Origin of the sequence: Paenibacillus dendritiformis (assembly GCF_945605565.1) — a bacterium.
Taxonomy (GTDB): Bacteria; Bacillota; Bacilli; order Paenibacillales; family Paenibacillaceae; genus Paenibacillus_B; species Paenibacillus_B dendritiformis_A.
Genome location: NZ_OX216966.1, coordinates 3,615,709 through 3,672,923 on the forward strand (window position 1 = coordinate 3,615,709; position 57,215 = coordinate 3,672,923).

58 protein-coding genes and 1 other annotated feature (1 of these 59 running past the window's edge) are annotated in these 57,215 nt (G+C 51.5%); of the genes, 35 read left to right on the forward strand and 23 right to left on the reverse strand.

The features are described from left to right. The first annotated feature begins 86 nt into the window (after positions 1-86). Both NNL35_RS15955 and NNL35_RS15960 read left to right on the forward strand, forming a co-directional pair. Positions 87-962 (forward strand): YwqG family protein, encoded by an 876-nt coding sequence (locus tag NNL35_RS15955; protein ID WP_006674593.1) that lies wholly within the window; start codon positions 87-89, stop codon positions 960-962. A gap of 127 nt (positions 963-1,089) precedes the next feature. Further along, entirely contained in the window at positions 1,090-2,076 is a 987-nt protein-coding gene (locus tag NNL35_RS15960; RefSeq protein ID WP_040729437.1) for a serine hydrolase domain-containing protein, read from the forward strand. Between the two features lie 104 nt (positions 2,077-2,180). On the opposite strand, the gene NNL35_RS15965 is transcribed toward NNL35_RS15960, so the two are convergent. The 4 genes from NNL35_RS15965 to NNL35_RS15980 form a co-directional block, all read right to left on the reverse strand. After that, complete coding sequence (locus tag NNL35_RS15965; RefSeq protein ID WP_006674591.1) at positions 2,181-2,495, reverse strand: DMT family transporter; 315 nt, start codon at positions 2,493-2,495, stop codon at positions 2,181-2,183. Beyond that, positions 2,495-2,833 (reverse strand): DMT family transporter, encoded by a 339-nt coding sequence (locus NNL35_RS15970; protein WP_006674590.1) that lies wholly within the window; start codon positions 2,831-2,833, stop codon positions 2,495-2,497. The genes NNL35_RS15965 and NNL35_RS15970 overlap by 1 nt, the downstream gene beginning before the upstream one ends. A 57-nt stretch (positions 2,834-2,890) precedes the next feature. Beyond that, complete coding sequence (locus NNL35_RS15975) at positions 2,891-3,460, reverse strand: TetR/AcrR family transcriptional regulator (protein WP_006674589.1); 570 nt, start codon at positions 3,458-3,460, stop codon at positions 2,891-2,893. Positions 3,461-3,600: 140 nt separating this feature from the next. Next, positions 3,601-4,761, reverse strand: a complete 1,161-nt coding sequence (locus NNL35_RS15980) for a hypothetical protein (RefSeq protein WP_006674588.1) — start codon at positions 4,759-4,761, stop codon at positions 3,601-3,603. Between the two features lie 160 nt (positions 4,762-4,921). On the opposite strand from NNL35_RS15980, the gene NNL35_RS15985 reads away from it, so the two are divergent. From NNL35_RS15985 to NNL35_RS15995, 3 genes are all read left to right on the forward strand, one after another. Continuing rightward, positions 4,922-5,827, forward strand: a complete 906-nt coding sequence (locus NNL35_RS15985; protein WP_006674587.1) for a VanW family protein — start codon at positions 4,922-4,924, stop codon at positions 5,825-5,827. Positions 5,828-5,970: 143 nt separating this feature from the next. Beyond that, a complete protein-coding gene (locus NNL35_RS15990; protein WP_006674586.1) occupies positions 5,971-6,468 on the forward strand; it encodes a GNAT family N-acetyltransferase in 498 nt (165 codons plus the stop codon). A gap of 61 nt (positions 6,469-6,529) precedes the next feature. Further along, complete coding sequence (locus NNL35_RS15995; protein WP_006674585.1) at positions 6,530-7,060, forward strand: hypothetical protein; 531 nt, start codon at positions 6,530-6,532, stop codon at positions 7,058-7,060. A gap of 68 nt (positions 7,061-7,128) precedes the next feature. On the opposite strand, the gene NNL35_RS16000 is transcribed toward NNL35_RS15995, so the two are convergent. Then, positions 7,129-8,064: a LysR family transcriptional regulator gene (locus NNL35_RS16000; protein WP_006674584.1), complete on the reverse strand. Its 936-nt coding sequence runs from the start codon at positions 8,062-8,064 to the stop codon at positions 7,129-7,131. A 141-nt stretch (positions 8,065-8,205) separates the two neighbouring features. On the opposite strand from NNL35_RS16000, the gene NNL35_RS16005 reads away from it, so the two are divergent. From NNL35_RS16005 to NNL35_RS16020, 4 genes are all read left to right on the forward strand, one after another. Beyond that, the gene (locus NNL35_RS16005; protein ID WP_040729433.1) at positions 8,206-9,120 is read left to right on the forward strand and encodes an NADP-dependent oxidoreductase; all 915 of its coding nucleotides are present in this window, start codon (positions 8,206-8,208) and stop codon (positions 9,118-9,120) included. 118 nt (positions 9,121-9,238) lie between these two features. Further along, positions 9,239-9,613, forward strand: coding sequence for a hypothetical protein (locus tag NNL35_RS16010; RefSeq protein ID WP_050979343.1), 375 nt, complete (start codon positions 9,239-9,241; stop codon positions 9,611-9,613). Positions 9,614-9,617: 4 nt separating this feature from the next. After that, complete coding sequence (locus NNL35_RS16015) at positions 9,618-10,793, forward strand: hypothetical protein (protein WP_254553594.1); 1,176 nt, start codon at positions 9,618-9,620, stop codon at positions 10,791-10,793. A gap of 437 nt (positions 10,794-11,230) precedes the next feature. Next, a complete protein-coding gene (locus NNL35_RS16020) occupies positions 11,231-12,124 on the forward strand; it encodes a TetR/AcrR family transcriptional regulator (protein WP_006674580.1) in 894 nt (297 codons plus the stop codon). A 70-nt stretch (positions 12,125-12,194) separates the two neighbouring features. Here the strand turns inward: NNL35_RS16020 and NNL35_RS16025 are convergent, their stop codons facing one another. The 4 genes from NNL35_RS16025 to NNL35_RS16040 are packed head-to-tail and all read right to left on the reverse strand — an operon-like array spanning position 12,195 to position 15,274. Beyond that, positions 12,195-12,371 carry a hypothetical protein gene (locus tag NNL35_RS16025; RefSeq protein WP_006674579.1) on the reverse strand — a complete coding sequence of 59 codons (177 nt, stop codon included), beginning with the start codon at positions 12,369-12,371 and terminating at the stop codon, positions 12,195-12,197. A gap of 45 nt (positions 12,372-12,416) precedes the next feature. Then, positions 12,417-13,487 carry an ABC transporter permease gene (locus tag NNL35_RS16030; RefSeq protein ID WP_254553595.1) on the reverse strand — a complete coding sequence of 357 codons (1,071 nt, stop codon included), beginning with the start codon at positions 13,485-13,487 and terminating at the stop codon, positions 12,417-12,419. 17 nt (positions 13,488-13,504) lie between these two features. Next, positions 13,505-14,326: an ABC transporter permease gene (locus tag NNL35_RS16035; protein ID WP_006674577.1), complete on the reverse strand. Its 822-nt coding sequence runs from the start codon at positions 14,324-14,326 to the stop codon at positions 13,505-13,507. A 15-nt stretch (positions 14,327-14,341) separates the two neighbouring features. Further along, positions 14,342-15,274, reverse strand: coding sequence for an ABC transporter ATP-binding protein (locus NNL35_RS16040; protein WP_006674576.1), 933 nt, complete (start codon positions 15,272-15,274; stop codon positions 14,342-14,344). 198 nt (positions 15,275-15,472) lie between these two features. Between NNL35_RS16040 and NNL35_RS16045 the strand changes: the two genes are divergently transcribed. Beyond that, positions 15,473-16,666 (forward strand): sensor histidine kinase, encoded by a 1,194-nt coding sequence (locus NNL35_RS16045; protein ID WP_006674575.1) that lies wholly within the window; start codon positions 15,473-15,475, stop codon positions 16,664-16,666. 18 nt (positions 16,667-16,684) lie between these two features. Beyond that, entirely contained in the window at positions 16,685-17,353 is a 669-nt protein-coding gene (locus tag NNL35_RS16050) for a response regulator (protein WP_202947071.1), read from the forward strand. Between the two features lie 234 nt (positions 17,354-17,587). On the opposite strand, the gene NNL35_RS16055 is transcribed toward NNL35_RS16050, so the two are convergent. Then, positions 17,588-19,045, reverse strand: coding sequence for a DHA2 family efflux MFS transporter permease subunit (locus NNL35_RS16055; RefSeq protein ID WP_006674573.1), 1,458 nt, complete (start codon positions 19,043-19,045; stop codon positions 17,588-17,590). 359 nt (positions 19,046-19,404) lie between these two features. Between NNL35_RS16055 and NNL35_RS16060 the strand changes: the two genes are divergently transcribed. From NNL35_RS16060 to NNL35_RS16085, 6 genes are all read left to right on the forward strand, one after another. Next, complete coding sequence (locus NNL35_RS16060) at positions 19,405-20,604, forward strand: NAD(P)/FAD-dependent oxidoreductase (RefSeq protein ID WP_006674572.1); 1,200 nt, start codon at positions 19,405-19,407, stop codon at positions 20,602-20,604. 75 nt (positions 20,605-20,679) lie between these two features. Then, complete coding sequence (locus tag NNL35_RS16065; protein WP_006674571.1) at positions 20,680-22,122, forward strand: MBL fold metallo-hydrolase; 1,443 nt, start codon at positions 20,680-20,682, stop codon at positions 22,120-22,122. Positions 22,123-22,322: 200 nt separating this feature from the next. Continuing rightward, the gene (locus tag NNL35_RS16070; RefSeq protein ID WP_006674570.1) at positions 22,323-22,712 is read left to right on the forward strand and encodes a hypothetical protein; all 390 of its coding nucleotides are present in this window, start codon (positions 22,323-22,325) and stop codon (positions 22,710-22,712) included. 580 nt (positions 22,713-23,292) lie between these two features. Continuing rightward, positions 23,293-23,946: an MBL fold metallo-hydrolase gene (locus NNL35_RS16075; RefSeq protein WP_006674569.1), complete on the forward strand. Its 654-nt coding sequence runs from the start codon at positions 23,293-23,295 to the stop codon at positions 23,944-23,946. 476 nt (positions 23,947-24,422) lie between these two features. Continuing rightward, positions 24,423-25,781 carry a TraB/GumN family protein gene (locus NNL35_RS16080; protein ID WP_006674568.1) on the forward strand — a complete coding sequence of 453 codons (1,359 nt, stop codon included), beginning with the start codon at positions 24,423-24,425 and terminating at the stop codon, positions 25,779-25,781. Positions 25,782-25,873: 92 nt separating this feature from the next. Continuing rightward, positions 25,874-26,182 (forward strand): hypothetical protein, encoded by a 309-nt coding sequence (locus tag NNL35_RS16085; protein ID WP_006674567.1) that lies wholly within the window; start codon positions 25,874-25,876, stop codon positions 26,180-26,182. Between the two features lie 80 nt (positions 26,183-26,262). Here the strand turns inward: NNL35_RS16085 and NNL35_RS16090 are convergent, their stop codons facing one another. From NNL35_RS16090 to NNL35_RS16110, 5 genes are read right to left on the reverse strand one after another with little or no spacing between them, the layout of a single operon-like run. Next, on the reverse strand, positions 26,263-27,477 hold the full coding sequence (locus NNL35_RS16090; RefSeq protein ID WP_040729491.1) for a M24 family metallopeptidase: 1,215 nt from the start codon (positions 27,475-27,477) through the stop codon (positions 26,263-26,265). A 23-nt stretch (positions 27,478-27,500) separates the two neighbouring features. Then, positions 27,501-28,256 carry an amino acid ABC transporter ATP-binding protein gene (locus tag NNL35_RS16095; RefSeq protein WP_006674565.1) on the reverse strand — a complete coding sequence of 252 codons (756 nt, stop codon included), beginning with the start codon at positions 28,254-28,256 and terminating at the stop codon, positions 27,501-27,503. Positions 28,257-28,271: 15 nt separating this feature from the next. Beyond that, positions 28,272-28,916 (reverse strand): amino acid ABC transporter permease, encoded by a 645-nt coding sequence (locus NNL35_RS16100; protein ID WP_006674564.1) that lies wholly within the window; start codon positions 28,914-28,916, stop codon positions 28,272-28,274. A gap of 27 nt (positions 28,917-28,943) precedes the next feature. Beyond that, entirely contained in the window at positions 28,944-29,759 is an 816-nt protein-coding gene (locus NNL35_RS16105) for a transporter substrate-binding domain-containing protein (RefSeq protein ID WP_040729489.1), read from the reverse strand. Between the two features lie 58 nt (positions 29,760-29,817). Beyond that, positions 29,818-30,399, reverse strand: a complete 582-nt coding sequence (locus tag NNL35_RS16110) for a TetR/AcrR family transcriptional regulator (protein ID WP_006674562.1) — start codon at positions 30,397-30,399, stop codon at positions 29,818-29,820. A 266-nt stretch (positions 30,400-30,665) separates the two neighbouring features. On the opposite strand from NNL35_RS16110, the gene NNL35_RS16115 reads away from it, so the two are divergent. After that, entirely contained in the window at positions 30,666-31,064 is a 399-nt protein-coding gene (locus tag NNL35_RS16115) for a YvaD family protein (RefSeq protein ID WP_006674561.1), read from the forward strand. Next, positions 31,061-31,633 (forward strand): TetR/AcrR family transcriptional regulator, encoded by a 573-nt coding sequence (locus tag NNL35_RS16120; RefSeq protein WP_006674560.1) that lies wholly within the window; start codon positions 31,061-31,063, stop codon positions 31,631-31,633. Before NNL35_RS16115 ends, NNL35_RS16120 begins: the two co-directional genes overlap by 4 nt. Before the next feature lie 168 nt (positions 31,634-31,801). Here NNL35_RS16120 and NNL35_RS16125 read toward each other — a convergent pair whose 3' ends face one another. The 6 genes from NNL35_RS16125 to NNL35_RS16150 form a co-directional block, all read right to left on the reverse strand. Continuing rightward, positions 31,802-32,188, reverse strand: coding sequence for a DUF3899 domain-containing protein (locus tag NNL35_RS16125; RefSeq protein ID WP_006674559.1), 387 nt, complete (start codon positions 32,186-32,188; stop codon positions 31,802-31,804). A gap of 2 nt (positions 32,189-32,190) precedes the next feature. Further along, positions 32,191-33,831: a peptide ABC transporter substrate-binding protein gene (locus NNL35_RS16130; RefSeq protein WP_006674558.1), complete on the reverse strand. Its 1,641-nt coding sequence runs from the start codon at positions 33,829-33,831 to the stop codon at positions 32,191-32,193. A 78-nt stretch (positions 33,832-33,909) separates the two neighbouring features. Next, positions 33,910-34,866: an ABC transporter ATP-binding protein gene (locus tag NNL35_RS16135; RefSeq protein ID WP_006674557.1), complete on the reverse strand. Its 957-nt coding sequence runs from the start codon at positions 34,864-34,866 to the stop codon at positions 33,910-33,912. After that, entirely contained in the window at positions 34,847-35,881 is a 1,035-nt protein-coding gene (locus NNL35_RS16140; protein ID WP_006674556.1) for an ABC transporter ATP-binding protein, read from the reverse strand. The genes NNL35_RS16135 and NNL35_RS16140 overlap by 20 nt, the downstream gene beginning before the upstream one ends. Positions 35,882-35,893: 12 nt before the next feature. Continuing rightward, positions 35,894-36,838 carry an ABC transporter permease gene (locus NNL35_RS16145; protein ID WP_006674555.1) on the reverse strand — a complete coding sequence of 315 codons (945 nt, stop codon included), beginning with the start codon at positions 36,836-36,838 and terminating at the stop codon, positions 35,894-35,896. A 1-nt stretch (position 36,839) separates the two neighbouring features. Next, positions 36,840-37,766, reverse strand: a complete 927-nt coding sequence (locus tag NNL35_RS16150; RefSeq protein ID WP_006674554.1) for an ABC transporter permease — start codon at positions 37,764-37,766, stop codon at positions 36,840-36,842. Positions 37,767-38,230: 464 nt separating this feature from the next. Here NNL35_RS16150 and NNL35_RS16155 point away from each other — a divergent pair, with 464 nt between their 5' ends. From NNL35_RS16155 to nrdF, 13 genes are all read left to right on the forward strand, one after another. Further along, on the forward strand, positions 38,231-38,776 hold the full coding sequence (locus tag NNL35_RS16155; protein ID WP_006674553.1) for a histidine phosphatase family protein: 546 nt from the start codon (positions 38,231-38,233) through the stop codon (positions 38,774-38,776). 59 nt (positions 38,777-38,835) lie between these two features. Beyond that, positions 38,836-39,249, forward strand: coding sequence for an Imm7 family immunity protein (locus NNL35_RS16160; protein ID WP_006674552.1), 414 nt, complete (start codon positions 38,836-38,838; stop codon positions 39,247-39,249). A gap of 17 nt (positions 39,250-39,266) precedes the next feature. Further along, the gene (locus tag NNL35_RS16165) at positions 39,267-39,767 is read left to right on the forward strand and encodes a DinB family protein (protein ID WP_006674551.1); all 501 of its coding nucleotides are present in this window, start codon (positions 39,267-39,269) and stop codon (positions 39,765-39,767) included. After that, positions 39,754-39,915 carry a hypothetical protein gene (locus NNL35_RS16170; RefSeq protein ID WP_006674550.1) on the forward strand — a complete coding sequence of 54 codons (162 nt, stop codon included), beginning with the start codon at positions 39,754-39,756 and terminating at the stop codon, positions 39,913-39,915. Before NNL35_RS16165 ends, NNL35_RS16170 begins: the two co-directional genes overlap by 14 nt. Positions 39,916-40,164: 249 nt before the next feature. Then, a complete protein-coding gene (locus tag NNL35_RS16175; RefSeq protein WP_006674549.1) occupies positions 40,165-41,208 on the forward strand; it encodes a helix-turn-helix transcriptional regulator in 1,044 nt (347 codons plus the stop codon). Between the two features lie 120 nt (positions 41,209-41,328). Next, complete coding sequence (locus NNL35_RS16180; protein ID WP_006674548.1) at positions 41,329-42,270, forward strand: ABC transporter permease; 942 nt, start codon at positions 41,329-41,331, stop codon at positions 42,268-42,270. Beyond that, the gene (locus NNL35_RS16185) at positions 42,267-43,043 is read left to right on the forward strand and encodes an ABC transporter permease (RefSeq protein WP_006674547.1); all 777 of its coding nucleotides are present in this window, start codon (positions 42,267-42,269) and stop codon (positions 43,041-43,043) included. Before NNL35_RS16180 ends, NNL35_RS16185 begins: the two co-directional genes overlap by 4 nt. 61 nt (positions 43,044-43,104) lie before the next feature. After that, positions 43,105-43,851, forward strand: a complete 747-nt coding sequence (locus NNL35_RS16190; protein WP_006674546.1) for an ATP-binding cassette domain-containing protein — start codon at positions 43,105-43,107, stop codon at positions 43,849-43,851. Beyond that, on the forward strand, positions 43,833-44,561 hold the full coding sequence (locus tag NNL35_RS16195) for an ATP-binding cassette domain-containing protein (protein WP_006674545.1): 729 nt from the start codon (positions 43,833-43,835) through the stop codon (positions 44,559-44,561). Before NNL35_RS16190 ends, NNL35_RS16195 begins: the two co-directional genes overlap by 19 nt. A gap of 27 nt (positions 44,562-44,588) precedes the next feature. After that, a complete protein-coding gene (locus tag NNL35_RS16200) occupies positions 44,589-46,175 on the forward strand; it encodes an ABC transporter substrate-binding protein (RefSeq protein ID WP_006674544.1) in 1,587 nt (528 codons plus the stop codon). Positions 46,176-46,989: 814 nt separating this feature from the next. Beyond that, complete coding sequence (gene nrdI / locus NNL35_RS16205) at positions 46,990-47,361, forward strand: class Ib ribonucleoside-diphosphate reductase assembly flavoprotein NrdI (protein ID WP_006674543.1); 372 nt, start codon at positions 46,990-46,992, stop codon at positions 47,359-47,361. Between the two features lie 10 nt (positions 47,362-47,371). Further along, positions 47,372-49,426 carry a class 1b ribonucleoside-diphosphate reductase subunit alpha gene (gene nrdE / locus NNL35_RS16210; RefSeq protein WP_238535244.1) on the forward strand — a complete coding sequence of 685 codons (2,055 nt, stop codon included), beginning with the start codon at positions 47,372-47,374 and terminating at the stop codon, positions 49,424-49,426. Between the two features lie 70 nt (positions 49,427-49,496). Next, complete coding sequence (gene nrdF, locus NNL35_RS16215) at positions 49,497-50,492, forward strand: class 1b ribonucleoside-diphosphate reductase subunit beta (protein ID WP_006674541.1); 996 nt, start codon at positions 49,497-49,499, stop codon at positions 50,490-50,492. Positions 50,493-50,722: 230 nt separating this feature from the next. Here the strand turns inward: nrdF and NNL35_RS16220 are convergent, their stop codons facing one another. Next, complete coding sequence (locus NNL35_RS16220; RefSeq protein ID WP_254553597.1) at positions 50,723-50,956, reverse strand: hypothetical protein; 234 nt, start codon at positions 50,954-50,956, stop codon at positions 50,723-50,725. A 41-nt stretch (positions 50,957-50,997) separates the two neighbouring features. Beyond that, positions 50,998-52,362 (reverse strand): branched-chain amino acid transport system II carrier protein, encoded by a 1,365-nt coding sequence (brnQ, locus tag NNL35_RS16225; protein WP_050979341.1) that lies wholly within the window; start codon positions 52,360-52,362, stop codon positions 50,998-51,000. A 59-nt stretch (positions 52,363-52,421) separates the two neighbouring features. Then, positions 52,422-52,683, reverse strand: a binding site (T-box leader). Between the two features lie 291 nt (positions 52,684-52,974). Between brnQ and NNL35_RS16230 the strand changes: the two genes are divergently transcribed. The 3 genes from NNL35_RS16230 to NNL35_RS16240 form a co-directional block, all read left to right on the forward strand. After that, entirely contained in the window at positions 52,975-54,411 is a 1,437-nt protein-coding gene (locus tag NNL35_RS16230) for a pyridoxal phosphate-dependent decarboxylase family protein (protein ID WP_006674538.1), read from the forward strand. Positions 54,412-54,634: 223 nt separating this feature from the next. Beyond that, positions 54,635-55,846: an MFS transporter gene (locus tag NNL35_RS16235; RefSeq protein ID WP_040729422.1), complete on the forward strand. Its 1,212-nt coding sequence runs from the start codon at positions 54,635-54,637 to the stop codon at positions 55,844-55,846. 60 nt (positions 55,847-55,906) lie between these two features. Next, a protein-coding gene (locus NNL35_RS16240; protein ID WP_006674536.1) for an ABC transporter ATP-binding protein crosses the window boundary here: on the forward strand, positions 55,907-57,215 show its 5' portion. It continues 539 nt past the right edge of the window; 1,309 of the gene's 1,848 nt are visible here — the first part of the coding sequence; its start codon is at positions 55,907-55,909; its stop codon lies beyond the right edge, outside the window.

A 57,215-nucleotide genomic window follows, 5' to 3' on the forward strand; every position in this document is an offset into this window, starting at 1 on the left:
AAGACTGCTTCGCGCCTTTTATTATCGTTTCCAATATTATGATCCGAAGTTATACTTAGGGGAGCGGGTGAGGAGGAGGTTATCACATGAATAGAGAAGCAATTGTTCGCTTGCTCGAGGAATCGGGATTGGAAGCGTATCGAGAGTCGTTAGCATCCTTGATTTTCCCGACTTGCCAACTTCGGCTGCAGCCCGATGAAGACCCAAATCTGCCGCTCGGATGCAGCAAGGTCGGCGGACATCCCGATTTGCCGGATGATGTGGAGTGGCCACGGTGGAAGCATTACAATCAGTCCTTTATCGCCCAGATGAACATGGCCGATCTGCCGCCTGAGCTGGAGCTCCCGCCGGAAGGTCTGCTTACCTTTTTTTATGCGGTCGAGGCGATGTATGCGGACGAAGAATTCTATAACAATCCTGGAACGTGCAGCGTAATTTATTCTACTCCAGAGCGGTTGGGCGGATTGCGGCGTACACCTTCACCCGGCGAGCTTGACGAGGGCGCTGTGCTGAGACCGAATCGGATCGAGTTCGTTCCGGGGTTATGCGTTCCGGCTGCAGAATCGGCTTATTTGGAGATGCTGGGACTTGGCTGGACGGAAAACAGGGAAGATTTTGAGAAGTATTGGAGCGTATTTCTTGAAAAGTTACACGCGCAAGGGCCGCCTGACGATTATATCCATCGGCTGCTCGGCCATCCTGATCAGATTCAAGGAGATATGCAGATCTATTCCGAGATGATCGCAACAGGACTTTCTTATGACAGCTTGCGCGAACCAGCCTCCCGCAGCCGCATGCTGCCATCGGCGCTGCGCTGGCGGCTTCTCTTGCAGATTGATTCCGAAGAGGAGAAGACCGGCGTCATGTGGGGAGATGTCGGACGGATTTATTATTGGATCAGAGAAGAGGATTTGGCGGCGCTGCGGTTTGACCGGGTTGTGTGTCAGATGCAATGTGGCTGATCATCGGACCTCCGACAGCATAAGGGGGCCGTATGATAGCGGGAAGAATACATAGGGCTGTATCGTGCGGCGCCAAAGGCAGCCATGCCGGCCGCCGCCGATCGGCGGAAGGGAAGAGAACATGCCTGTGGGGAATACGCTCGAAAAGCATTTTGACGATTATGCGGCTGAACAACAATACAGCGGCACGGTTCTTGTCGAACAGGAAGGCAGGCTTTTATTCGCCCAGGCTTACGGGCAAGCGAATGATGAGCACCAAGTAGCGAATCGCATCGATACGAAATTTTGCATTGCCTCAATTACGAAGCCGATGACGGCACTGGCCGTTCTCATGCTGATGGAGAGAGGAGCGCTAGAACTTCATCAGCGCGCGGCCAACTACTTGCCGGCAAGTCTGGCGATCGACTCAAATATTACGGTTCATCATCTTCTCACCCATACATCGGGTCTCCCTGATTTCGAAGCTCTTCCCAATTTTGGAGAATTGGGCAGGCAGGCCTTTTCGGATGAGGAAGTATTCGAGCTGGTTGCGCATTTGCCGCTGGAATTCACGCCTGGAAGCGGGTGGAAATATTCAAATACCGGATATAACCTGCTTGGAGCGATGATAGAGCATATCACGGGGAATTCCTATCGCGAATATATGAAGGAGCATATCTGGACACCGCTTGAGATGAACGATACGGACTGTTGCTGCAGCCGCTCCATCGTTCCGGGCTTGGCCCAGGGCTATACGCGGAGTAGGGAGGATGGGCCGGATCTAGCCAAAGCGCCTTTCTTCGAAATCTCCAATTTCAAAGCGTCAGGCAATGTGTACTCAACCGCGGCCGATTTGCTCCAATGGGATCGGTGCTTGCAGATGCGAACCGTTCCTCTCGTGGCGTCAGCCACGTTGGAGCTGATGTTCTCGCCCCATGCCGCAGTTGCCGCTGGCCGCTCTTACGGATACGGGTTGTCCCTGGATACATCCAGCCGCGGCCATGGCGGACATCTCCCGGGATACTGGAGCCAATACCGCTATTATCCGGAGAAGCAGGCAACCATCATCATGCTGAGCAATCATGATTTTATCGTGGAAGGCGATATCATAACCCGAACGGCGGAGCTGCTGTGACTAGGGAAGGGCGGGTAATTCAATTATACGTAGACAGCGCAGACGAACAAGGCTGCCGAGATCATCTCGACAGCCTTTAGCTTCCCGTCGCGGGAATAGCCTTTTTATGAAACGAGCTTTAATCCGGTAACGCCAATAATAATCAGACCTAAGCTGACAAGACGGGCCGCGCTTTTGGACTCTCCGAAAAAGATCATATTGATCAGCACGGCGCCTGCCGTTCCGATTCCAATCCAGACTGCATATGCGATGCTCAATTGCAAATAGCCGAAGGCCTGATACAGCAGCCCGAAGGAGAGGGCAAACCCGCCCGCGAATAATGCGCCATTGCGGATATTTTTTTCCTGGCTGAACAGCTTCAACCCCACAACCCCAACGATTTCACTTATAGCAGCTAAGGTAACAAACAACCAACCCATTATTGATGACTCCTTTCTTCCACTTTATTATCAGCCAGCTTCAAACCAATAACTCCGGCTACAAGCAGCCCGATAAAGAGCAATTTCAGTGCGCTCATATTTCCGTCAAACAAGAAGTAATCCATCAATACCGTCCCGATGGAACCGACTCCGGCAAAGATGGCATAGACGGTCCCGGTAGGCAGCCCTTCACAGGCTTTGGACAAGAAATAAAAATCAACGATAATAACACCTACGAGCAGAATCCACTGCCATGCCGCATCTGCTGTACTAAATCCAAAAACCCAGACCATCTCTAATAAACACGTGAGGATTACATAGATCCAATATTTATTCATCTCACACACTCCTTTATGAATGACATTCAGTCATTTTTGTAGAAAAGACGACATACTTTACGGACGCAAAGCATGCTCTAAAAATGTCAGTAACTCAGCTCTTTGATTGGCTTCATTTTGTGAGTCGTACGCATCATATAAAAAGACTTGCTCCGCAGCCGATTCAATCAGCCCAAGCACTAATTTGGCTGTACGAGCGGGATCCAGGTTTTCACGAACGAGGCGGCGCTGTTTGTTCGTCTCGAACAGAGAAGCGACCAAATCGTAAAGCGGAGTATAGATGTTTTCCCATTTGCTCATATTTTCTGTTGTGGACAGGCCTGCATAGACAAGAACGGATACGTCGCGAAATTGACCTGTTACCTGAAAGATGGCATCCACCAATTGATTTAGTTGTTCGGTTAACGGATCGTCAAGTGAAACCGTGGCTTCAATTTTCTTCATAAATTGCAACACAATTTGCTCCGCGATCACAGGCATAACAGACAATTTAGAGGGAAAATACAGATAAAACGTTCCCTGAGCAATCTCGGCCTTTTGGACAATGTCTGATATTTTAGCTTTTTCAATCCCTTTCTCTTTAAAAACTTCGATGGACGCTTGAACGATCTTCTCTCTTTTGTCCATATGCAGTACCTCCCGGCTGAAATGACTGAACGTCATTCATTGTAACAGAAGAATTTAAATCCGTCAATCATCCTTGGGAATTCAGGATTTCATCGCAATATCCTTACAATTGAAAATTAAAGCACATGATGGAGATTTTATCAATTCCTCTCCATTATATTGCTCCTGACATTGGTTATTTTCCAGGGAGAATGAAAAGAGTCCCGCGCAAATTCAAATTGGAAGGCCGCACCCTTTTCGGGTTGATTTTTGCGCCGCCACGACACGGAGTGAGTCACTTCCGCCGTCAGGCTATGGTCAATGTCTCGTTCGGTGTTCCGCGTGTTATGGTTCCGTTTCTTTTTGGTCGTTAGACGAAAAGTTGTTCCACTCTCCATCTCTTTCAAAAAGTAGTTTAAAACGTCCGAATCCAGCCCATTCGATACAATTTTGAGGAGATTATGATCCTGAACGGACAATGCTCCAATGAACATTTCCGAAAGCACAGCGGGCGACGCCGTATGGAGAAAAGTCTCGCGCTGTCCGGAAGCCGTATACACCATCAACTGATGAAATAAATCCGGCTCGGCGGAGCGATGGGTGCTGCTGCCTAAGAAATGAACGCAGAAGTGGCCTGAGAATCCATTGCCGGGAATCCCATCTCCGCCATGAGGCATTCCATTCATGGAAGCTGCAATTTTATAGTTATCAGACACCACTAAAATCGCTTTTCGTTTCCAGCTCCATTGGTTATCATAAATTTGCTTCATAATCTTGGTGTCCTCTTTGGTCAGCGGCTGCACGTCGGCATGTCTGCTTCCCGCTCGCCGTTGGACGCGGAAGGAAAGCCCTTTTTCCAAATCGATGATGGAAAAGGTGCTTTTTCGCGGGAGTAATTGCTTCGCTTCACTCCAAGGGATAATCGCTCCATAATGGCGCTTCTTTAATTCTGCACAATATTTTTGCAATTGTTGCGCTGCTTTTGGTGACAGGACAAGCCGTTTTGACTCCGTTGCGCTCCAAAAGACTCCAGGCTTCTCCATGCGGAATGATCTCGTCTGACCTTTCCGCGAGATCATTAAATAAATATCGGTGAGCGCAGCCGGTTGTGAAGCCGCTTCCTGCTTGCTTGCCTTCAAGAGTTGAACAGCTTCTTTAGGATTCAGAACGATCTTCTGTTCGAACGTGGACGAAGGAGTGGATCGTACACTGATGACAACCGCGGCTTGCGGCTTGCGAGCAGCATATATGACTGTATTGTGAACGGGCAAGAAAGAAATGATCAGTAAGAATAGGACGATGCGAGTCATCAATGGATTCATGGTCGGGCCTCCATGTCAATTAAGTCTGCCAAAGCGATCGATATGGATAGTGTTGTCATTTCTTTGCAAATTATGTGCCTATAATCAGCCGCCGTTCAGGGAAATGTATGTAGGTACATTTCATGAATTGGGGTGTCCCGATTTGAGTTGGAATACATATATGCAAATGTTACTTCTGCTGCACCAGGCCCTCATTCCCGGCAGTGTGCAGATCGGCCTGCAAGGGCGGAGCGTGGCGACCGTGAATCGTGCCGATTATATAGCACCGGTGTTCCCGCTATTGGATGACGAAAAAATAGACCGGCTCCTCAATGATCTCGATAAGAAAATGTATCAAGCGCCCAAGAATGCCCGGATTGGGGAACACGAGGAGATTATCCCGGAACAGAGCGGTTACAAACTGGATCGCAATCGTTTTCGAGAGCAATTTTATTCTTATCTCTATGGCACCGGTTCCTTTTCTATTGAAGCGCCGCGCTTGAAGGTCCATGCCAAGGTCGATAGCGAGCTGTTGGCCCATATCCGTGACAAGAGAATCGGATACTACGTCACCTTTTACAACTCCAGAAACAAAAATCGCTCGCATAATGTGGCCCTGGCCGCACAAGCCATCAATAACACCGTCGTGTTTCCGGGCGAGCAGTTCTCGTTCAACCGGGTTGTCGGTATGAGAACCACGGCGAAAGGATATAGGCAAGCGCCGATTATCGTTCGCGGGGAGTTCTCGGAAGGGATAGGCGGAGGGATTTGCCAAGTATCCTCGACACTGTTTAATGCTGTGGATCGGGCCGGGCTTACCATCAAGCGGCGATACTCCCACAGCCGGCATGTGCCCTATGTACCGCCCGGCCGCGATGCGACGGTGAGCTGGGGCGGGCCGGATTTCGCATTTCAAAATCGGTACAATCAACCGGTTCTCATCCGCGCTCATTCCGGCGCGGGCCAAATGACCGTTGCGGTGTATTCTTCCGAATTGATTAATCATAGTCCGCGCGAGGTCCCGGGAATGACCCGGCGCCTGCCAGAGGAGATCTCCCTTGATGTAGAAGCGAAAGCACAGGAATAAATAAAGAAAAGCATGCCCGTCTGAAGGCATGCTTTTCCGGCTTTTCTCGAAAATGGTTGTTTTCTAGCAAACGGTTTTCTATACTTTTAATTAATCGTTGGTATGGCAGTGGTTAGACATATAACGAGAGGAGTCGGTTAACCATGTCATCTCTGCATTATTTCCCAATGACAGAGGACTATGCTTCCATTATTGCGAAGTGGACTTATGATGAGCCTTATTCGCTCTATAGTATGGACGGGGATGAGGACACCATTGCAGAGTTCATGAACGGGGACTATTTTTATGCCTTGGATAACGATAATGTCTTAATCGGGTATATTTGCACAGGGAACTCCGCGCGTGTGCCGGGAGGATATGACATCGGCATCTATCACCATGATACATACATCGATTTTGGCTTAGGCTTGCATCCGGAGTTTACTGGGAAGGGCATGGGGAGCGGGTTTGTAACGAGCAGCCTTGAATTTATTCGAGAACGTTATCAAGTCACCGACATTCAATTGGTTGTGGCCACATTTAATGAACGGGCGATAAAAGTGTACGAGCGTGCCGGGTTTGTGAAAGGACCATTATTCCAAAGTAAAGTCGGAGATCAAGACATTGATTTTATAGTGATGAGGTACTCGATGCAAGCATAACGATGAAAGCGCCCCGATCAAATCAACATGTTCGCGCTGCGGCATGTCTTAGGAGCCTGTGATGAATCAGATATCGATGCCGAAACGACTTGAAAAAGCGATAGAACCATTAAGAATGACGAATACGGGAACTTCCGTATTTATGGATGTCATTGTATTAAGCGGGTCTGAACTAGCGGCCACGAATAGAGAAAAGGAATTTGTGATCTGGCTGGCGCAAAGGGACCAAAATATCGTTGGCCGTGGAACGGTTGGATTTCATATAGAAGAGATGCCGTGGAAAAAAGACGATTTTGATGAGATGAAACATTTCTTATTGCGTACGATACAAGGAGCGATGAACAAGACGAATTGGCATGTATTAGATTATGAACCGAGTGAGGAGTGGTGCAGGCAGACATTGAAGCACTTCTTCAACATGGTCCAATTGTTTGATGAACTACTTGTAGATGCTCAGTATTATACAGATTGGATCACGCTGGATGAAGATGATGACGTGCCAACGATACCTGAAGGATATCCAATGTGTAAAGATCATCCCGTCTATTTATCCTGTCTTGGATGTATCATATGCAATTCACAAGAACGGTGATAGGAACTTTGCAATCTGACATGGGCTCTCCCTCGGTTTTAGACCTTTGGGACAGCCCATTTTTCCATTCATGAACCTATTCCTTCATTCAGTGACAGCTTCATCAGCCTGGAAGAGTTGCTGTCGGACATCCCGATTCCGGCAAAATATTGTATAAGAAACTCCTTAAACGCTAACGCAGCTTTGGATAAATAGCGATGTTCCAGCCAGGCGATATGGAAGCTGCGCTGACATGCCGGCTGATTGATCCGAAGCTTCACGAGCGACAATTCCTGGCTGCTCCTGCATTCCCCCACAAATGCGATGCCAAATCCTGCTCGCACCAGTTCCGCGATGCTGGCGGGATCCTCGACTTCACACACGACTTTCGGTTGAAAGCCGGCCTGTCGACAGAATTCATCATTCATTCGCCGGTAAGGATAGCCCTCCTTATAACCGACAAAAGGCTCTTCAGCCGCTTCGATCAAGTCGATGCTCTGCCGATTGGCCAAAGGATGACCAGGAGGTACCGCCAAATAGACCTCCTCATTCAGTAAAGGCAACTGCCGGATACCCGGATGTTGGATAGGCAGTGCGGTAAGAAAGAAATCAACCTCATTGCTTTCAAGCAACTGCTCCATATCCGCCATCGCAGACTGGACAATTTGGAAATGAACCTCAGGATAGCGGGTCAAGAACATTTTTAAAGGATCCCTCAACTGCTCCATGTTCGATAAGCACAGATGGATACGGCCCTGCTCCATTCCGGACAGATCGGCGATTTCTCTGCGAGCCTCTTCAAGCATTTGCAGTGCTGCCTGCGCTTTATTCTGCAATATCTTACCGAACGGATTGAGCCGAATTTGCCGTCCTTGCCGATCGAACAAAGGCACTCCAACATCTTCTTCCAATCGAGAAATCGTCTTGCTCAAGGCAGGTTGTGCAATATGAAGTTCTTGAGCCGCCTTGGTCATATGTTCCAGCCTTGCGACGGTTAAAAAATATTTCAATTGAAGCATTTCCATATCGGGTTTCCTCCATTGATATACTCTAGTATATGAATACATAATGATAATTGTATTTTTGATTATCTCTGTTTGATTATAAGCTGTATGTAGTGAGTGAACAAATCGCTTAAGAATAGGGAAGGGAGTTCAGAGCAAATCATGAAAGCAGCAGCAATTTCATCTTATGGCCCTCCTGATGTTTTGCAAGTGATGGAATTCGAGGACCCACAGGCGGGGAAAGGCCAGGTCCGAGTCCGAATAAAATCTGCAGGCGTGCAGCCTTTTGATTGTGCCGTTCGAAGCAGTGGCTGGGCTCCTCCGGGCATGACCATTCAACTGCCGCAAATTCTTGGCAATGAATTTGCCGGAGTCGTCGATCAAGTGGGGAATGATGTATCCGATTTCTCCGTTGGCAGTGAAGTGTTAGGCTGGGCGCTTATGGCCTCTTATGCGGAATATGTAGTCGTAAGCCCCGAACAGCTTATACACAAACCTCATGACATGCCTTGGAAAGAGGCAGGTGCGATCACGGCATCCGGTCAAACCGCTCACACAGCGTTGCGTGAATTGGGGGTTTCCCAGGGAGATACGGTGTTGATTCACGCCGCTGCCGGCGGTGTGGGCACTTTCGCAGTGCAGTTGGCGAAGGCATGGGGTGCCACGGTGATTGGCACAGCCAGTGAACGGAATCATGATTATTTGCGATCCATCGGCGCGATTCCGGTAACTTACGGTGATGCCCTGGCGGAGCGGGTGCGGGCACTGGCGCCGAATGGAGTGGATGCAGCCCTGGATGCGGCCGGAGGCGATGCACTGCGCGTCTCCGTCGATCTTGTCGCGCGCAAAGAGCGCATCGGCACGATCGTTGATTTTGAACTGGCCGCTCAACTTGGTGTTCGGGCGATCCGCAGCCAGCGTTCCGCTCACAGGCTGGCCGAGCTGGTCGATCTGTACATGCAGCGCAAGCTGCACATTCACATCTCGCGTTCGTTCTCGCTGCAACAGGCAGCCGATGCTCACCGCGAAGTGGAGTCGGGGCATGTTCGCGGGAAAGTTGTCCTCCTTATGGACTGATTCGCGCACCAATGAACCGTATTCCGGCAGGCTCCTTCGGGAGCCTGTCGTCGCTTGGAGCCGTGGATAGATTTTACAGCATGACGCTTACGATTCCATGTGGAAGAAATTCAAAGAAATGACGCAGGTATCCGAATTACAGGCTGAACAATTTAAAGATGTGTACAAAGGACTCATTGAAGGCCGTAACAAAGACACTGGTCTTTTATTCAGAATGGTTCAGGAGCAAAACCCTGCGTTAAGTCATGAGATTTACAACAATCTCCAACGAGAAATTGCTTCAAGCCGTAACGTTTTCGATAACAACCAGAAAAAAGTCGTGGACATCATCCGGGAATATAATACGCGCATTAATACCGGAACAGGTTTCATTTTGAATGCCTTCTTTGACTTTCAGCCTATTGATGCCAATAAATATATTGTAACTTCAGATAAAACTTCCAATGCGTTTGAGACGAATAAAGACGATGTTATTGATTTGAAAGGAAAGTGACATCATGTTTATCATTCCATTCGTCATTGCAGTTATCGTTGCATTCGCATTTGAGTACTTTAAAGGAACGAATTTCTGGAGAGGTACCATCGTTTCGGCGATGGTACTTGTCTTTACCTTTTCTGTGGTTGTCATTGACTATTTAGTTCAAACTTATGATACAGAAGTATGGTCTGGGACGGTAATCAACTGGTACCATAAAGATGCTTATGACGAGTGGCACCCTGAGAGTTGTACGACAACGACAGACAGGCATGGTAATTCAACTACATCTTGTACTCCCGGTTATTGGGAGCATCACAATGCAGTAAATAAAATTAAAACAACGGATAATGGATGGATGAAAGTCACCTATTCTCCTGATGGATATCTATTTAATGATGATTGGCCTGCCAGTGCTTCTGAGTTAAAACAAATGTGGCCTCCTGGAACACCAAGTGCATCCGTTCATCGCTATGAAAATAAAGTTCAAGCTTCCTATTCTCTCTACAAGATTGATGGGATTGATGAAAAAGACTTCCCCGATCTGCCAAAGTATCCAAACGCAGTTACCTCCTTTATCACGATAAATCGTATTGTTGGAGATGTTCCAAATAAGGAGAAGGCGAATCAAGTTCTCAATCAAAAAAATAGTGAACTAAATAAATTCATTCCTGATCCAGAAAGGCCCGGCAAGAAAAGATCGTGGAAACAGGTAAATATTATTTTTGTTAACGTCGGCGAAAATAAAGACGAAAATTACGGCTATGCTCTTCAAAACGCATGGAAGAATGGCAATAAGAATGATTTTATTGTCAGCTTCAGTATGAATCGGAATGGGAAGCTGAACTGGGTGCATGTTTTCTCTTGGAGTGAAGTGGAAATTCTTAAAATGGAGGTCAGAGATTACTTAATGAATAAGGGAAAAGTCACTGACTTCGTCCCTATAGTTAAAAAAGTATCAAAAATGGTCGCTGAAAAATTTGAAAGGAAGCAGTTTGCAGATTTTTCTTATCTTAAGGTTGAGGTATCGGAAATCGCGCAAATCATCATATGGATACTGGCTGGGGTAACCTTAGTGGTACAGTATATTAAATATTATCAGAATGAACGGGCAGAAATACAACGTCTACGTAAACAGTTAGCGCCACGGACAATTCAAGTAGGAGATAAGATTATTAAAATCAGGGTTTATAAGTAATGATTCGGATCTTTATGACATGCATCGTAAATATATTGTAAAAGACGAGGAAACATTTTGATTATGTAGAAAAAAGAATGTAAAAGTTACTTACAGTAAACATATTGTTGAAAAAGGACGGATTTGATCATGGAGATCATTTTTATTCGAATGGAATACATTGCCCTGTGATGAATCAATCGGGCCTTTATCATAACCCACGATGGAACGATAAATAGTTATCGAACGCTAATGGGAGAAGAAGGATTAACAAGAGCTGACTTTTTGGGAGAGGCAGGATACTGCAAGATCAGTTTGTAAGAGATTCATATTGTAGAATCGGCTATCAATAAAACACGTTCATTTTGTCAAGAAGCAAAATAGTCGTATACTCATATTGGGACAAGTAAGATCAAGAAACGTTCGATCGCTTGTTCGTTGTCAAAGGGGGGATCATGATGAGCATGTTAAAGGAAAAAATATTACAATCCGCGATCAGGCTTTTCGCAGAAAAAGGGTACCAAGCGACGTCCATTCAAGATATCGCCGATGATTGCAGCATTGCCAAAGGCTCCTTATATAAGCATTTTGCCTCAAAGGAAGATTTATATATCCATATCCTTGAGCTGCGGCAGCAAAACATGATGGATGCTGTAGAAAAAATTAAACAAAAAGGGTTGTCAAAAAGAGAAACATTCCTTGAGGAGATTGCTTGTCAGCTCGACTTTTTCATAGAGCATGGATATTATATATCACGCGATCATAACGAGCTTCCTCCGGCAAATAACGATAAAATAGGAGCCGTAATTAAGCAGCTCCGGATCAATATGTTTCGTTATTACCAGGATATCTTGGTCCGTCAATACGGGACGATGGTGGAGGGCTGGAAATGGGACATCACGGCTCTGTTTAACGGGATGATAAGGGAATATACCTTTCATTTGCTGTTCGGGTACAAGCCGCTGGCCCAGAAAGATTTGGCCTTGTTTATTGCCGGCCGCATGGATGATCTCATCATTGGCTTTAAGCAGCATTCGCCAGCCCCCCTTCTTACGGATGAACTCATGAAGGAATATGCGGATGCACAATTTGAACCGGAGAACGGCATTCAGGAGATTCGAAGATCTGCCTTGTTCAATACGATATTATCGATCATACCCGATATGTCTGTTCCGAACGCAAGAAAAAAAGATTTATCCGAGGTTGCGGCAATGCTTCGGGATGAGTTGGAAAAAGATCAGCCGAGGGGATTTTTAATACAGGCGCTGCTTCGAGATCTTGCGTCCGAAAGAGAGCTTGGTTATTATATTAGCCAGCTCCAACCGTTGATGCCGGATACAAGCGGGCAGTGAAGGTTTCGGATCCGTTCTCGTCCGATTCCCGTGTCGGACCGGTGGTCCGACATCCGGGAGTGGACGTTCTTTAATGGGTAAGCTTCGAAATGCCATTGATGATCAGATATATCCCGATCACCCGAAGGGGAATTCGGGGTCCAGTGCCATCCTTCCGAAAGATGGCTTTGGCCAAAAAGCCGATATAAATATTGATGAAAAGTCCGGCGAGCAGCTCCACGATACCGATGATAAAAATTGAATTCATAATGCACACTCCTTTTCGTCGTTGTCAATTTCATTCGTACGTTCTTCAGCTCGTTCTTCGTCTTTGTAGTCGATAGTTGATCAGAACAAAAGAGAGCGATAGGCCGAACAAACCGAGGCCGCTCAATAATCCGATCGGAGTCAGCGCAGACATTGCGCCATTCAACCCTTCCGATGCCCAGGTTACGGGAACGGATCTGGAGATGAAACGGAACCAATCGGGAAGAGCCGGATTCTGAACAGGGAAAAACGATCCTCCGAGAATGCCTGTGAACACCATGATGACTGAACCGCAGACCGTAAAGCTTTGGTGGTTGGTCACCCACGGCAGAAGCAGCGTTACGACTCCGGTTATTGCCAGTAAGTAAGAAGCCCAGATCAGCATGTTGACCCCTAGTCCATCGGTTATGTCAATGTTAAGCATCCATTTTCCTGCACACTGAACGAGGCCAACGGTAAGAAGTCCGAACAGATAGGCCGCAATCACCTTGGATAGCAAGTATTTCGACAAACGAACCGGCGTACTGAGCAACCTGTTGAGCATCCCGTTCTCTCGTTCGTCAATGAATGTCCGGAATCCCTGAATCACCGCGAACCACAGAAACATAAGCATAAATCCGGTAAGCCTCTGGCTGACGGCTTCGGCATGGAATGCTTCGATGCCAGCCGCCGCTGCGCTATTTTTGGTTTCCGGGTTAGGGTGAGAAGCCTCTTGGCCGGACAAGAGCTGTGCCAGCTCTTGTGCGACTGCAGCCTCCAGTCCGCTATCCCCGGTATCCTGTTCCTGGATCAGCTTGATATGATGAGGACGATGCTCCGTCCGCATGCCGTCTCCGAAGCCGGACTCAATGACGAGGCCGGCAGCTATGTCATGCCGCATGACTTTGTCTCGTATCTCAGTTACCTTAGCCAATGTAATGCCCATACCCTGATGATCCCGCAAGCCGTCGATAAGCCGCGCCGAGTATGGACTCTGATCTCCATCCGCGATATAAAGCTCTGGACGAGGGTCAGCTTGAGCAACGCTGAAGAAATAGGCTAGCAGAACCGGGGAAGCTAGTACCGCCAGCAAGGCCATTCTGTTCCGCAGCATCAGCTGCAGTTGCTTGACTGTCATCGTTAATAATTGCATTTTTATTGCCCCTTCCTGCCTGCCAATAATAGAGCTGCGATGAAAAATACGGCTACCGCACCCGCAAGCATCAAAATATCCGACGAAATATCGGTCAGGCTCCCGCCCTGAAAAATATGCAGGTATGCGTTAATGGCTTTTCCATTGGGCGTGACGGCCTGAATCGCCTTCAATATGGGCGGAAAATGATCTTTATCGAAAAAACTGCCTCCCAAGAAACCGAGGCCATATAAGATCGGTGCGGCAAAGCTGGATATCGCAGCCTGATTATTCGCAAGCAACCCGCAGCACAGAACGAGAGAGCCGAGAGCCAGCCCGTATACGCAAGTGACTAGCAGTATGCTTGGGCTGTTGACCCAATTCACATGGAAAAGCAGCCGGCTCCCAAGCATAACAGCAGTCATCTGGACTGCAATGGCGAGAGTCATGCCAAGAAGCTTTCCCATGCAATATTGCAGCATCAAGGTGGGAGTGGAACGAATCCTGGCCATCGTATGGTTCAGCTTGTCATTCACTAAGCTGTGAGCGAGTTCGAAGGCGGTCAGGAAGGAGAATAAGACCGTCATGGCCGCCACCTCATACTGCATCGCGCTTACCGGCCGCGTTCCGCTCGCAATGACTTCCTTCGGAATGCGCAGGTCTGTCTTCTGTACATGCACTGCCTCCCTAGACGAAGCTGTGGATGAGAAGGAAGCGGAGTGATCGAATAGCGACCCAAGCAATAAGATGAGAGCGAGCGGGAGCAAAATGAGCTTCAAATAAAACACCTTCGACTTGGCCAACAGCTTCGTATCCAGCATCACAAAACGGATGAATCGGTACAAATCGTAACCCCTCCTTCAATCTCTCAATGATTTGCCGGTAACCTGCAGGAAAATATGCTCCAAATTGACTTCTTCATATTGGAAGGAGGCCAATTGAGCGCCCAAGCTACGCAGGCTATCCAATATATCAATCACATTGCCTTCCTGCGGATTCACCAGAATCGACAGCTGCTGATTTTCCATTGTGATTTTTTTAATTCCGGGGATATGCTGTGCCTTGCCGACCGCCTCGCTGTCGAAGGAATGGAAGGTGACCGTCAGTGTGTCCAGAGCTCCCGTATTCTGCTTCAGCTCCTCCTTCGTGCCATGGGTCAGGAGCCTGCCATGATCCATAATGGCGACCCGATCGCAAAGAAACTCTACTTCCTCCATGTAATGACTTGTATAAATCACGGTCATTCCGGTTTCCCGGTTCAGTTGTTTGACGGTTTCTAAAATATGGTTTCTTGATTGCGGATCAATGCCAACGGTAGGCTCGTCCAAAATCAACAGCTTCGGATTGTTCATCAGGGCAACCCCGATATTTACTCTTCGTTTCATCCCGCCGGAAAACTCAATGACATCCTGATTTCTGTGGTCGAATAGACCGATCAGCTCGAGAACCTCATCCACCCTTGCTTGCAACAAGCGCCCGCTCAAGCCATACAGGCAACCAAAAAACTCCAGATTATCCTTGGCGCTTAAAGGTTCATACAAAGCAATATCCTGGGGCACGACGCCCATTATTTTTTTGATTTCCCGCGAATGATCTTTTATCGAATTATGATCGATCAGGATATCTCCGCTGCTTGGCGCCAGCACCGTGGAGATCATGGATACCGTGGTAGATTTTCCGGCGCCGTTCGGCCCCAGAAGCCCTACGATTTCCCCTTGCTGCACGTGCAGGGACAGATTGTCGACAACCGTTTGGTTGCCGTATTTTTTTGTCAGACGGATTAGCTCAAGCATCCATTCATACCTCCTGCTGTCATTTGGTTTGGCTTACAGAAAATATTGTAGAATGATGGTGAGCTGCGCCCAATTCACGAAAGTACTCAATTGACGCATCACTTTTCCTATTTTTTCGATGACTTTCGTTATCTATGAAACCTAAAAAAGCCATGATATCATTAAGTGATATGATTGAAAGAATAGGAGAAGGAACAGATGACATCGTTGTTTGCCTCGCCGAAGAAGAGAGTTTTTATTCTCCTGATGTTCAAAGGTCTCGTGCTGCTGTCTGTTATGAATCATGCGATCCGTATGAAAGAAACGGATGGCGCATTTGGAATGATATGGTGGGGAGCTGTTGCGCTGCTAGCCGCCAATGACTATGTACGGGGACGCTGGTTGTTAGCCCAGGCTCATCCACGGGGCTTCGATATGTCGGTAACGATCAGTATCGCTCTGCTCGGATGGTTGAACTTGATGACTCCAGACTCCGGTATATTGGCATGTTTACAACTGATACTGATTGAGCTGTTAATTTTCAGTGCCCGTGTATCCTATATCCTGGCAGGTCTTCATCTGATCAGCTATGTGCTGCCGAGTCTGCTGCAGCATCCTGCGGCAAATGATCTTGGTAATCAAATGGTAAACTTTGCCGGATTTCTTATCGTGGGGTTGCTGTTCAGAAGCATCATAAATGAGAAAATCAAAACGGAAAACCTGTATAAGGAGCTGCAGGAAGCCAATGCCGCGCTGCAGATCTATTCGTCTGCCGTTGAAGAGCTGACCATTGCCAAGGAACGGACCAGAATTGCCCAGGAATTGCATGATTCCATCGGGCACGCTCTCGTTGCCTTAAGCATGAACCTGGAATATGCACGCCAAGCCATCGACTCCAAGCCGGACAAGACGAAGGAGGTCCTTGTTACAGCCCTTTCCCTCTCAAGGGACGGCATGGCCCAATTGCGAAAAGCGGTTCATACGTTGAATCACACGCTTGCTGCCGAACATCTCCGCCGCTCCTTGACCGGATTGTTTTCCAAATTGGAACAAACCCAACAGCTGACCTTCCGCCTGGAAATGGATGACGAGATAGAAGAGGAGAATCCCCATGTTAAGGAGTGCCTGTTCAAAACGGTCAGGGAGGCGATCACGAACGGGATTCGGCATGGCGGGGCGACCTTGTTCGCGATTCGCATCTGTTACAAGGAGTCGGGAATTCGCATGCAGATTCATAACAACGGTCTGGAAAGCGGACCGGTGGCCAAGTCGAACGGTCTATTGGGGATGGAACGGCGAATTGCCGCTCTCGGAGGACAGCTGCAGTTGAGTTCCGACAAGGGATTTACCATTTATGTCCGGCTTCCTCCGCAGCCTGAGCAGGCTTGGGGAAGCAGAGGGCAGCATGCATGAACGAAGGGGGACGCTATGATCAAGGTAATGATTGCAGATGACCAGGAAATCGTCCGGGAAGGGCTTAAAATGATATTGAGCCTGTATGAGGAGGTCTCGGTCATCGGTGAAGTGCCAAACGGCAAGGTGCTGTTGGAACAGCTTGAAGTGATGACTCCTGATGTGATTCTGATGGACATCAGGATGCCGGTGATGGACGGAATAACGGCTGCCCAATTGGTGAAGGAGCGGCATCCGGAGGTCAAGGTTATCATTCTGACCACCTTTAATGAAGATGAATATATTATCCAGGGTTTGAAGAACGGGGTGGAAGGATATATTTTAAAAGATTCCGGTTCTGCCGACATTTTAAACGCCATTAAAACGGTATATGCCGGCAGCGTGCTTCTCAATCCGAAGGTGACCGAGCGCATGGTAGAGGCCATATCCTCCGGACGGGACAACGCCATGCCGTCTCGTCAAGAGGCTGCCGTGCCGGACAAGCTGGGCCTGCTTACCCCGAGAGAGACGGAAGTCGCCCGCCATATCCTGTCCGGCAGCAGCAATAAAGAAATCGCGCAAGCGTTGTTCGTCACCGAGGGAACGGTCAAAAATTATGTATCCCGAATTCTGGATAAGCTCGAATGCAGGAACCGGACGGAGCTCGTTCTCTATTTGAGCAAGCCGGGCCGCTTCTACCGCGCGTAGGTCAATGCATTATACAGTACGAAAGCCTATATATTTGTTCACGAACACATCCGCCTGGCTTCCTCCATTGAAATGAATCGGAATGTCTAGGGGACAGAACACAATTGCTATCCCCGTCAAGATGAAAGATAGAACCGTTAGCTCAGCAGAAGTTTCGGATGAAAAACAAACTTTATCATGTTGTCCCTGCCTTTCGACTTTATTGTACTCGGAGAATGGATTAATGATTTTCCGTTAGCCTTCATTGGTAGCGGCCTCTTGTTGTTTTGGTTTTCTGAGAAATAGGCTTGCAATCAAACCTGCCCCTGCTATACACGCAGCCAGAAAAAACGTCTCCCCGAAAGAGGCCGCGCTTGCTTGCAGCATCTTCATTTCTGCGGTGGTATGGGCCATGTTCGCCGTCATGCGCGAAGCGAAATATCCGGTGAACCCCGCAATGGCGAACGAAGAGATGACTTGCTGAGAAGCGCTGGTAAGCGGTGTAACTCTGCCGACAAGGTGTCGGGGAGTTGCATTCAATACATGAGTGTTCAAAGCCATCATGGACAGGCCCATGCCGGAACCTAGTAAAAACAGCGCGCTCATGATGATCGCTAACGAGGTGTCCAGCGTAAGGCATGACATGGTGAACAGTGCGCCCGTGATCAGCGTCATGCCAACCAGGAGAGGGGGGCGAGCTCCTACTTTGTCAAAAATTTTGCCTGCAATGGGCATACAGATCATAGAGCCCAGTGCCTGCGGCAGCATGATTAGCCCCGTCTCCAGCGGCGTATATTCTTTCATCTGCTGAAGCAGAAGCGGAAATAACAGAACCGTCCCAAACAATGCGGTCTGCATAATCCATGAGATGACAATGCCGCGGGTGAAGTCCGAAGACCTGAAAACGCGCAGCTCCAGCAGCGGTTGCTGATGACGCAAGCAGGAGATCACGAAGAGAATCAGAGCCAGCCCCCCAATAACCAGACCGGTTAACGTTCTCGCCGAGGTCCAGCTCACCCCGCCCTCGCTAACTCCGAACGTAATCATGGAAAAAGCAAGCGGCCCAAGAATCATTCCCTTCATGTCCAGAGAAGGGGCCTGCATACTTGGAAAGGAAGGCAGCCATTTCCGCCCTACCACAATTCCCGCTATTCCAATGGGAAGATTAATAAGAAAAATCCACTGCCAGGTTACATACTCGACCAGCCACCCGGACAATACCGGGCCCAGGGCTGGAGCAAGCAGCATCGGAATCCCAAGCATACCTATCACCGAACCTCGTTGGTGGGGTGGCGCAAGACGGTATACCATGGTCATGCCGATAGGCGAGACCATTCCTCCTCCAATCCCCTGCAGCACGCGAAAAAAGATCAATTGTTCTGTTGTCTGCGCGAAAGCGCATAGGATAGATCCGATCGTGAATAACCCTATGGAAGCCAGAAACACGCGTTTGGCTTGAAATTGGTCCGACATCCAGCCGGCTAGCGGGATGACCGCTGACAATGCAAGCGTATAGGCCGTTACCGACCATTGAATCGATTGAAGAGAAGCATCAAAGTATTCTACTAGTGTTGGAATGGCAACATTGACGACGGTGCTGTCAAGGATAACCATAAAAGTACCGATGATGACGGCAAGAAGAGGCGCGAATATCTGTTTGAGTGAGAATTCACCGCCTTGGGGAGGATGATGTGCTGCAGAATGGTTGTGCATAACGTTAAGACCTGCTTTCTAAGTAATGTGGAATGTTGAAGTAAACTGATAAGCTGCAGGAACAAGGGGAGACTTCTTGTCCTGGTATAGAAAACAATTGGTTTCCTATAAAACTTATAGGTCACTTTCTGTAGTATAAATAATAGCGATGAGAATCTCTTATGTCAACGATTACTCATTTTTTTGAATGTGCGTAAGAAGGAAAAGTAAATCATAGAAACCGAAGTCCAGCCATATAATTTGACTATTGGTGCATTTAGGGGCCCCTGGCGAACATTGGAATATAGCGGCAGGCAAGGCCTTATAGGTTGAATGCAGAAGCAGACTAGCAGCATCTGGGAACAGGGGGAGGGTAAGTGATGCCACAGCAACTTCACTATGCCGTCGCCATTGTCGGGGCAGGCAGCGCCGGGTTGTCGGTTGCGGCCCGTTTGCTGCGTGCATCGGCAGCGCTGCACGGCTCCGTCGTGATCATCGATCCGCAAGCCAAGCATTACTATCAACCCTTGTGGACGCTCGTCGGCGGCGGAGTCATGCGCAAGGAGGTGACGGAGCGCGATCAGCAATCGCTCATCCCGAAGGGAGCCGACTGGCTTCAGGAAGCGGTCGCACATTTCCGCCCGGACGAGAATCGTATCGTTACAAGCACAGGCACCGTTATCCGGTACGATGTGCTTGTCGTCGCGGCGGGCATCCAGGTCGATTGGGAGCGTATTAAGGGGCTGAAGGAATGCATCGGGCGCGAAGGCGTGTGCAGCAACTATGATTACCGCTATGTGGACAGCACTTGGCGATCGATCCGGGAGTTCCGCGGCGGAACCGCGATTTTCACGCAGCCGAATACGCCTATCAAGTGCGGGGGCGCTCCCCAGAAAATCATGTATTTGGCCGATGACGCATTCCGGCGATCGGGTATCAGGGGGAAGACCGACATTATCTTCGCATCCGGCAATGCGTCGATCTTTGCCGTGCCGAAGTATGCTGCGGCGCTCGACAAGGTGGTGGAACGCAAGGGCATCACGGCCAAATACAAGCGCAATCTGGTGGAGATTGACTCCGCCAAGCGGGAAGCGGTCTTCGAGCATGTGGACTCGAAGGAGCGGGAGACGCTCCGGTACGATATGATTCATGTCGTGCCTCCGATGTCTGCCCCGTCCTTCATACGGGACAGTCCGCTTGCCGGACCGGGCGGATGGGCCGAGGTCGACAAGCATACGATGCGGCATGTCCGGTTCGCGAACGTGTTCGCTTTGGGCGATTGCAGCAATCTGCCAACCTCCAAGACAGGCGCGGCCATTCGCAAGCAAGCCCCTGTGGCGGCACGCAATGTGTTGAACGTGCTGGGGGGGCAGCCGCTGGATGCAAGCTACGACGGGTATACCTCCTGCCCGCTCGTAACGGGCTACAACCGGCTCATTTTGGCGGAGTTCGATTATGATCTGACGCCGCGGGAGACGTTCCCGTTCGACCAATCGAAGGAGCGCTACAGCATGTATGTGCTGAAGAAGGATCTGCTCCCGAAGCTGTATTGGCACGGCATGCTGAAGGGACGCATGTAGGCGCCGGCAATATGATGGCAACAGAACAGATACGCGATAATTAAATGTGTTCAGAGAAAGGGGAGAGCGGCATTCATGCTGCTGCGCTATTTTTATGATGAGAAGCTGGCCCACGCTTCGTATCTCGTGGGGTGCCAAGCGACGGGGGAAGCGATCGTGATCGATCCTGCCCGCGATGTTGTTCCGTATGTCAAGACGGCTCAGGCCGAAGGCTTGACGGTCGTGGCCGCGGCGGAGACGCATATCCACGCCGACTTCGTATCGGGCGCCCGCGAGCTCGGGGAGGAGCATGGGGCGACACTATATGTGTCGGGCGAAGGCGGACCGGACTGGTCTTATGCTTACGTGAACGGCGAGAGCGGGACAAAGATCAAGCATTGGCTGGTCAGAGACGGAGAGCGGTTCCAGGTGGGCCGGCTCGAGTTCGAGGTGCTGCATACGCCGGGCCATACGCCCGAGAGCGTGTCGTTCCTGCTGACGGACCGAGGCGGGGGCGCCGATAGCCCGATGGGCATATTTACGGGCGATTTCGTCTTCGTCGGCGATATCGGCCGGCCGGATTTGCTGGAGAAGGCAGTGGGCCTGGCAGGCACCGCCGCGGAGGGAGCGCGGCAGATGTACCTCTCCCTGAAGCGCTTCAAGCAGCTGCCTGATTATGTGCAGGTATGGCCCGCCCATGGAGCGGGCAGTGCCTGCGGCAAGGCGCTCGGCGCGATCCCGTCCTCGACGGTCGGTTACGAGAAGCGCTTCAATTGGGCCTTATCCATGGAAGACGAGACAGCCTTCACCGCCGCGTTATTGGCGGGACAGCCCGAGCCTCCAACCTATTTCCCCCGCATGAAGCGAGTGAACCGCGATGGTCCGGCGCTGCTCGCCCAGCTGCCTGGACCGGAATGGATTGAGGGGACACTCTCGGCTGTCGCCAATCTTGCGGAGAAAGGCGCGGTTGTCATTGATACGCGGCCCTGTAAGGAATTTGCGTCCGGACATGTGAAGGGAACGATCAATCTGCCGTATAACCGTTCCTTCACGACATGGGCCGGATGGCTCGTCGATGACGAACGGCCGCTGTATGTGATGGGGGAAGCGGATCGGCTGCCTGAGATTGTCCGCGACATGCGATCCATCGGCATCGACCGGATTGCGGGCACGATCGAGGCTTCCGCGCTGTGGAGCGGCATCGATGCGGCGGCGTCAGACCTGGAATCCTATCGCGAAGTGGCGCCGGCGGATATCGCCGAACAGGTTCTTGGCGGTGAGGTTGCGGTCGTGGACGTGCGCTCTGGGGCGGAATGGGAGGAAGGCCGCATTCCGGGGGCGAGTCATATTCTGCTCGGAACGCTTCCGAAGCGCATTCGTGAGGTGCCAGCCGGCAAGCCGGTGCTTGTCCAATGCAGGACGGGGGCGCGTTCGGCGATTGCGGCCAGCATTTTGCAGGCACATGGACGCGTGAATGTAATGAACCTGCAAGGAGGCATCATCCGATGGCGTGAGGAAGGATTGCCTGTAGCCAAGTAACCGGTCTGCCCCAAATGAGCGGCTCTTCATAGGCCTCAGTCACCTATGGAGAGCCGTTCTTTGTACATTGATGAATTCTACCAATAAATCTATAAAAATAGGAAATAAAGGTTTACAATATATCGTATCTTTGTTATATTTAAGAAGGTAAAACTTCCATATATTTTCATCCATTACAAATATTTAAGGAGTGATGTAAAGTGAAGAAGCTTCTGATCTCACTGTCTGCGTTAGCTATCCTGGCTACCGCTTCCCCGGCATATGCCTCTCAGGACCCTGTTCCTGCCGTCTCTGCCGGCCCCGTCGTTCAAGAAGACCAGCATTTCATCAAGTATTACGCGTTGCGGCCGAATGAAGTCAGCCCATGGGAAGGGATTTACCTGAAGAAAGGCCAGCAACTTACGATTTATGCGCAAGGCAGCTACGCCTATTACTCGGTATATAATTCAAGCTATCATCTCGGGACTTTTTACAATAGCAATGTAGGCAGAATTTTTACGGCGACGGAAGACGGCTATCTTTATTTTCAATTTGCCGCCCCGTCTTCGTATACGATGAATTACTTCACGGTTACATACAAAATCAACTGATCGGCGGCAGCAGGTGCTTTGGTGCAATATAGCCGTATGCAGTTTGCCAACAAGATGAGGCAATGAAAGCCTGCGTTAATGCAGGAAATTATGCTATCTCATCCGATATTTTATCAAATTCCTGGAAAAGTGCATCTTTTCCGCTGACTATTGCTTTTTATCTATTGCATAGGTCAAAATTGATGCGATTTTGCAGGAATGCCTGTAACGGAGTAAACGTCATAAGAGAATACTGCATTTATGCAGTTTTTCGGCAAGTCAAGCGTTGAGAATCAAGGGGAGCTGTCTCATTGTAGCTACAAACTACTTATGGGACAGCCCCTTAATAATTGGAATTTATTATGTGGAGGACGTAGCCCAAGCGAAGGTGCGGGAACGTTCTTTTTTTATTGAACTAACGGGAAGGATAATCATTTTGCAATTTTGTTTGGTTTGTTTGAATTTTGGTTGGTGAATGTAATTTATTGACAAACAAATAGGTTTCATAATAGTATATTTTTACGTACAAAAATAAGTTTCCATTTCATAAAACTTATACCGTGATGTTTACTAGCTTATGCTTATAAAGGAGCTGAAAAACATGGAAATTTCGAATGGAGTTCACATGCTTGAGTTGGACTTTCAGGGGACTACAATCAACCCAACCCTTTTGTGGGATCAAGAAATGGCCGTGTTAATAGACACCGGATTCCCAGGACAAATAGAAGATTTAAGATTGTCCATGAAGAAGGCCGGAGTGTCACTCGACAAGGTAAAAGCTGTGATCTTGACCCATCAGGATATCGATCATATAGGAAGTCTACCTGAGATTTTGCGGGAGTGTGGCAGTAACGTTCAGGTGTACGCCCACGAACTGGATCAACCTTATATTCAAGGGGAACTGCCTCTTCTAAAAGACGGACATATTAAAAATCCCCCCAAGGGCAGGGTGGACCAACCCTTAATCGATGGTCAGGAACTTGCGTTTTGCGGCGGAATTCGAGTCATCCACACTCCTGGGCACACTCCCGGTCATATCAGCCTATATTTGAGAAAAAGTAAAACTCTCGTTGCTGGGGATTCGATGTATAGTGTAAACGGAAGACTTGGAGGAATCCATGAGCCAACTACACTCGATATAGAGGAAGCTCGACTCTCATTGAAAAAATATCTGGATCTTAACATTGAATCCGTAATATGTTATCACGGAGGACTAAGCAAGGGAAGAATTAATGATCAAATTCGAATATTATAGATTAAACACACCAGTTGTACCGACCGTAGACACACTATCCACAACATCATTGTTGGACTGAACTAACTCATTTCCACTCCATCCTTTTCAATGAACATTTATCATAGGTACTTTAAGCATACCCTTCCTTCTTTAAGCTCTGAAGCAATTCATAATATCTGAGTTGTCACCTCACTAATTGTCTGAAGCTTCATAGTTCCTCCTTTTATTAACTAGCTTAAAGTTCGACACGATGTCAGTCTGTTCTTCCGAAAAAACTTGCCGTTACTTATGGTAGCGATTCACAATAAAAATGAACATCAGCCAGGAATGGGCATGTGTGGCGGATGAATCACCTATACGCGATTCCCGACTCCCTTCCTTTTCCTAGAGGAATGAGATATAATCGTTCGTTGGGATTTCTTTTTCAATACATATAGACTATGAGGAGGGGAATAACGGTGAAATCCAGCAGATGGAGTATAGTGAAGCGAAGTATGGCCAGCGGATTGGCCGTCTTGATCGCCATGCTCGGATTCGTCATTCCGGCGAAAGCGAATGAAGGTCCTGCGGCCGTGCCGCAAATCAGCGCGTGGTCGGTTAAAACGCTGAATGAAGGGGAGAAATACGGGATTTTCCCGCTTGCGTGGTACGTTGACGGCACGTTCCAAAAGCCGATCACGCAGGATAAGTTTCAAGCTCTCATCGAAGCGACTTCCGCCAAATTGGATGCGCTCGAATTAAAGAAAACAGAGCAGGTCGACATTCCGTCCGGAACGAAGGAAATTACGAGAAAAACGGTGATCGATACCGTGTACGGCGTACTGGCCCAGTACGAATGGCCGGAGTCGCTGGAGCTCGATATGTCCGATCCGGTAGCGTTTTTGCAGAAGAACGGCATTGTGTATGGCACAGGCAAAGGGCTGGACCTAGATAAGCCGAGCACCGTGGAGCAAGCGTCTGTCATGGCAAGCCGTCTTGTTCAATTCAGTTATGATGCGGCAGGAGGTGGGGCGAAGGGCCTTCTCTGGAAAGCCACGAAGGGGCAAAATACGCTCTATCTCTTAGGGTCGATTCACCTGGGCATTCCTGACATGTATCCGATGCAAAAATCGATTAGAGACGCGTTTGAACAGTCGGACACGCTGTGGGTGGAAGTGAATCTGATCGACGCGGGAACCTCGATGCAGTATTTCGCCCAACTCATGACGTATAATGACGGCACCCAATTGAAGGATCATGTGTCGCAGCAAACCTATGAGAAGCTGCAAAAGGTGCTGGAGCAGCTGAACATGGCGCAAGATACCTTCGATCCGTTCAAGCCTTGGGCCATCACGACTAATCTCTCGATGGCCAATATGTCAGGTGAATCTGCAGATATGGCTCAAGGGGCAGCCCTCGGCGTCGATATGTACTTCACGAACTCGGCCTTGTTGACAGGCAAGCCGATCCATGAGCTGGAAGGACTCAAGTTCCAGGCCGATCTCTTCAATAATGTGCCGCCTGAGGTGCAGGAGAAAGAATTGAACGAGGTATTGGAGCAAATCCTGGCGCCGGCCGACAAGTCGAAGGATGCGAGCGAGCAGTTGAAGCAGTGGCAGATGCTGTGGACCAAGGCCGACCTTGAAACATTCACGGAATCCTTCACGGATTCGGATGAAATGGTGAAGAGCGATTCGGCGCAGCGCTTGTTCGGGGAACGGGATAAAAATATGGCCAAAAAGCTGATGGAGCTGCTGGATAAAGAAGGGGCATCCACGCATTTTGTCGTCGTTGGAGCCGGTCACTTCGTTATCAAAGACATGATTATCGATCAGCTAAAAGCGAACGGCTATCAAGTGGAGTTCGTGAAATAGAATCAAATGATCAGAAGAGGCTAATCCGCATGATAACCATGATGCAGGGTTAGCCTTTTTTCGGCATATCCCGATTAGGGACAAATGCTGCGGTGGAGGAAGAATTCAGACTAATCGGTCAAGCGGAACAGGCCTTGCGAGGGCAGAAGCTGGGCAACCTCCCTGTCCGAATCATCGCCAGGGGCGTGCAGCCGGATCTGACTTCCATCGGTTTTTCTAAGGAAGGCAGTCGGAAGCTCGATGAAATTTGGCAAGCTTGCCAGCGGAAAATGCTGAACCTTTCCACGGAAAGCAAGCTGATTATCGCTGTGAACAGCGGTCATAATATTAGCGATGACGAACCGGAACCGGTCGTGCGCGTGATCCGCGATCTGCTGGCATCCGTGCAGGGCCAAGGCTGATCAGCAAGCAAGCCGGAAGGACGGCAGCATACCGTCTTTCCGGCTTGTTCCACATTCATATTGGCCGTGCAGCGGGGGAGCTACAGCGAGATCAGATCCCGGGACAGCTTGTTCAGCCGCTCGCAGCCATTCTCCGTGACCAGCACCATATCCTCGATCATGATGGAGCCAATGCCGTAGCCGTAGTAAGGCGTCTCCAGGCAGATAACCATGCCCGGAACGAAGACGGCTTCCTCCGCCGGGCTCAGGAATGGGGCCTCTTCGGCCGCAAGACTCAGGCCGGCGCTGTGTCCCAGATGACCCCGGTTGTAATTCGGAAGGCCGGAGCGGCGGATCACCTGCATCGCCTCGTTAAATGCGCGGCTCATTGGCAGACCCGGCTCGATCATTTCCAGCAGCCGGTCATGTCCGGCCCGCAGCGCCCCGTAAATGCGCTTCACCGTATCCGAAGGCGAGCCGAGCACGAAGGTGCGGGCGATGTCTGAACCGTAGCCGTTCACATCGACGCCGACGTCGAATTTGATCACGTCGCCGGGCTGTCCCGGACGTGTGTCGAATATATGCGCCGGTGCGAAATTCGCCCCGACGGAAATCATATGGAAGCGGGAAGGCGCTCCATCCGCATGGGTGAGCAAAGCTAGCCGAAATGCATCGGCAATGTCGGCCGCCGAGCTGCCGGCCTGGATTCCCTTTATCGTCTCCGCGATGCCGATTTCGGCGTAAGCGCAGCTCTGGCGGAGCTGCTCGACTTCCCAAGGCGTCTTGCGCGCACGCAGCTCGGTCAGCAGCGCGCCGGCTTCCGTTAGCTCCAGACCCGGCACCGCTTCACGCAGCGCGTTCACGGCAGGATGCCGCATCCCGTTCAGCTCGACAGCCACCTTGCCGCTGCGGATTCCATATTCCTCCAGCACCTCCCGGAGCAGTCCGAACATTTCCTCGACCTGATGGTTGACAGGCCGCCGTCCTTCGTACCGATCGCCGCGCAGCCCGAACGGATCGTCGACGTCCACCCAGGTTGGGTACGTTCGCAGCTCGCATTGAGGCAGCTCGTCCGGCACGCCCGCGGCCTCGAACTCATTCATGATGATCACGGTGCGGCGGGACGGATCGCGGAACATCACCGCCAGCGCGACTTCGTTCATGCGCAACGTATACATGAACGTGCTGGGATGGCCGGACAAATAGTAAAAATTTTCGCAGCTCGATGCCACGATCGCTTCTACGTTCTCCCTCTCCATTAACACTCGCGCCCGTTCCACAACATCTTTCAAATGCTCTGCTTTGCCGTAAACCACATTGTCAACTCCTTCGAAGCCGCTCATGCTTCCGGCTCACTGCCAAGCTGCCGCAAAAACTTGCGGGCCCGCTCCGTATGCGGCTGGGTGAAAAATTGCTCTGGCGACCCTTCCTCCTGGATTTTCCCGTCGCTCATAAAAATTACCCGATTCGCCGCTTCGCGCGCGAATCTCATCTCGTGGGTGACGACAATCATCGTCATCCCTTCCGTGGCAAGCTGCTTCATCACCGCCAGCACCTCTCCCGTCAATTCGGGATCGAGCGCCGAGGTCGGCTCGTCGAACAGCATGATCTGCGGCTGCATGGCAAGGGCGCGGGCAATGGCTACCCGCTGCTGCTGGCCGCCGGACAGCCGGGAAGGATGTTCATTTTTTTTGCCTAACAATCCGACCTTGGCAAGCAGCGACTCGCCGATTTCGACCGCCTGCGCTTGGTTCATTTTTTTCACGATCATAGGGGCCATCGTGACGTTCTCCAGGACGGTCATATGGGGGAATAAATTGAACGATTGGAACACCATCCCGGTTAACGTGCGGATATGCCGCACCGCTTCCTTCTTGGCGGCTTCGCTCATGGATGCGTTCCAGGCCGCATCGCCCACCCGGATCGATCCCGCATCCGGCACCTCCAGTCCGTTCAAGCAGCGCAGCAGCGTGCTTTTGCCGGAACCGCTCGGCCCGACCAGGACTACGATTTCCCCGGAGTCAATATGCAGGTTGATATCGTCGAATACGGTGAGTTCACCGAAGCTTTTGCCGAGATTGTTTACCTCAATCATGTGCATCACACGTCCTTAATAGGCTTTTGACAACCGCGTCTCGATGCGGTTCAGAATATAGGAGAAGAATACGCTCATCACCCAATACATGAGCGCGATCGCCACATAAAAAGGCATGGCGACATAGTACTGCGCAATGAGCAGTTGAGCGGAGCGCAGCAGCTCGGTTACGGTAACGATAGAGACGAGCGACGTCTCCTTCAGCATCCCGATGAACGTGTTGCCGAGCGGCGGGATCGCCACCCGGGCCGCCTGCGGGAGCACGACGCGCCGCATCGTCTGCCAAGGGGTCAGACCCAGGGACTGAGCGGCTTCCGTCTGCCCGCTGGGCACGGATAGAATCGCGCCGCGGAGCGTCTCGGACAAGTACGCGCCGATATTGATGCTAAGCGAGATAAAGGCCGCGGTGAGCGGCCCCAGCGTGATTCCGAAATCGGGCAGTCCGTAATAGATGATGAAGATCTGCACCAGGATCGGCGTGCCCCGAATGAGGGACACGTACCCTTTGGCGAGCGCGCGGACGAGCCGATTTCCTTTCAAGCGGGCAATGGCGACGATGATCCCGATAATGAGCCCGAAAAACATGGAGACGATCGTAATCAGCAAGGTGTAGTACGCGCCTGTTAATAGAAATTGAATATTACTAAAGACCAGCTCCATTACCTGTATCCTCCTGGCTCTTGCTCATTAGAAGTTCGGATCGACATCGAACCATTTATGGAAAATCTCCGTGAATGTGCCGTCGGATTTCATCTCGGCGAGCGCTTTATTGATCGCATCGAGCAGTTCCGGATTATTTTTGCGAATCGCGATCCCGGCAAAGTCCTCTTTAATCGGCTCGCCGACCGCTTTCACCTTGAACTGATTTTTCTCGATGAGCGGCTTGATGGCGAACACGTTATTGATCGTCGCATCGATGCGGCCGACGTCCAGATCTTTCAGAGAGGTGATGACATCGTTATATGTGGCGATCTCGAACGTGCCGACCTTCGGCATCGCGACGTCGCGCAAATATTTTTCATCATTCGTCCCGAGCCCGACGCCGATCTTTTTGTCTTTGAAATCTTCGATCTTCTGAATCGTCGCGTTGTCGCTCTTGACGATGACGTTGACGGCGTTCTTCACGTAAGGCGTGGAGAAATCCATCAACTTTTTGCGATCCTCGGTAATCGTCACTTGGCTGACAAGCGCATCGTATTTATTTTTTTGCAGTCCTTCAATCAGTCCGGAAAATTCACCGGTGATAAATTCCACTTCCACGCCGAGGCGCTTCGCCACTTCTTTGGCGACGTCTGCATCGAAGCCGTCGACCTCGTGCTTGTCGTTCAGGAAGTTATATGGAGCATAGGTGCCCATCAGTCCGACTCTGATTTTGCCGGCCTTCTTGATTTGCTCAAGAGCGTTCGCGTCTTGAGCTGTCTTGCTTCCGCATGCGGCGAGAGCGACAGACAGAACCGTGAGCAGCAGTGCAGCTTTGACGAATTTGTGCAGTTTGACAGTCATGATGATAGCCTCCATTATTGTACGACCTCTTATGGGGTCTTTATATCAGTAAAATGAGTTATCCGAGCAACCCCCGGAATTCGAACTTGGCGGTTTCTTCGGCGATATCCGATGGGGAATAGGCGGACGTATAATCGACCTCGTGCATCGGTCCGAACAGCCATTTGGACAATACGCCCGTTATGAAACAGACGAGAATGCTGGCCCGAAGCGGAAGATCATTCGTACGGGGAAGCATGCCCAGCTCCATTGCCCGCTGAATGTTGTGTTTGAATGCCTCCTCGAACGCAACCCACGTGTGCGAGATCGCTTCCCGCACCGGAGGGTCTGCGCCTTGGCCTTTTATCAGCAGGAAAGCCATCAGCTCCCGGTTCCGGTCGGCGAAGGTGAACAGATCGGTAAGCAGCCGTGCGGACGAACGGACCATATCATCTACCGTGCCTGCGTGCTTGCGGTAGCCTTGCTCAATAACTTTTATGAGTTTCTCTTTTCCGTCTTCGATTAATTCCAGCACGAGCTGTTCTTTACTTTGAAAATACCAGTAGAACGTTCCCTGTGACACTCCTGCGGCCTTGACCACATCGGAAATTTTGGTGCTGTGATATCCCTTGCAGGCAAATAACTTCAGGGCGGCGCCCATCAATTGATGACGGCGATCCTGATCTTGCTTCGGTCCGGCAGCCAGCTTCCATCGCCCCTTTCCACTTAACTGACGAGTCAGTTAATGATAATTCCGATGGGATTACTATATTTTAAAGTTCGATTTGTGTCAAGCTATATTTTTGAAAGTGCCAGAGCATGTTCTCGGCCATCTTGATTGTTGGCGGGGTAGAAGTTATGATGGAAAACAAGGAAAACAAAACTGTTTCTATGTTTTCTGCGAGTCAAGTTCGAGGAGAGAGTCAAATGGGAAAATCGTTAAAGGTCTTCATGCTGTTCACGGATATCGGGTTTCTTTTCTATTGGGCGGTCACCTTTTTAGAATGGATTCCGAAGCAATATCTATATCAGGATTACAGCAATGAGCTGCTTGTCGCCTGGAACCTGTCATTTATTCCGTTGGATTTGCTTATTTCGGCTACGGGGCTGATCAGCATTTCTTGTTACAACAGACAGAAGGAGGTCTGGTCAACGCTTTGCTTGATTTCCTTGGTGCTAACCTTTTGTTCGGGCCTGCAAGCGATCGCCTTCTGGGCCATACGGCCCGATTTCGATCTGGCATGGTGGATTCCGAATCTGTTCCTGATGGCATATCCGTTATTCTTTTTTCCATCGGTCATGAAAAAGGGGGTTCGTGCGGCATGAAAGAAAGAATTGCGGAAGCGGCTGTACAGGAGATCAAGTCCCGGGGGTTGAAATTTGCCATCCGCGATGTGACGAGCCGCCTGGGCATCAGCACGAAGACGCTATATCAATATTTTGATTCCAAGGAACACATTGTCACCTGGATCATTCAACAAGCGATTCAAGAAATGAAAGACACCGAGCAGCGGATTATGAATGACCCTTCCTTGTCCCTGGTCCAAAAGCTGAAGCAAGCGCTGATCATCCTCCCAAGCGCGTTCGCTTTCACCGATATCCGCACCCTGGATGAGCTGAAGCGATCCTATCCAGAGCAGTGGAGACGGGTCGATGCTTATATCAATGAGGGATGGGGCAATGTTCGCAAGCTTGTCAACACGGGAATTGAAAAGCAAATAATCCGCCCTCTGGATATGGAGCTGTTCATCCGGATCTATGTGGGTGCGGTCTATCAATTGATGGATCGCGGGGGCGCGGAAGAGCGTCACTTGCCGCTGGAAGAAGCGCTGACACGAACGGTTGAACTGCTGCTGTATGGCATCGTTCTGACAGCGCCCGCGGACGGACCATAATAGCGCGATGTTTTTCCGACGTCGAAGCGGGAGAATCATTTGCCAGATCAGCTCTCCGCGCCTGGTTACTCATCTCGTTTTGCTGAAAATGAATTTGATCGCGATCGGGAGGGGGAGGGCAGAAGCAGACAGGCTATCCCCGGAATTGTCCAGGGATAGCCTGCTGTGCTAGAAATAACAGAGCTGCAGCGTCAACGCGCCGCTCGCCAAGCCAGTGCCAGCGCCAAGCAGATATGCTGACAGCTTGCGCCCGAGAGCCTGCTTCCACGCTTGCAGGGCAAGGTCGGACCGGAGGCGCTTGTCCTCCTTCTCCAAGGCGCGCGGCTTGGTGACGAATGCGGCTCCCGCCATGGCCAAGCCGCGCAAGAGAGGAGCGAGAAACCCGGTCCGCAGCACATAACCGGCCGCTCCCGCGATCAGGGCCAGCAATCCATACAGGAACCAGCGATTGATGATGGCGGCTTGGATGGCGGAGCTTCCGCTGCCATCCTGAAAATAGAGGATGCTCAGGCCTGCCGCGGATATGACGGCGGCGATCGCATATCGGGCCAGCATCGTTATGGTTCCACTCGCTTCGCGAAGCGCAGATCCGGATTGGAGCGCGCATCGAAGACGATGCCGGTGACCTTTGGACTGACCAAGGCCGTATCCGCCGAGAACAGGATCGGAATGATCGGCAAGTCCTCCATCAGCACTTGCTCCGCTTGCTGCAGCAATTCGATCCGTTTGTTCGGATCCAGCTCGTACGTTGATTTCTGAATTAACTCATCATACTCCTTGCTGCTCCAGTTCGTGAAGTTGTTCGAATTGTTGGACGTATAATGCCCGAGCACGCCAAGCGGGTCCAAGTAGTTGCCGACCCAGCCCATGCGGGCGATTTGGAAGTTCTTTTGCTTGAAGGTATCGATATAAGTCTTCCATTCCTGGTTTTCGAGTTTGACTTCGACGCCCAGGTTTTCTTTGAGCATCGCTTGCAGCGCTTCCGCCACTTTCTTATGGTTATCTGCCGTGTTGAATTTGAACGTCACCGGAGGAAGCTGGGACAACCCTTCTTCCTTCAAGCCTTCGGCCAGCAATTTCTGCGCTTTCTGCACATTGAACTCATAGTATGTCTCCGCATCCTCGCGGAAGTCCTTGCCTGATGGATTAGTCAGGCCATAAGGCACATAGCCGTGCGCTGGCGTTTCCCCGCCCTTGGTCACGTTTGTCGTCAATGTCTCGCGGTCGATCGCGTACGAGAACGCTTGTCTTATTTTTTGGTTCGTGAACGGCTTCTCATTGACATTGAAGGAATACGTATAGACACTGAAGGAAGGATGGGATAAGTACTCTTTATTATTTTTCTCTTGATCGATCACATCCAGCGGCAGCGACAGAATCATGTCCAGCTCGCCGGTTTTGTACATTTGATAGTATGTCGTTGCGTCCTGCACCATTTTGAAATGAATCGTGTTCATCGTGATGACGTCTTTGTTCCAATACTGATTGTTTTTCGCCAACGTGATCTGCTCGTTATGCTTCCATTCCTGCGGCACATAAGGGCCGTTGCCGACGATGGTGTCCGCTTCGGCGGCCCATTTCTCGTTGTTGTCGACGACGGACGAGCGAACCGGCAGATAGGCGCGTCCTACGGCAATGATCGGGAAAATGCTGAGCGGCGCTTTGAGTTCGACCACCAGCGTATGATCGTCCTTCGCCTTGACGCCGACATCGTCCGCGCTGCCTGTGCCCGTATTATATTCTTCTGCGCCCTTGATGTAATACAGCGAGGACGGATCATAAGCGCCCGTCTTCGGATTTAACACCCGTTTCCACGAATATTCGAAGTCCTGCGCCGTTACCGGATCGCCGTTCGACCAGGTGGCATCGTCCCGGATCGTAAAGGTATACGTCGTGGCATCTGGCGATACATCCACTTTGCTGGCTGCGCCCTCCACGATTTTGCCGGATTTGTCGTAGGTGTACAAGCCTTCATACAGGTTGTCGATAATGAAATAAGATGTCGTATCCGATGCAAATGCAGGGTCGAGCGTATAAGGTTCGCCGCCCGCCAGGTTCGTGGTCAGCACCTGCGGAATCTCTCCGTCGGCTGGCGCCTTGGCATTGGCGGCTGCGCCTGTATCGCTGCTGCCGGAGCATCCGGCCACAGCGGCTGCCGCAAATAGTAGAATAACCAGCATAACGTTCCATTTTTTCATCGTGTCGTTCCTCCATTACTGCAGATAATCTGGTACTGTTCGCGCCATCAAGCGCAGTCTTTATGCGCATGAACTGGCTCATTCATATAAATGGCATGCAACCCAGTGGTTGCTTCGCACTTCCTTGCCAGGCGGCATCTGATTCGCGCAAATATCCGTGGCGCTAGGGCAGCGCGCATGAAACGGACAGCCCGCGGGCGGAGAGAGCGGGCTCGGGGGCTCGCCGTGCAGCACGATTCGCTCGCGAAGCCTCTTGGCCGCAGGCGTCGAGGCGGGGACGGCAGACAAGAGCGCTTGCGTGTAAGGGTGCAGAGGCTGCGCGAACAGCGATCGGCTATCCGCAAGCTCCATCAGCTTGCCCAGGTACATCACGCCGATGCGATCGCTGATATGCTTCACCATCGCCAGATCATGAGCGATGAACAGGTAGCTGAGACCTTGCTCGGTCTGCAGATCCTTCATCAGGTTCACGATCTGAGCCTGAATGGACACGTCAAGCGCCGATATCGGCTCATCCGCCACGATGAAGCGCGGCTTGACCGCCAATGCCCGCGCAATGCCGATGCGCTGTCTCTGCCCGCCGCTGAATTCGTGGGGGAAGCGCTCGGCGTAATCGGGATGCAGGCCGACCCTCTCCAGAAGCTCGGCTATCCGCTCTTTGCGGGCCGCGCCAGTCGCCATCCGGTGAGCATCGATGCCTTCCGCGACAATATCGCCGATTCTCAGTCGGGGGTTAAGCGACGAATGCGGATCTTGAAAGATCATTTGCATGCTGCGGTTCAGCTCCCGTCTGGCTTGCCCGCGAGCGAGCGCGATGTCCTGCCCCTCGAACAGCACCTTGCCCGACGTCGCTTCCAGCAGCCCGACAGCGGCTTTGCCAAGCGTGGATTTGCCGCTGCCGCTTTCGCCTACGAGGCCGACGGTCTCGCCAGGGAGAACAGACAGCGTAATACCGTCGACGGATTTGACGACGCGATGAGCGCCTGTGCGAAAATGCTTGTGCAGGTCATGAATTTCAACTATAGGCTTCTGCATAATCGTACCTCCTCGCTGGGTCCGGCCCGTGGCCGGCAGGAGAGCGGGGATCATTCAGCCAGCAGCTCGCGCTATGATGCTCCGTGAATGCCTTCGTCTCCGGCAGATGCCGCACACAGACTTCCATCGCGTACGGACAACGCGGCGCGAACGGGCATCCTTGCGGCTGCTCGGATAGAGCTGGCGGCGCGCCTTCGATCGGCATGAGCCGTTCTTGATCCGGTCCATCCAGCTTCGGCGCGGATTGCAGCAATCCCCATGTATAGGGGTGTCTGGCCCGCTCGAAAATATCCTGAACGTTCCCCGTCTCGACAATCATTCCGCCGTACATCACCGCAACGCGATGCGCCACCTCGGCTACCACGCCCAAATCATGCGTAATCAGCAGGAGCGAGCTGCCCATCTTGTCCTGGAGTGCCGTAAGGGTGTCCAAAATCTGGGCTTGTATCGTGACATCCAGGGCGGTCGTCGGTTCATCGGCGATGAGCAGCTTCGGATTGCAGGCCAGCGCAATCGCGATCGAGACGCGCTGTCGCATTCCGCCGCTGAATTCATGCGGATATTGATGATAGCGGCTGGCTGCGTCAGGTATGCCTGCGAGCTGAAGCAGTTCCACCGTGCGGGCACGCGCCTCGCTTCGGCTCAGCTTCTGATGCTGTCGCAAGCCTTCCGCGATCTGCGCGCCAATCTTCATTGTCGGATTGAGCGATGACATCGGATCCTGGAACACCATGCCAATCTCTGAACCCCTTAATTTCCTCATCTGCGGCCGGCTCAGCCGGGTGATATTCCGTCCTCGAAAATGAATTTCGCCGCCTGCCAGCCTGGCTTGCGGAGCAGGAAGCATGCCCATAATAGAACGGGCGGTCACGCTCTTGCCGCTGCCGCTTTCCCCGACGAGGGCGAGCGTTTCCCGTTCGTCGATGTGGAAGCTCACATCCCGCAGGGCATGAAGCGTCTTCTCGCGGGAATGGAAAGCGACATTCAAATGACGAACCTCAAGTAAATGTGTCAACGGCGCACCTCCTTAGTGCGGCGAACGGGGATCCAGCACATCCTGCAGCCCGTCGCCGAACGCGTTGAACGCGAACATGGTGAGTGAAATCATGAGTCCCGGAAAAAACAGCCGCCACCATTGACCGCTAAGGATAACGCCAAGCGAATCATTAGCCATCGTTCCCCAGCTGGCGTCCGGAGCCTGAACCCCCAAGCCGAGAAAGCTAAGGAACGATTCGGAGAAAATGGCGGCAGGGATCGTAAACGTCAAATTGACAATGATGATGCCGGCCGCGTTAGGCAGTAAATGCTTGAACAAGATGCCGGCATGCGATGTGCCCAGCTTCTGGGCCGCCAGCACATATTCTTGCTGCTTCAATTGCAATATTTGCCCCCGCACCACACGCGCCATGCCAACCCAGCCTGTGATGGAGAGCGCGACCACCATCGTGAAGATCCCTGGCTTCATAATGACAAGCAGCAGGATCACGACAAGCAAATACGGGATGCTGTACAAAATTTCAACGATCCGCATCAATATATTGTCAATCCGGTCCCCGAACCGGCCGCGCCCGGCCATGTAGCCGGATATGCCGCCTACGAGTATGCCGATGATCAGGTCAATGGCTGCTGCGGCGAAGCCGATCGCAAGCGAGATGCGCGCCCCGGCCCAGGTTCGCGCCCATACGTCCCTGCCAAGATCGTCGGTGCCGAACCAATGCTCCGCCGAGGGCGGCAGATTGGTCTTCGTCAAGGACTGAGCGCTCGGCGAATGGGGCACTATGTACGGGCCTGCCGCCGCAAGCAGCAGGATGAGCAGCAGCAGGGCCAGACCGATCATGGCCAACTTGTTCTTCATTAATTTGCGCAATCTGTCTTGCCATAGCGGAGCGCTTGGTTGAGGCGGCACGTGAATCGCCTGCATGCTGCGATCTATGGGGACGAACAGATGCTCCACATCGGCTGATGCTTTCATGCTAATCTCCTTTGCTGGCTAAAGTAATTCGCGGATCGACGATACGGTAGGACAGGTCGATGAGAAATAACGTGACGACTAGGACTAGGCTGTAAAATATCGTCGTACCCATAATGACCGGGTAATCCCGGTTGAAAATGCTGTCTACAAAGTGCTTGCCGATGCCGGGAATGGCAAAAATCTTCTCCACCACGAACGTGCCCGTCACGACGGACGCGAACAACGGTCCCAGAAAGGACAGAACCGGGATGAGCGAGTTCCGCAATCCATGCTTTGCCACGATTTTCCAGGCTGGCAGCCCCTTGGCCTCCGCCGTCTTGATATATTCCTGCTGCAGCACTTCAATCATGCTCGTTCTTACGAAGCGGGCAATGATGGCGAGCGGAGTGACGGCCAGCGCGATCGACGGCAGTATCGTATGCTTCCAGGTTCCCCAGGCAGCAACCGGGAGAAGTCTCCATTCCACGGCCATATACTTGATAAGCAGAGGGGCAAGAATGAAGCTCGGAATCGAGATGCCGAGCATCGCCGCCACCATCGCGATGTAGTCCAGTGCGCGATTGTGATGAAGTGCGGCGATCGTGCCCAAGCCGATTCCGGCGACGATGGCGATCAGCATGGACTGCAGTCCGAGCAGAGCCGACGGGACAAAGCCCCGTGCGATCAACGTATTCACATCGGTGCTCTTGGATTGAATCGATGGCCCCAAGTCAAGGGTCAGCAAGCTTTTCAAGTACAACAGATACTGCACAGGCAAAGGCTTGTCCAAGTTGTACCTGGCTCTCATATTTTCCAGAACCGACTCCGGCATCATCCGGGAATCAGAAGCAAACGGATCACCAGGGATGATGTGCATAATAACAAAGGTCAAAGTGACGATGATCCACAGGGTGACGAGCATTGCAAATAATCGTTTCAGCACAACCATTGTTCTATCTGCTCCTGTTCAAATACGATTATATTTATAAGAATAGTTGGTATTAAGTATAAAAAAATGATCCTATGCAAGAAGTAGAGAGTAATCAACCGGTTGTTTAATTATTAATTCTGATAGGATTAGTATGAATAGTAGGCCAGAAGATCGGAAATGTCAATGAGTTGTTCTGTAATTTTCAGAATGGAACAAAGTCTTTTCATCATGAAATGGAATGAATGCGTGATAGAGCAACAAAATCGATAGAATGAAAAAATCTGTTTGCTGTTGGTGAACTGCATGCAAGCCGCATGAACCTGAACGGGTGCGCAACGGCGTTTGGGCTCTATGAGGCAATATTTCATTTCCAAAAATATGAACGGGAGGTATACTGGAAGGATTAATGGAGAAATGCTCCAGAAGGCGGTTCCCGATTGGAAATAGGGAAGATTGCTTCGTGATGGGAACGAAGGAGGCTTATGAAAATTGGATTAGTTCGGCATTTTAAAGTGGCCTATGAGCCCAATCACCGTTGGATGACATCAGAACAATTCAATCAATGGGTAGAACGCTATGATCTTTCAGATATTTGTGTGAGTGCCTTCCTTGATGGTGACGTGAAATGGGATGTTTGCCTATGCAGCGACTTATATAGAGCGGCGAAGACCGCCGAGATCATTTATAAGGGGCCCGTAATCAAGACTGCGCAGTTAAGAGAGATTGGGATGAGCTGGACTAGCCAATCCAAGCTCAGACTTCATTATTATGTATGGCAAATGATGGCCAGGCTGGCTTGGTACTTCTCCCATCCTTCACAGGAAGAGAGCAGACGAGAAACCGTATTGCGAGCGCGACAGTTTATAGACCGCATCGAAGAGACCTATCATCAATCCAATGTATTAATCGTCAGCCATGGGGCCTTCATGAAATGTCTGACTCAAGAATTGCTTCGTAGAGGGTATAAGGGCAAACGACCATATAAGCCCGAAAATGGAAAACTGTATGCATATGTAAAAACAAATTGAGTTTATTTATAACCGCATTGATTGACAGCTTTACATCAAACACTAAGGAGTTCCATTTCATGTTTGAATTTAATGGATGGGCTGTTCTGAGATATCATACACATGATACTGATTCTATGAAACAAGAAAAACAATTAAATAAATTAATTCACTATATCTCAGAAATTGATACGGAAGAGGTCGTTACTTTTAAAAGCAGAAATGGCCTTGATTCTCTCTTAATGTCAGGATTACATAACCACAGAAAGAATTATGTAGTTGGAATATTTGAAAAAATTGCTGAAATCATGCCTGGATCCTACGGACTTCTTTATATACATGATGATGAAGACCAAAGTAAAAACCACGATAATACAAATCATTTTGTGGTGTGGAAATTAGTTAGAGGAAAATTAACTGGACAACAAGATCATTATCTATCTCCTTATATTCCAACAGTAGAAGATCCGTTTGATGAAACGAGAAACGACTAATACCGGAGGCATATCTCATGAACGAAAAACCTCAGCTGCTCGATAAATTCAGCGAATGGAACCGTTTTGTGCTACAAATTACAGAATTGGAATGGCAAACGCCCATTGATGAAGGCAAATGGACGATCCATGATATTGTCAGCCATATGATGTTGTGGGATAAATACTTCTATGAAGAAGCCATCTATCCTATCGCCAATGGTAAGCAAGTGACGGTGAGTCATCTTGATTTTGATGCGTTTAATAGAGAGGCCATCGAATACGGAAAAACGCTAACCAAGGATGAATTAATCGACTTAACAACGCGTTACCGGAATCTGTTAGTGGATACGATACAGCGTTTGGACGACGATACGTTTTCGAGAAAATATGCGGAAGGAAAATTTACCGTCAAAACTTACCTGCAGGACTTTATTTGGCATGATCAGCATCATATCACCCAAATGGAAGAATACAAAAGAAAATCAGGCATCTACTCACACCACGACACAAAAGGAGAGCGGCATGAAGTATTTTAACGAGGCTAAATATTTTTGGCAGACGTATGTACCGAAGCAGGGCCAAGCCGAGACCGTGCAGGGCGAATTAATTCGGGCAATCGAAAAGCTGAGAGGCGAGGCGCAAAGAAACGGCAACATCAATTGGGATAAGGGATTCGTTATTTAACGAATGGCATCAACATGTCAACACCGCCAAATACAATGGAAGCTCTTGCAGGGTGATGCTGCGGGGGCTTCTTTTTATGTGGTTCCGATAACTGCTCATCCACGCGCATGGGGAGATTCTCGGTTTCCAACAGGACAAGTATTCGCTATAATACAAATGATAATGATAATTATTCTCGACGATAGAAAGGGGAGCGGACGCCAGAGTCGGACGGCCTGTCTGTCTGGCTCATAGAGAGGCGCATAAAGCATGAGACAACATTATTTCATTGACAGTCCTGATACATATGCCGAGACGATGCGCCGGTTATCCGGACAGAGCGCGAATGAGAAGAGCCCGCATGCCCGTTCTGTGCGTTACGATATTCGAGAAGAGTATGGTTCGGGCCGCGTCGAAATGTACCGCGTGATGAACAACTCCGCGATTACGCTCTATGATGTTACGTTTCATGACGATGTCGTATTCGAATATGCGATGACGGGCCGTTATTTTGCGGTGAAATATTGCGTGGATGGGGAACTGGAGCTGCAGGAGCATGACCAGGAACCGTTATTGTTCAGGAAGAACTGCTTGTCTGTATCCAAGTCTTGCGCCATCCGAGGCTGCACCCGTCTGCGCGGAGGCCGGCGCTATCAAAGCGTATCCATCATCTCGGATTCGGACCATATGCCCAAGTTATTCGGCAGCAGCGGGATAGATTTATGGAATCATGCGATGGAGAAGCTGGATGGCTCCGCTCGGCAGCGGTTATTCACCGGTGTGCAGGCGGGGGCGGACGTGTCGAACATCTTCTGCAGCATCTTCCACTGCCCGCTTCCGGAGCAATCGAAAATATTATATTACGAAGGCAAAGTTATGGAGCTGCTGTCCCTGCTCTTGGCGGTGGAGCTGCCCGGACTGGAAGACGAGGAGGAAGCGGTCCTGCTGGATGACTATGAGATCCGGCAAATCCGGCATGCCCATGATCGATTGATGGATACCCCCGGCAATCCGCCCACGTTGGCGCAGTTGTCCAGGGAGCTTGCGATTAGCCGTAATAAATTGACCAAGGGCTACAAGCAGATCTACGGCCATACGATCTACGTTCATTATCGCAAGGCGTGCATGGAGCAGGCGGCTGCGCTTCTGGCCGATCTCAACAAATCTGTTCAAGACATCGCGTTTGATGTCGGTTACTCCAATGCGAGCAATTTCTGCAACGCCTTCAAGCGCGAGTTCGGACTGACTCCGCTGCAATATCGCAAGTCCAAGCTGAGAAGACTGTCCGGGCTAATGAGTACTCAATCAACATAATCGGTGCTGTGCGCACAACAATTCCATGTCATCCTCCCGTATAGTGAGGGGTGTATCCAGATCAGGAGCGCCCGCGTATACAGGGGGATGTTTTGTTTTTTGGGAAAGGGGGCAACAGCGATGTTCGGCAATCGCATCGTTCGCGGCGCGGCGGATATGCTGCTTACACTTCTCGCCGTCAGCATGCTGTCGTTCCTGCTGATGCGCATATCTCCTGTCGATCCGGCTGAAGCGTTCGCCATCCGCAATACGATGAACCCTTCGGATGACATGATCGCGAAGCTGAGACACGAATTGGGATTGGATGGCTCGCTCCTCATGCAATATGTCACTTGGCTGACAGACGCGATCCGCCTCGACTTCGGGAAGTCGCTTATGAACGGCAAGCCGGTGTTCGACGAATTCGCCGCTACGATTCCGTTCACCCTCCGCATCGTGGCGCTGAGCGCCGTGCTGCAAGCGTTGGGGGCGGTTGGGCTGAGCTGCCTTGGCTATTGGCTGCGTGATCGATGGGCTGGCTTCATTCTTCGAGTTCTCATGATCGCAGGGGTGTCGATACCGGCCTTTTATCTGGCCGCCGTATATTTGGATGTCGTAGCGGTGAAGCTGCGCTGGATCGCTGTCGCAGGCGGACAAGGCATGATGAACGTATGGAGTCCCGCTCTCTGTCTGGCTCTTCCGATGGCCGCCTTCTACGGCCGGCTGCTGACGACCGTGCTGGTCAAAGAGATGGGCGAGGATTACGTCATGTACGCCCGCTGCCAAGGGTTGAACGAGAATTATATTTTGTTCCGCCACGGCTTGCCGCATGCCCTCCTTGCGCTGCTCCCGAACTTCATGCAGAGCATCGGACTTACGGTGGCGGGGGCTGCGGTTATCGAGCAAATCTTCTCGGTTCCGGGAATCGGCAATGTTATCATCACGAGCGTGATCAACCGTGACGCGCCGATGATCCACTTTTCAATTCTGCTGCTTGCCGCTGTCTTCATGCTGACGAACCGGATATCCAGCGCGGTGCGGCTGCTGCTGAAGCGCGAGCCCTCGAGGGGGAACTGGTCATGAGGCGGCGTCGAAGGCTGCGAATCGGGGCCGCCGTATTTGTGCTCTTTGCCTGTGCCTTCGCTTATCTGCTGGCGCCGCACGACCCCCATCTGATCAATCTTGGCCAGCGGCTGCTGCCACCGAGCGCGGAGTATCCGTTCGGAACCGACTCGCTGGGGCGCTGCTTGCTGTCCCGGGTTCTCCATGGCGGGAGAACGACGCTGGGCATTGTGCTGTTGACATGGCTGACAACCTTGGCCGCCGGTCTGCCTATCGGCATTCTCGCCGGAATGTGGCGAAGCCGATGGCGCTGGTTGGGCGACAGCTTCCTGAATGTGCTGGCATCGTTCCCGCCGATTGTCTATCTGATTGTCTGGATAGGGGCTTGGGGCAGCGGAGTATATACGGTCGTCGTCGCATTGACGGCAGCATCGCTGGTCAGTCTGATCAAGCTGGTGAAGGCAAAGGCGGAGATTGAGCGGGATAAAGCATACGTCTACTGCGCTGCAGCGTCGGGCGCATCCCGGCTTCGCATCATGTTCTGGCATTTGCCGCCGAACCTGATCCGCGAATCCGTGGTGATGTTAAGTCTCATCAGCTCGGATATCGTGCTGATGATTAGCGGCTTCTCCTTCATCGGGCTGGGCCTCGATCAGAACGGAATCGACTGGGGCGCCATCATGCTGGATGGCCGCTCGGTAGCGATGCTGCGCCCGGATATGATGCTGTACCCGCTGGCGTTTATTTTTTTGTGCGCATTCTCCTTCAATGTGCTGGGAGAAGAGCTTACATAGGAGTGGATGAGCGATCTTCAGTCTGAATCGAATCAGTGTATCTGCGGCCGACGGGAGACGATTGCTCCACGATATCAGCTGCCGCGTGCGGCGGGGGGAAGCCGTTGGCGTAACCGGCGAGAGCGGATCAGGCAAGACGACGCTGCTTAAGGCGGCGATGGGCGTCCTGGGCCCAGGATGCGCGCTCGAGGGCGGAACCATTCAATTGGATGGCCGCGATCTTCATTCGCTCGGTCCCGCAGAGCGTAGAGAAATGGGCGGCAGAGCGATCGGGTTCATCCCGCAGCTCCCGGTGACCGCATTTGACTCGCGGCTCTCCGTGGGAAGCCAAATGCAGGCTATTTTCCGCAAACGGCTGGGATTGAACCGGCTGGATGCGGCTGGGCTTGCGCGAGCCAAGCTGCAGCAGGTTCATCTTCCCGATAGCGAGCGGGTGATGGCAAGCCGGCCCGGGGCATTGTCCGGCGGCATGCTGCAGCGGGTGGCGATCGCGATTCTGCTGGGTCTGAATCCGCCGTATATTTTGGCGGATGAGCCCACTTCCGCGCTCGATGCGGAGAATCGGGAAGCCGTGATTCAGCTGCTGCACGAATGCAAGCTGGCCTCGGGACTGCTGATCGTCTCGCATGATGTAGAGGTGCTGAGGCGAATTTGCGATCAGGTGCTGGTGCTGCATGACGGCGTGCTGGCAGAGCAAGGGAAGATGGAGGACCTGCTTGCGCGGCCTCGGCACATCTGGACTTCCCAATTGGCCCGAAGCGCCGCGCGGCAAGAGGAAGGATATTGGATATGGGAGAGATACGAGTAGCGAATGTGACGAAGTTCTACGGCGGTGAACGGCGCGCCGATGTGAAGGCGCTGGACTGTGTCTCGCTTCGTTGGCAGGAAGGGGAGAGCCTTGCGCTGATGGGCGGCAGCGGGAGCGGCAAAAGCACGCTTGCCCGGCTAATCCTTGGCTTGGAGCGGCCTGACACCGGAGACATCCGGCTGGACGGCATCAGCCTCGCCGGGCTCCGCTTCAGGGCGTGGCGCCCTTACCGGAAGGTGCTGCAGGGCGTATTTCAGGATGCATCCGGCACGCTGAATCCCCGCTTGTCCGCTTACCGCAATATGGAGGAGGCCCTGCTCAACCTGACGCATATGACCCGGCGGGAACGCCGGCGAGAGATTGATGGGCTGATGGAGCGGTTCCATCTGGATCGGGATCTGCTGCGCGTCCCGGTGCGCGAGCTTAGCGGCGGTCAGCAGCGCAGATTGTCGCTGATTAGGGCTTTGTCGGTAAGACCCCGATATTTGGTGCTGGACGAGGTGCTTAGCGGGCTGGATACCGTGTCTGCCGATGCGGTTCTGGCCACCTTGGCCGATTACCGGGACAGCTACGGCTGCTCCTATCTATTGATTACGCATGATGCCTATAACGCTTACCGGCTGGCGGATCGATGTCTGCTGCTGGAGGGAGGACGTCTGGCAGCCGAGGCGACCCGGCTGGAGCGAATGCAGGCAGCTGTGCGCACCTAATGATGATTACCGGAGGAGAACGACGAGATGAGAATCAATCTATTTCGTGTCAAAACAGTGATAGTAATGCTCTGTATTCTATTAACGGCGAGCGCTTGCTCCGCGGGCGGGGCGCAGACCGACAAGGATACGCTCGTCATCGGCTATGCAGGGGAGCTGAGCAACTTCTACCCTACGATGACGGACATGCATAACAAGCCGGTCATTCAGTTGGTGTACGATATGCTCGTCCGCTATGAGGACGGCGAGATTAAGCCGGGGCTCGCCACGGAGTGGACATTCAACGAAGCGGGGACGGAACTGACGCTGAAGATTAGGCAGGGCGTGAAGTTCCATGACGGGGAACCGTTGAATGCAGCGGCCGTCATTGCCAATCTGGAATATTACCGCAATGAAGGCAATGCTTCCTTCCTGAAGGCGGTATCGGCCATCGAGAAGCTGGAAGCGCTGGATGAGTATACGGTCAAATTGACCTATCAAGCGCCTTATTATCCGGTGCTGCACGACTTGTGCACACCATACCTGGCCATCGTGTCGCCGGCATCGATTATTAAGGATAATTACCAAGCGATGAACGGAACGATCGGAACCGGTCCTTATATTCACGAATCATTCGCCAAGGGCGAGCAAACCGTATTTAAGAAGAACAAGGACTACTGGGGAGAAGAGCCTGCGTTCGAGCGGATTATCGTTAAATATGTTCCGGACCCGGCCACGCGGCTGAAGGCGCTGCAGACAGGCGAGATCGACGCCGTCTTCAGCTCCACAATGATTACGAATAATGAGTTCAAGCAGGCAGCTTCCATGTCCGGCGTTCAAGGGAAGACCTCGAAGGGGAGCCGTACGCGAGCGCTGGCGCTCAATGCGTCAGGGGAAAATCTGGGCGATCTGCGGGTTCGCGAGGCGATCGCGCATGTCATCAATAAGCAGGAGATTGCCGAGGGCTTAACGTTCGGCTATGAGACGGCGGCTGACGAGATGTTTGAAGGCATCCCCTATATTCAGAACGGGCTGCGGATGCAGCGGGCCTACGATGTGCAGCAAGCCGCCAAGCTGCTCGATGAAGCGGGCTGGAAGCTGAACGAGAGTACGGGATACCGGGAGTTCAACGGCAAGCCGATGAAGCTGCGCTTCACGTATGAGACGGGAGACGCGTTCAATAAGGAGCTGGCTGCCGCCTTGCAAGGCCAGTTGAAGGAAGTCGGGCTTCAGGTCGAGGTGGAAGGAACCGATGTGATGACATGGTGGACAGAATGCGTGGAAGGGAAGTTCGACATTACGATCTGGGGTTCGAAGGGAGCCCCTGAGGACCCGCATCACTTTATCGGCCCGATGCTGGATCAGACCGCGCATACGGCGGCCATGTCCGCTCTGCCGGAGGCGGCCGACATCAAGGAGCGCATCATGAAGGTGCTGCACACGCGGGACGAGGCGGCGATTGCATCAGGTTATGAGTTCCTGTTGAATTACTTGAACGACCAAGTCATCGTCATTCCGGTTACGCATGCCAAGGAATTGATTCTATACCGCAGCGACAAGGTAGCGGATTATACGTTCGGCGGACTTGAGAACGGCTTCAACCCGGCCGGAGTGCAAAAGGCGGTTACCCGCTGATCGGCTTCCTTCCCGCTTCAGGCAGCGAGGGAGCAGTTAAATGAGCCGCAGGCCGGATTCTGTATTTCACAGGATCCGGCTTGTTCGCTTGTCACAAGCGCGCGAATTTGCACTGTTGCCCGGGAAATTTTTAATAGGAAAGTCCAATAGCTGGAGTTCGAACGAGCCGCCTAAAGAGACCTTTTACCTCATATAGTTAATGCTATTAAACATCTTCCGGACCACGTAAAATCTGGCCTTACAGACGGAATGGGTGTTCGAGTCGATGAATGTAGTTAACCTCACTAAATAAATCAAAAATACGTTACCAGGCTCTCTATTTCCTGCTGCGAAAAGTGTATTTTTTACGGAGAGGGACTGAATTAGCCCTCTATTGAACGGCTGTAAGGCGGCCCGTCTGCTATAAAAGCATATCCCGCATAATTCCAAAAAAATTGAACACCAATAATGGTCATAGATGTGGTACGATAGATATGTTTTTTGTCACAGGCCGACAAATTTCGTTGCTGCCAATGGCGGACAAAATGGGCTTGCCATTTATCTTAAAATTGGTTATGATTCAATAACGGACTATATATAGTATGACGAAATGGATACATACACTATATATTGTAACGGCAAGTGGAGTTCCCTGATTAACCAAGAGCCTATATTTCTATCATTCTCTTCGAAGAGTAAGGAGATGGAAGAGCCAATTCGCACGCGGTGCATCGGTTCATCGCGCAGTTGGTTCCTGTCTCTTTTCTTTGAGATGTGCTTTTTTTGGTGACTCCAGGCAACTCTATTTGAAGAATGATTGCGACGGAGGGATCACGTGCTTATCGCTTACGACTCGAAGACCGGCAACGTGAAGCGTTTTGTCGAGAAGCTGGATATGAATTGTGTTCGCATATCGACAGAGACGAAGCTGACTGAACCTTTTATTTTGATCACGTACACGACAGGGTTCGGACAAGTGCCTCAATCTACAATGCAATTCCTCGAGGATCATGGCCACTTGCTGCAAGGCGTCGCTTCCAGCGGCAATATGAACTGGGGCGTCCGGTACGGACTGGCAGCCGATCATATTTCTCGATTATATTCTGTGCCCGTGCTGATGAAGTTCGAGCTTAGCGGCACGAAGAAGGATGTAGAACAATTTACTCGGGAGGTCCATTACTTTGATACCAAAATGGATACAGCTTAATAACGAAATTATGGTCCAGAAGGACGGCAAATTCCAATTTGACAAGGACCGTGAAGCGGCGAAAAGCTATTTCATCGACTATGTCAACCAAAATACAGTATTCTTCCATAATCTCGAGGAAAAGATTCATTATCTGATAGAGAACGACTACTATGAAAAAGAGCTGTTCGATAAGTACGAGTTCAAGGATATCAAGCGTCTCTATGAATATTTGTACGGGAAGAAGTTCCGCTTCCCATCATTCATGAGCGCATTCAAATTCTATAACAACTATGCCATGAAGACCAATGACGATACGAAGTTCCTGGAGCGTTACGAGGACCGGCTGGCCGTTGTCTCCCTGTTCCTGGCGAGCGGGGATATTGACAAGGCGTTCGAGTATGCCGAATTGTTAATTTCCCAGGAGTATCAGCCGGCGACGCCGACCTTCCTGAATGCCGGGAAGAAGCGGAGAGGGGAGCTGGTCAGCTGCTTCCTGCTCGAAGTGGACGATTCGATGAATTCGATCGGATTCTCCATCAACTCGGCGCTGCAGCTAAGCAAGATCGGCGGCGGCGTCAGCCTGAATTTGAGCAAAATCCGCGGCTCCGGCGAGCAGATCAAAGGGCTGGACGGCAAGGCAAGCGGCGTACTGCCGGTCATGAAGCTGTTCGAGGATGCGTTCTCCTACGCGAACCAATTGGGGCAGCGCGACGGCAGCGGCGTCGTCTACTTGAATGTATTCCATTCCGATATTCATGAATTTCTGGATACGAAGAAAATCAACAGCGATGAGAAAATCCGGATTAAGACCTTGTCGCTTGGCGTTGTCGCGCCGAATAAATTTTTCGAGCTGGTGGAGCAGGACAAGGATATGTACTTGTTCTATCCGTATACCGTGTATAAGGAGTACGGCAAGCATCTGGACGATATGGACATCAGCGAGATGTACGACGAGCTTGTCGACAATCCGAATGTCCGGAAGAAGAAGATTGTCGCGCGCGACCTGATTCTGAAGATTGCGCAGATTCAGATGGAATCGGGCTACCCTTATATCATGTTCGTTGACAACACGAATGAATATCATGCGCTTAAAGAAATCGGACGCATCAAGTTCTCGAACCTGTGCAGCGAGATTGCGCAGCTTAGCGAAGTGTCCACGATCAACGACTACGGCGTAGAGGACGAGATCCATCGCGATATTTCCTGCAACCTCGGATCGTTGAATATCGTTAACGTCATGAAAAATAAGCGGATGCGCGACACGGTTCACCGTGCGATGGATGCGCTGACCGAAGTGAGCGACCGCAGCAATATCAGCATTGTGCCTTCGGTAGCCAAGGCGAACCGCGAGCTCCATTCCGTCGGCTTGGGCGCGATGAACCTGCACGGCTTTTTGGCGAAGAACAAGATCGCCTATGAATCGAAGGAAGCGAGAGATTTCGTTCGCACGTTCTTCATGATGGTGAATTTCTATTCCCTGGAGCGTTCCATGCTGATCGCGCAGGAGCGCGGCGTGACGTTCACCGATTTCGACCGGAGCGAATACGCAAGCGGCGCGTACTTCGACCGTTATCTGAATACGGACTTCAGCCCGAAGACGGAACGAGTGCAGCAGCTGTTCGAAGGCCATACGATTCCGACCCTCGAAGATTGGGCCCGCTTGAAGGAGCAGGTGATGGAGCATGGCTTGTACCATGCGTACCGCCTGGCGATTGCGCCGACCGGTTCGATCTCGTACCTGCAGTCCTCGACGGCGTCCATCGCGCCGATTACGCAGCGCATCGAAGAGCGAGAATACGGCGATTCGAAGACGATCTATCCGATGCCGTACATTAGCGATGAGAACTACTTCTATTACAAAGAAGCTTACGATATGGATATGTTCAACCTGATCGACCTGGTTGCGGACGTGCAGGTCCACGTGGACCAAGCCATCTCGACCGTCTTGTTCGTGAAGGATGATCTGACGACCCGCGATCTGGCGAAGTACTATATTTACGCGCAGAAGAAGGGGCTCAAGACGCTCTATTATACCCGGACGAAAAAGAAAACGATCGACGAGTGCGTGAGCTGCGTCGTCTAAGTTGAATAAGTCGTCTCAGTCGGAGCCGTATAAGTTGCAGAAGTTGCAGATGTAGAAGGAGAATTCGTCGATGAAAAATTTTGAAGCAGTGAACTGGAACCGACCCGAATCGGATTATATGGAAATGCTGTGGACGCAAAATACGTCCCAGTTCTGGCTGGATACCGAGATTCCGATCTCGAAGGACCTGAAGTCGTGGTCCAAAATGACCGAAGACGAGAAGCTCGCCTACATGCATGTGCTTGGCGGCCTCACGCTGCTTGATACGGAGCAGGGGAATGTCGGCATGCCCGTCATTGCCCAGCACGTGGAAGGCAAGCAGCAAAAGGCGATTCTGATCTTCCAGGCCGCGATGGAAGAGATTCATGCGAAGAGCTACAGCACGATCTTTACGACCGTGGCCAGCACGGCCATGATCGACGAGACGTTCGACTGGGTGAAGGAGAACAAGCATCTGCAGAAGAAGACCGCGATCATCGATGGTCTGTACAAAGGCATTCAAGACCATGATCCGGTCAGCCTGTACAAAGCCATGGTCGCCTCCGTATTCCTGGAGAGCTTCCTGTTCTACTCCGGCTTCTTCTACCCGTTGTACTTGGCCGGACAAGGCAAAATGGTGGCAAGCGGGGAGATCATCAAGCTGATCATCCGGGACGAAAGTGTTCACGGCGTCTTCGTAGGCTTGCTGGCGCAAGAAATCTACAACAAGCAGAGCGCAGCCATGCAGCAGGAGCTGTCCCGATTTGTGCAAGATCTGTTGATTGAGCTGTATGAGAACGAGCTGGAGTATACGGAGCATCTGTATGATGCGATCGGACTGACGCACGAAGTGAAGAAGTATATTCGCTATAACGCCAACAAAGCGCTCATGAACCTCGGCTTTGAGCCGCATTTCCCGGAAGAGGAAGTCAATCCGGTCGTCCTGAACGGCATTCGCACCGAGACGAGCACACATGACTTCTTCTCGACGAAGGGCAGCGGCTATCAGAAGGGGAAAGTGGAGCCTTTGCAGGACAAAGACTTTATGATGCTGAATGATCGCGTGAAGCAATCGGAGATTTTCTAACGAACATAAGTGGTTGTGGCACCCTTCAGAACAGGCAACGGACGAAGCCGCCGGCTTATCCGCTGCCTGCTGAGGGGTGCTTTTGTATGCCCGAGAAGTGGGATATCGCCTGCGCGCCGAAGCGCCCCAACTTGTTGGACTCGGTTCGCTAGCTTGGATCAGCGACAAAGCAGCGCTTAAAACTGAAAAATGCTGCAAATCTGCAGTTTTTACTTGATCACGCCGGCACCTTAGGGGGAATCCTGCAAAAGTGCAGCAATTTCAGTCCTCTCAATTAAAAAGAAGAGAAAATCGGCGAAAATGATGCCGATTTGCAGGAATTCCACTCCATAGAAGCTTAAATCGTGAAAAATGATGTAGAAATGCAGGAATTTACTTCCCCACCTCCCGTCAAGCCGACACTCTTCATCCACATGTCCGAGGAAATCTCCGGCGCCCGAGGAAAATCCAAAAAAAGCCGGCATGGCGCCGGCTTGGTCAGAAGCTACTCTATTTTTACTGCATCTTAGTCTTTGTATTGCGAAGCTTGGGAACCTGCTCGTCCACGATTCCGTATCGCACCGATTACCCATCCAATCAGCCAGCCGATAATCCCGCCTGCTATCGCCGGAATGACCCAGCCGATTCCCTGCTCATACAAAGGGAGGTGATGCTTGAGCCACTCTGTAACTTGTTCTACCGGGACTTTGGCCTCCTTCAACCCGTCAAATAAGCTAATGAGCACGGTGCCGATAAGCGCGCCGCCATAGACGGACGGGCGCCCGCCGAAGAGGCGGTGGCCCAAGGACATCAAAAGTAACACAATAGCTACAGGATAGATGACCAGCAGCACCGGAACAGATACCGACAGAATAGTATTCAACCCTAGATTGGCTACCAACAACCCCGCTACGCAAGTCAGGAACGCGACTTGATTATAACTGAGCCGGCGGAATAAGGTGGAAAAATACTGACTGCATGCGGATACCAATCCGATGCAGGTCGTCAGACAGGCAAGCGTAACGATGACGGCTAATAGGAGTAATCCGGACTGTCCGAACAATTTCTGCACGATTTGCGTCAACAGCTGCCCGCCATTTTTCGCATAGCCGAACTCAGTAACACTTGTTACTCCGAGCCATCCCAGCGCCGCATAGACGAGCGACAAGCCGACGCCCGCGATGACGGCGGCTTGAACTGCGGATTTCGTAATCGCGCGCTTGTCCTGAACGCCTTGATCGCGGATCGCATTGACGACGATGATGCCGAACGCGAGCGCGGCGATTGCATCCAGCGTTAAATAGCCTTCCATAAATCCTTTGACGCCGGGCGACGTCGCATATTCCTGTACCGCAGGCTGCGCTTCTCCAAGCGGGCTCATCATCGCGGAGATGAAGAGTGCGGCGATGGATAGGAGCAGCAAGGGCGTAAGAATCTTCCCGATGCGAGCCACCAATTTGGATGGATTCAAGCAGAGCCAATAGACGAGAACAAAGAACGCGAGCGTATAAGCCAGCAGCACCCAACCGTTTGGTTGAAGAGGCTCGGGCAGAAAGGGACGCATTCCCATCTCGAAGGACACATTAGCTACACGCGGAATCCCCATGAAAGGACCGATCGACAAGTAGGCGATAATGGCAAACAGGATACCGAACTTGGGATGCACCCGGCCCGCGAGATGCTGCACGTCCCGGCCTGTCATGGCAATCGCGATGACGGCGAGCAGCGGCAAGCCAACGCCGGTCACAATGAAGCCCAGTATGGCGACGGCGAAGCTGTCTCCCGCCTGCTGTCCCAATATCGGCGGGAATATTAAGTTCCCTGCACCAAAAAATAACGAAAAAAGCATGAGTCCCACGAAAAAAACGTGGCTTTTCGATAGTGATTTCATCTTTTCTTCCCCCTAGATATCTTGACGCTTGTTCCCAAAACGCAAAAAATCCGCCCCTCGACAGGGACGGATTGTGATCCGCGTTACCACCCATTTTCACGGAGCAGGTTGTTATCATTCCCGCACCATGCAGCTCATTACGTACTGATATACCATACCGTACGCATTCCGGATAACGGTGGAAGTCCGTCGCAGCTTACTCGAGTTCAGCCGCGCTTCTCGGAGATGACCTTCAGCTATGAGCCGAACGTTGGCTTGCAGCATACACCAACTCTCTGGAGATCGGGATTCATAGCTTACTCTTCTCGTCCATGAAGTTAACGCCAAGTCGTTTGTTATCTATTCTCACATAATACCATGGAGCTTGTCTATGCACAATATTTCACAAAATATTCCTGGCAGGCTGTTATAATCGCTCTTTTGTGCTTCCTCGCTATTATCACCCTGTTGTATGAAACTGTCAAAGCGAGAAGAAAAGTTACCGCTCCTCACTCTCTAGTTTCGATATATTGCGGTTTTATTCGAAAATGGGTCCATGCGAGTGACTGCGGGTGTATACTCGGAAGCAGCACAGGAATTCAATTTCACAACGTGAAGGGGATGCACTTCGGTATGAAAAGTTTCAATTTGGATTTGGATAGGGAAGAACGGATGTACATCGGAACATATCTGCTGGAACGAATCAATGACTATACGGGGAATATCCGCGAAGTCCGAGTCTCGCCCGAGCTTGACGTGGATGCGATCGTTCAGTTTGCGCAGAAATTATCGTTTGATCATCCCGTCGGCGCACAGGAGGCGATTGATCATATCTTGGAGGGATTGATCCAATTCCAGGTGCATACACCGCATCCGCGGTATTTCGGGCTGTATAATCCGCGGCCCAACGATATGGGAATTATGGCGGATACGATTACCGCGGCGTTCAATCCGCAGCTTGCGGCATGGAGCCACGCGCCCGTAGCGGTCGAAATCGAGAACTACGTGCTGAAAGAAATCGCGGCAAAATTCGGGTATTCATCCGAGACAGCAGACGGGACATTCACGACGGGGGGAGCAGAGGCCAATCTGACGGCTGTGCTGACCGCACTGATTCATCATTTTCCGTCGTATGCCAAGGAAGGGCTGAGGGCGCTCAAGGCGCAGCCCGTCATGTACGCATCTGCCGAGAGCCACCATTCCCTGGTCAAGGCGGCACGTTCTTGTGGACTGGGCACCGATTCGCTTCGCATCATTCCGACGGACTCACAATTACGCATGAATGTGCGTGCGCTTCAGCAGCAGATTGCGGCGGATCGCGCCGCCGGATATGCTCCGTTTCTGATTATTGGAACGGGGGGAACGACCGGATCCGGAGCGATTGATCCGATTGGCGCACTTGCAGATGTGGCTGAAGACGAACGACTGTGGCTGCATGTGGACGCGGCATACGGCGGAGCCTGCGTGTTTGTGCCAGAGCTGCTGGAGCAGCTTCATGACATTCGGCGAGCCGACTCGATTACCTTCGACGCGCATAAGTGGATGTCAGTTCCTATGGGGGCGGGAATGTATTTGACGCGGCATCGGGATATTTTGCATCGAGCCTTTAGCATCTCCGCCGATTATATGCCGAAGGAAGGAGCTGGCCTGGACCGAATTGATCCGTTCACCCATTCGATTCAATGGTCACGAAGATTTATCGGTTTGAAATTGTATTTATCGCTGGCGACGGCAGGTTGGGAAGGCTATGGCAAAGTGGTGCGGCAACAAGCAGAGATGGGGGAGCGCTTGCGTCAGGAGCTGACGCGATCGAATTGGACGGTCGTCAATGATACCGTGCTGCCCGTCGTATGCTTTACGGATATCCGTGTCCCGGCAGAGAGCCGATCGAAATTCGTATCGTTCATCTATGAAGAGGTACTGCGTTCCGGACAGGCTTGGATATCCATCTACGAAATGAACAAGGAACCTGCGCTGCGGGCTTGCATCACGAACTACGAGACGACAGCGGAAGATATTATCGCGCTGGTGGAGCTGCTCAATAGTGTGAGGGCAAAGATGATGAACTAAAAAATAAAGCTAAGAATCGACTTGGACGGCCGTGCCGCAGAGTCGATTCTTTTTTTGGGCGGAGACGGGAACCGCGCAGAAAATCCGTTTTGAAGCAGACATAATCCGTTCATCGGTGGCTGGCGCCGGATTTCTCGCCTAGCATTAGAGGGAGCATGTGCCATGTAAAGCAAAGAAGGAAGCATGACGGTGCAAAGAAAGATGCGAAAGGAAAGATGTTAAGATGACTCGAGTTCGATTCAGTATATTTTTTAGCGTGTTCGTGGCGATGGTCGGGTTGATGATTATCGCCCCGGTGATGCCTCCGCTGATACGCGAATTGGGGCTGAGCGAGACGCATTCGGGCCTGATTATTTCGCTGGGATCGGTCGCCATGGCCGTGATGGCGCCGGTATGGGGGAGATGGAGCGATGTGCGGGGAAGAAAGCCGGTCATCTTGATTGGCTTCCTCGGCATGTTCATCAGCTACGTGCTGTTCACGGCGACGATGTACGCCGGCTTGTCCGGGCTGATCAGCGGCGGGCTGCTGGTTGCGCTGCTGATCGTGGCGCGCGGCCTGGTCGGCCTGTTCATTCCTGCCGTTCCCTCCGCGGCGCAGGCGTATATGGCGGACATCACGGATGAGCAGGGCCGCTCGGCAGGAATGGCTCTCATCGGCGCTGCCAATGGCATGGGGCTCGTGCTTGGCCCGGCGATTGCCGGAGCGTTCGCGCTTATCGGCCTTATCTGGCCGCTGTATATTGGCGCGCTGCTGCCGCTTATCGCGATTGTCGTTGCCCTGCTGCTGATTCCGGCGCATAAGGCGAAGATTCAGGCCAAGCCGGCGAAGGTGAACCCGTTCCAACCCGGCCTTCGCCTTTATTTGTTCGCCGGACTGGCGACGATGCTCAGCATTGTCACCTTGCAAGTGGTCGGAGGCTTCTATTTTCAGGATCAGTTGTCCATGACGACGCAGGAGACCGCACGGATGTTGTCCATGGGCTTGATGGTGAGCGGGGTGGCGATGATTGTTACGCAAGGGCTGCAGATGAAAAAGCCGAAATGGCAGCCCAAGCCCTTGATTCTGGTTGGATCGGCACTGCTCATACTCAGCATGCTGCTCTTCCTTTTCGTCATCGGCCTCGTCAGCTTTTACGCGGCCTTCTTCTTGTTCGGTGTCGGTACCGGGCTGATGATGCCGGGCTTCATGTCCGGTTCCTCGCTTGCTGTGGCCCCCGAGCAGCAAGGCGGCGTGGCGGGGCTCGTTGGATCGGTATCCGGCATCTCCGCCGTGATCGCCCCGATTGTGAGCACGAGCCTGTACAAGCTGGATAAGCATCTTCCCTTTGCGGCGGTCGCTGCCTTAGTGCTGTTTATGGCCATTACGCTGCTTGTCCGCGGCACGAAGCTTGCCGCAAGCAAGGGGGCGGCGGAAGCAGCGAATGCGGAGAAATAAACGTACCTGTTCTTGCAGCGAGTATAAGCCAAGTCATGAGATAAATGAGGTGATCCGCCAATGAGTGCGAAATCGGAAATGTCGGGCCTGCTGCATATTGCCGGGGAGAAAAAAGGGCTGCTTACAGTCGCATCTCTTTTTTCTATCCTGTCAAGCCTGCTGCAAATCGCTCCTTTTGCCGCGGTATACAAAATTGTCGAGGAACTGCTGATGCATGCGCAGCGAATGGAGGGGATCGATAAAGATCTCATCCTCTATTGGGGCATCTTTGCGTTTCTTGCTTTGATTGGGGCGCTGCTTACGTTATATATCGGCGTCATGTGCTCTCATATCGCGGCGTTCCACATTCTCTACCGGCTGCGGGTGAGGCTGGCCGACCACGTCGCCAAGGTGCCCATGGGCTACCATACGAAGACAGCGACGGGAGAATTGAAAAAAATTATTGAGACCAGTGTCGAGAAAATCGAAAAATTCATTGCTCACCAGCTTCCGGATATCGTATGCGCCGTCGTGATCCCGCTGCTGCTGATCGGCTATTTATTCTGGCTGGACTGGCGGATGGCGCTCGTGCTGCTTGTTCCTATCGGCATCGGTTTCTGGCTGCAGGCCCGCCTTTTTGCAAGCGCCAGCGGCCAGCAGGCCTTTCGTGATTTTCAATTCGCGGCGGAAGAGATGAATGCGACCGGCGTGGAATATGTGCGGGGGATGCCTGCCGTGAAGATATTCGGGATTACCGCGGATAACTTTTTAACCTTCAAGCAAGCCGTTGTCCAATATCGCGATATTTCGTTACGAGTTACGGATTTTTTCAAAACTCCCTATAGTCTGTTTTACGTTCTGGTGAGCTCTTTATTTACGTTTATTGTGCCGATTGGCATTTTGCTGGCCAGCGGCGATTCCGGAAATCAAGCCTTTGCCATTACGTTCATCCTGTTCCTGATTATTACGCCCAGCTTATCGGTGCCCTTATTGAGGCTGATGTATATCGGAGGCGGGATGAGAGAGATTGTGGAAGGCAATAAGCGGATTGAAGCAGTTTTCTCCGAAGCGGTCGTGGCGGAGCCGGCTTCGCCGCGAGTTCCCGCGTCGTATGATATCACTTTTCAGCAAGTATCCTTTGCGTATGAGAAGCAGGAGAGCAAAGATTTTAAACCGGTATTGAACCAGATCGATTTTGTCGCCAAAGCAGGGGAAATGACGGCGCTCGTCGGTCCATCCGGCGGCGGAAAATCGACCATTGCCAATCTGCTGCTCCGCTTCTGGGACGTTCAGGAGGGCGTCATTGCGATCGGCGGCGTGCCGATTCGCGAGATGGGGACGGAGAAGCTGATGGATACGGTCTCGTTCGTATTCCAGGATGTTCATCTTT

Excerpts from the sequence above, each read along its gene's own strand:
- NNL35_RS16135 (WP_006674557.1), bottom strand. The coding sequence starts at position 34,866 with ATGCAGAAGCCTATAGTTGAAATTCATGACCTGCACAAGCATTTTCGC.
- NNL35_RS16200 (WP_006674544.1), top strand. The coding sequence starts at position 44,589 with ATGAGAATCAATCTATTTCGTGTCAAAACAGTGATAGTAATGCTCTGT.
- NNL35_RS16030 (WP_254553595.1), bottom strand. The coding sequence starts at position 13,487 with ATGACAGTCAAGCAACTGCAGCTGATGCTGCGGAACAGAATGGCCTTG.
- NNL35_RS16150 (WP_006674554.1), bottom strand. The coding sequence starts at position 37,766 with ATGGTTGTGCTGAAACGATTATTTGCAATGCTCGTCACCCTGTGGATC.
- NNL35_RS15985 (WP_006674587.1), top strand. The coding sequence starts at position 4,922 with ATGCAAATGTTACTTCTGCTGCACCAGGCCCTCATTCCCGGCAGTGTG.
- NNL35_RS15955 (WP_006674593.1), top strand. The coding sequence starts at position 87 with ATGAATAGAGAAGCAATTGTTCGCTTGCTCGAGGAATCGGGATTGGAA.
- brnQ (WP_050979341.1), bottom strand. The coding sequence starts at position 52,362 with ATGAAATCACTATCGAAAAGCCACGTTTTTTTCGTGGGACTCATGCTT.
- NNL35_RS16060 (WP_006674572.1), top strand. The coding sequence starts at position 19,405 with ATGCCACAGCAACTTCACTATGCCGTCGCCATTGTCGGGGCAGGCAGC.
- NNL35_RS16130 (WP_006674558.1), bottom strand. The coding sequence starts at position 33,831 with ATGAAAAAATGGAACGTTATGCTGGTTATTCTACTATTTGCGGCAGCC.
- NNL35_RS16235 (WP_040729422.1), top strand. The coding sequence starts at position 54,635 with ATGACTCGAGTTCGATTCAGTATATTTTTTAGCGTGTTCGTGGCGATG.
- NNL35_RS16075 (WP_006674569.1), top strand. The coding sequence starts at position 23,293 with ATGGAAATTTCGAATGGAGTTCACATGCTTGAGTTGGACTTTCAGGGG.
- NNL35_RS16115 (WP_006674561.1), top strand. The coding sequence starts at position 30,666 with ATGGGAAAATCGTTAAAGGTCTTCATGCTGTTCACGGATATCGGGTTT.
- NNL35_RS16125 (WP_006674559.1), bottom strand. The coding sequence starts at position 32,188 with ATGCTGGCCCGATATGCGATCGCCGCCGTCATATCCGCGGCAGGCCTG.
- NNL35_RS16020 (WP_006674580.1), top strand. The coding sequence starts at position 11,231 with ATGAGCATGTTAAAGGAAAAAATATTACAATCCGCGATCAGGCTTTTC.
- NNL35_RS15980 (WP_006674588.1), bottom strand. The coding sequence starts at position 4,761 with ATGAATCCATTGATGACTCGCATCGTCCTATTCTTACTGATCATTTCT.
- NNL35_RS16025 (WP_006674579.1), bottom strand. The coding sequence starts at position 12,371 with ATGAATTCAATTTTTATCATCGGTATCGTGGAGCTGCTCGCCGGACTT.
- NNL35_RS16015 (WP_254553594.1), top strand. The coding sequence starts at position 9,618 with ATGTTTATCATTCCATTCGTCATTGCAGTTATCGTTGCATTCGCATTT.
- NNL35_RS16165 (WP_006674551.1), top strand. The coding sequence starts at position 39,267 with ATGAACGAAAAACCTCAGCTGCTCGATAAATTCAGCGAATGGAACCGT.
- NNL35_RS16185 (WP_006674547.1), top strand. The coding sequence starts at position 42,267 with ATGAGGCGGCGTCGAAGGCTGCGAATCGGGGCCGCCGTATTTGTGCTC.
- NNL35_RS16155 (WP_006674553.1), top strand. The coding sequence starts at position 38,231 with ATGAAAATTGGATTAGTTCGGCATTTTAAAGTGGCCTATGAGCCCAAT.
- NNL35_RS16110 (WP_006674562.1), bottom strand. The coding sequence starts at position 30,399 with ATGGGCGCCGCCCTGAAGTTATTTGCCTGCAAGGGATATCACAGCACC.
- NNL35_RS16230 (WP_006674538.1), top strand. The coding sequence starts at position 52,975 with ATGAAAAGTTTCAATTTGGATTTGGATAGGGAAGAACGGATGTACATC.
- NNL35_RS16170 (WP_006674550.1), top strand. The coding sequence starts at position 39,754 with ATGAAGTATTTTAACGAGGCTAAATATTTTTGGCAGACGTATGTACCG.
- NNL35_RS16005 (WP_040729433.1), top strand. The coding sequence starts at position 8,206 with ATGAAAGCAGCAGCAATTTCATCTTATGGCCCTCCTGATGTTTTGCAA.
- NNL35_RS16065 (WP_006674571.1), top strand. The coding sequence starts at position 20,680 with ATGCTGCTGCGCTATTTTTATGATGAGAAGCTGGCCCACGCTTCGTAT.
- NNL35_RS16195 (WP_006674545.1), top strand. The coding sequence starts at position 43,833 with ATGGGAGAGATACGAGTAGCGAATGTGACGAAGTTCTACGGCGGTGAA.
- NNL35_RS16175 (WP_006674549.1), top strand. The coding sequence starts at position 40,165 with ATGAGACAACATTATTTCATTGACAGTCCTGATACATATGCCGAGACG.
- NNL35_RS16010 (WP_050979343.1), top strand. The coding sequence starts at position 9,239 with ATGACGCAGGTATCCGAATTACAGGCTGAACAATTTAAAGATGTGTAC.
- NNL35_RS16040 (WP_006674576.1), bottom strand. The coding sequence starts at position 15,274 with ATGCTTGAGCTAATCCGTCTGACAAAAAAATACGGCAACCAAACGGTT.
- nrdF (WP_006674541.1), top strand. The coding sequence starts at position 49,497 with ATGAAAAATTTTGAAGCAGTGAACTGGAACCGACCCGAATCGGATTAT.
- NNL35_RS16000 (WP_006674584.1), bottom strand. The coding sequence starts at position 8,064 with ATGGAAATGCTTCAATTGAAATATTTTTTAACCGTCGCAAGGCTGGAA.
- NNL35_RS16160 (WP_006674552.1), top strand. The coding sequence starts at position 38,836 with ATGTTTGAATTTAATGGATGGGCTGTTCTGAGATATCATACACATGAT.
- NNL35_RS16120 (WP_006674560.1), top strand. The coding sequence starts at position 31,061 with ATGAAAGAAAGAATTGCGGAAGCGGCTGTACAGGAGATCAAGTCCCGG.
- NNL35_RS16145 (WP_006674555.1), bottom strand. The coding sequence starts at position 36,838 with ATGAAAGCATCAGCCGATGTGGAGCATCTGTTCGTCCCCATAGATCGC.
- NNL35_RS16100 (WP_006674564.1), bottom strand. The coding sequence starts at position 28,916 with ATGGAGCTGGTCTTTAGTAATATTCAATTTCTATTAACAGGCGCGTAC.
- NNL35_RS16220 (WP_254553597.1), bottom strand. The coding sequence starts at position 50,956 with ATGCCGGCTTTTTTTGGATTTTCCTCGGGCGCCGGAGATTTCCTCGGA.
- NNL35_RS16055 (WP_006674573.1), bottom strand. The coding sequence starts at position 19,045 with ATGCACAACCATTCTGCAGCACATCATCCTCCCCAAGGCGGTGAATTC.
- NNL35_RS15965 (WP_006674591.1), bottom strand. The coding sequence starts at position 2,495 with ATGGGTTGGTTGTTTGTTACCTTAGCTGCTATAAGTGAAATCGTTGGG.
- nrdE (WP_238535244.1), top strand. The coding sequence starts at position 47,372 with ATGGTCCAGAAGGACGGCAAATTCCAATTTGACAAGGACCGTGAAGCG.
- NNL35_RS15995 (WP_006674585.1), top strand. The coding sequence starts at position 6,530 with ATGAATCAGATATCGATGCCGAAACGACTTGAAAAAGCGATAGAACCA.
- NNL35_RS16080 (WP_006674568.1), top strand. The coding sequence starts at position 24,423 with ATGGCCAGCGGATTGGCCGTCTTGATCGCCATGCTCGGATTCGTCATT.
- NNL35_RS16095 (WP_006674565.1), bottom strand. The coding sequence starts at position 28,256 with ATGATTGAGGTAAACAATCTCGGCAAAAGCTTCGGTGAACTCACCGTA.
- NNL35_RS16045 (WP_006674575.1), top strand. The coding sequence starts at position 15,473 with ATGACATCGTTGTTTGCCTCGCCGAAGAAGAGAGTTTTTATTCTCCTG.
- NNL35_RS15975 (WP_006674589.1), bottom strand. The coding sequence starts at position 3,460 with ATGGACAAAAGAGAGAAGATCGTTCAAGCGTCCATCGAAGTTTTTAAA.
- NNL35_RS15990 (WP_006674586.1), top strand. The coding sequence starts at position 5,971 with ATGTCATCTCTGCATTATTTCCCAATGACAGAGGACTATGCTTCCATT.
- NNL35_RS15970 (WP_006674590.1), bottom strand. The coding sequence starts at position 2,833 with ATGAATAAATATTGGATCTATGTAATCCTCACGTGTTTATTAGAGATG.
- NNL35_RS16180 (WP_006674548.1), top strand. The coding sequence starts at position 41,329 with ATGTTCGGCAATCGCATCGTTCGCGGCGCGGCGGATATGCTGCTTACA.
- NNL35_RS16105 (WP_040729489.1), bottom strand. The coding sequence starts at position 29,759 with ATGACTGTCAAACTGCACAAATTCGTCAAAGCTGCACTGCTGCTCACG.